Origin of the sequence: Catellatospora chokoriensis (assembly GCF_011297315.1) — a bacterium.
GTDB lineage: Bacteria > Actinomycetota > Actinomycetes > Mycobacteriales > Micromonosporaceae > Catellatospora > Catellatospora citrea.
This window is the reverse complement of record NZ_JAAOTI010000007.1, coordinates 1-57,671: the sequence shown is the minus strand read 5'-3', so window position 1 is coordinate 57,671 and position 57,671 is coordinate 1. Positions and strand designations below refer to the sequence as shown.

The following is a 57,671-nucleotide window of genomic DNA, read 5'->3' as shown; positions in this document are numbered from 1 at the left end:
ATCACCGCCGCCGGCATGCCCGGCGTGTTCGCCGAGGCCGTCGACGGCCGGCACCGCCAGTCGGCGGCCGCCGGGGTCGCCGACGTCAGCACCGGCGCGCCCACCCGGCCCGGCATGCGCCACCGCGTCGGCAGCATCACCAAGACCTTCACCGCGACCGTCCTGCTCCAGCTCGTCGGGGAGGGCAAGCTGCGGCTCGACGCCCCGATCGGCCGCTACCTGCCGGCGTACGCCGTCGACGGGGTCACCGTGAGGATGCTGCTCAACCACACCAGCGGCATCGCCGACTACGACCACGTCATCTTCGCCACCGACGTCCTGCTGGAGGAGAACCGCCACCGCACGTTCACCCCGGCCGAGCTCGCCGCGATCGGGCTGGGCCAGCCCCCGACGGACGTGCCGGGCGCGGCCTGGTCCTACTCCAACACCAACTACGTGCTCGCCGGGATGATCCTGGAGAAGATCACGGGGCGGTCCGTGGCACACGAGATCACCAAGCGGATCATCAAGCCGCTCGGCCTGCGCCACACCTACCTGCCCGGCACCGGCACCCGCATCCACGGCCCGCACGCCGCCGCCTACATCCCCTGGTACGACGGAGTGCTGCTCGACTTCGCCGACTACAACATGTCCTGGGCGTGGGCCGCCGGCGAGCTCGTCTCCACCACCGGCGACCTCAACATGTTCTACCGGGCGCTGCTGACCGGCAGGCTGCTGCGGCCCGCGCAGCTCGCCGAGATGCAGACGACGGTGCCGTGGGTGCCCGGCGCGCCCGAGTACGGCGGCTACGGCCTCGGGCTGTACTCGAACGCGCTGCCGTGCGGGCTGGCCTGGGGGCATGACGGCCTCGTGCTCGGCCACGCCACCATCTCCTGGCACAGCCCCGACGGCCGCCGCCAGGTCACCGTCGCGCAGAACATGACCCACTACGTCGCGCCGGGACAGCCCGACCCGATCGCCGACGCCACCATCGCGATGCTGGTCGCGCAGCTGTGCGGCGAGCAGCCGGCCACGGCCCGCACCGCCGTACGCCCGCACCTCGCCGATCAGGCCTTCCGCCGCTGAGTCACGCCGGCGCGGCACGGGTCCCGCGCCGCGCCGGCGTCTGCGCCACCCGGGTAGTCGCGAACCCGGTGCCGGTTCCGGCAAGCGGCCGGCTCAGACCGTTCGGTCGTGCTCCGCCCAGGCCCGCGACGGCTGCGGGCGCGGGTGGGCGTCGTGGTCAGCGGGCAGGCCCCACGCCTGTTCAAGATCGTCGACCCGCCGGGGCCGCGGGCGGCGGGTCGCCGTCGCGTCGCCCGTCCCCCGGCTGACCAGGGCGGCCAGCGCGGTGGTGATCGGCACCGCGGCGATCAGGCCGATCGTGCCGACCGCTGAACGCACGATCTCCTGCGCCAGGAACTCGTTGGTCAGCATCTCCCCCAGCGGCGCGCCGCCCGCGGTCAGCAGCAGCAGGGTGGGCAGCGACGCACCGGCGTACGCCAGCACGATGGTGTTGATGACCGAGGTGATGTGCGCCCGGCCGACCCGCGACGCCGCCCGGTAGAGGCCGGTGAAGCCCAGCTTCGGGTTGGCGGCCGCGAGTTCGGTGACGGTGTAGGCCTGGGTGACGGTGACGTCGTCGAGCACGCCGAGCGCGCCGATGAGGATGCCGGCCAGCAGCAGGCCCGCCATGTCGATGTCGGCGTTCACGAACGTGACGTACATCGACTCCTCGCTGGCCATGCCCGTCAGGTGCAGCAGCGACACCGACAGCGCCGACAGGCCGCCGGTCAGCGCGAGGGCGGTCAGCGTGCCCAGCACCGCCATCGAGGTGGGCGCGTTGATGCCGTGGGTGAGGTACAGCACCACCAGCATGATCACTGCCGAGCCGACGATGGCGACCAGCAGCGGCGAACTGCCCTGCAGGATCGCCGGCACGACGAACATCAGCAGCACCGCGAACGTGAACGCGAGCCCGACCAGCGCGAACACGCCGCGCCAGCGGCCGAACGCGATCACGGCGCCGACGAACGCCAGGGCCAGCGCCCACAGCCCGTCGGTGCGGTCGTGGTCGACGATCTCGTACCTGATCGCGCCTTCCTGGTCGATCGACTCGGTCTCCATCACGATGACCTTGTCGCCGGCCTCGACCTCGGCCGCACCCGGACCCGACGGGATCGAGGTGGTGACCACCTTGCCGTCGGCGAGCCGCACGACCACCTCTCCACACGCCGGTGGCGCGGTCTGCTCCGGGGTCTGCACCGGTGGCTCCGCGGCGTCGGCACAGTCGACGACGCGGACCCCCGCCACGACGCCGTCGTGGTTGACGGCCCCGGTCCAGGGCTCGGTCTTGAGGTCGCCCGGCCACAGCAGGAGCAGGCCGACGAGGGTGGCCACGGCTGCGGGGATCAGGGCGATCATCGTCAGCCGGGTGGCCCGCCGGCTCACCGGAACGGCATGGGAATGATCGTGAGAGTGGGAGTGACCTGGGTCACCGGCGGGGGTGTGCGGGTCGTGCGAGGGGGTCACCGGCGCTCCTCGGCGGTTCGGCAGCCGCCGTGCCCGGGGGCGGGGCCACGCGGCGTCGATGTCAACGTCCGGCCAAGTAAATCACGCAGCTCAGGATGGCCCTCATGGCGAGAACCAGTCGCGCCGGGCACGCACCCGGTTCACCGCGACCAGCGCGAGTCCGGCGACGACGGCCAGGCCCAGCGTCTGGACGGCAGCGAGCCGGTCCGCGGAACCGACCCGGACCGCGAGGCCGCACGCCACCACCAGGACACCGATGAGGATCAGCAACCTGCCCAGGCGGCTCAACCGCACCTCCCCGGCGCACGGAGTCAGGACCACATGCTTGCCGAGGCGTCTCGCCGCCGCAACAGGCACGCGAGTCCGATGTGGCCGGATGAGAAAGTTGTCGGGCGGCGCGCGGCCCCATAGCGTTGCCGGGCAGCCTCACCACAGGGAGTCACGTGAACCACCCACCGGTCGCCGCAGACCCCGTCGCCGACGCCCCGGCCACCCCGGCCGCCCACCACGAGGAGCAGCGCGTCGCCTGGGCCGAGTTGTTCTTCGACCTGATCTGGGTGTTCGCGATCACGCAGATCACCACCACGCTGGCCGGCGCGCACAGCGCGGGCGAGGCCGCTCGCACCGTGCTGCTGTTCCTGCCCCTGTGGTGGGGCTGGGTGGGCACCACACTGGTGGCGAACCTGGCCGGCAGCCGTGTCGACCGGGCCGCGGGACGGCTCGTGCTGTTCGGCGCCGCCGGCTGCGGCCTGCTGGTCTCGGTGGCGATCGGGCAGGCGTACGGCGACCACGCGATCCTGTTCGCCGTCGCCTACGCCGTGCTGCGGCTGGTCCTGTGGGCGGTCCGCAGTGGACTTTCCGGCGCGTCCCGGCGCCCCACGCTGGAGCCGTTCGCGGTCGCGCTGTTCGTCAGCGCCCCACTGTACCTGGCCGGCGCCGTGCTCGGCGGCCCGTGGCAGACCGCGCTGTGGGTGACCGCCGCGCTCATCGAGCTGAGCAGCCCGCGGCTGCTCCGCCGAAGCCTCAGCGAGCTGCGGTTCGAGACGGCGCACCTGCCCGAGCGGTTCGGGCTGGTGCTGATCATCGCGCTGGGCGAGACCGTGGTGGCCACCGGAAACCAGGCCGCCGCGGGCCGCCTCGGCACCGCGGAGCTGGTCGCGCTGCTGCTCGCGTTCACGCTGATCGTGCTGCTGTGGTGGACGTACTTCCACTATGGCGCACCGGCGGTGCGGCACAGCCTCGAGCACACCCCCGCCCAGTCGCGCATCGTCACCGACGTCTTCAGCTACGCCCACCTCGGCTACGTCGTCGCGATCGTGGCGGTCGCGGTCGGCCTGAAGAAGCTGCTCGCCCATCCCCTGGACGTGCCGCACAGCCTGCCCGAGCTGCTGCTGGCACCCGGTGTCGCGCTGTACCTGTGGGGGTTCTGCTACGCGCGCTGGCGTATGTTCGGCGCGGCGACGGTGCAGCGCTTCACCGCCGCGGTCAGCTGCTGCGCCATCGCCGCCGCGGCCGTCGTGCTGCCGCTCGTGGCGACGGCCGCGCTGCTGGTCGCCGTCCTGTTCGCGCTCAACGGTTTCGAGGCCTGGCTCATCCGTACGCACCGGCCCCTGCCGCTGCTGCGGCTGCCCGGCCGCAGCTCCTCCGACGCGGGTTGACGCGCCTGCTCGTGGCGTGACGGCGTGGTCGGCTGGGCATGAGGATGTCGGAGTGAAAGGAGGTCACGATGGTCGCCGCTGCGCGCAGCCGTGAAGCGCGTGCCCTGGTCACCGACGCCGCGGACACGCAGCGGAGCGCCCGGACCCTGCTCGACGCCGAGCAGCGCCTCGTCACCGAGATCCGCGAACTCGCCACCGGCCACCGCCGCCGGCTGCTCGACGAGCGCCTGCACCAGGCCGACCTCACGCGGCTGCGGGAGGCGGCCGACGGCCGGCTGCGCCTCGGGCCGCTGCAGGCGGCGGGGATCACCACTGTCGGCCAGCTCATCGCCCGGCGCCACCAGCTGCACCAGTACCCCGGCATCGGGCGCACGACCGTAACCCAGCTCGAGGCCGCCATCGAGGCGCTGGCCGAGGCCGTCGAGGCCGACACCGTGCTGCGCCCCGACCCCGACCGCCGCTCGCCGGCCGACACCCACCTGCTGCGCTCGCTGCACCGGCTGGCCGTCGTACGCCGGCGCGTGCGGCCCGTGCTCGCCCGCGCCGGCGAGCTGCACGACGCCATCGCCGGCCGCATCGACGGCGCTCGGCGCGCCAACAGCCGCTGGCGGGGCCTGTTCCGCGGCCGCCAGGGCCGCCAGGCTGATCGCGAGGCACTGGCCGAGCTCGACGAGGCCCTGCGCTCGCGGCGGCTCGAGACCGCCCGCACCAGGGTGGTCGCGGCCACGACGGCGCTGTCCCGCGAGCCGACCGACAAGCAGCTGTGGCAGAGGTACCAGGCCGACGCCGCGACCTACCTGACCCTGCTGGCCGAGGTGACCGGCCGGGAGACCGGCGGGCGCGACCCGGCCGGGCACCTGCCGCCCGACGACGCCGCCCGCATCGACGAGCTGCGCCTGGACACCAGCCTGCTGAACTCCACGCTGCGCGGCTACCAGTCCTTCGGCGCCCGGTTCATGCTCGTGCAGCGGCGGGTGATCCTCGGCGACGAGATGGGCCTGGGCAAGACCGTCGAGACGCTCGCGGCCATGTGCCACCTGGCCGCGCGGGGCGAGCGGCATTTCCTGGTGGTCTGCCCGCCGAGCCTGGCCGGCAACTGGATGCACGAGATCAAACGGCACTGCAAGCTGACCCCGCGGCTGCTCTACGGCGGCGACGTCGCCAAGGCCAACGCGGCCTGGCGCGCACAGGGTGGCGTCGGCGTGACCACGTACACAGCCGTGGACCGGCTGGACCTCACCGGTGTCAAGGTCGCCATGGCCGCGTTCGACGAGGCCCACTACATCAAGAACCCGGAGGCCAAGCGCACCCGGCAGAGCCGCCGGCTCATCGAGCAGGCCGAGCGGGTCGCGCTGCTGACCGGCACGCCGCTGGAGAACCGGGTGACCGAGTTCGCCGTGCTCACCGAGCATGTCAACCCCGCCGTCGCCCGGCAGGCCGCCGCGGCGCCCTCGGCGGAGGCGTTCCGCCACGCCATCGCACCGGCATATCTGCGCCGCAACCAGTCCGACGTGCTCGCCGAGCTGCCCGCCCGGATCGAGAACGTGCTCCCGGTGACGCTGGCCGCCGACGAGGCCCGCGCCTACCGCAAGGCCGTCTGGGAGGGTCACTTCATGACCATGCGCCGGGCCACCTTCGGCGACCCGGCGAAGACCTCGTCCAAACTCGACCACATCCGCGAGATCACCGCCGAGGCGCTGGCCGAGGGGCACAAGGTCGTCGTGTTCTCGTACTTCCGCGACGTGCTCACCGCGGTCGCGGAGGCGCTGGGCGCGCGGGCGCACGGGCCCCTCACCGGCTCGACTCCCCCGCTGCAGCGCCAGCAGGTCATCGACGCGTTCACCGCCAGCCGGAAACCGGCCGTGCTGGTCAGCCAGATCGAGGTCGGCGGGGTCGGCCTGAACCTGCAGTCGGCTTCGGTGGTGATCCTCGTCGAGCCGCAGTGGAAGCCGAGCACCGAGGAGCAGGCCATCGCCCGCTGCCACCGGATGGGCCAGGTCCGGCCGGTGCAGGTGTTCCGGCTGATCGCCGAGGACACCGTGGACACCAGCGTGCGCGAGCTGGTGGCGGCCAAAGCCGCGATCTTCGACGAGTACGCCCGGCGCAGCGCGTTCAAGGACGCCAACGCGCAGGCGGTCGACGTGAGCGACAACGACAGCAAGCGCGCCGCCGCCGAGCGCCAGATCATCGAGAAGGAGCGGGCCCGCCTGCGGGACCAGGGCGACGAGTGACCCGGGGCGGAAGGCACCGCTGACCCGCACGATGATCAGCGGCTGCCGGGCCGGCCGCGCCACGGGGGGCACAGCCGGCGCCCGCTCCGGGGCGCCGCGTCGCGGTCGAGCGGGTTCGTGCGTCAGTCGCCCGCGATGCGGCGGTCCCGGCGGAAGCGAAGCAGTGCCGCCAGGTACGCGACTGTCGACGCGGCGACGAGAACGAGCGACACGGCGTGGATGACCATCTCGACGTGCACCAGTCGACCCATGACGAAGATCGTTGCGGCCAGCACCACGCAGGCGCCGATGCCCTTGAAGGTGTTCACAGACTCTCCTGCCTTACTGCCACGCCGACACGCGGGTGAAATAGGACTTCAGCACGGACGACACGAGCCAGTAGGTACGGACCACCGTGTACACCAGTTCGGGGATCAGCAGGGCCTCGACCAGCATCGCCTTCCAGCCCATGTTCCGTACCCGCAGCGCCGGGTAGACGATCCAGAAGGCGAACAGCAGCCAGAAGACCGGATGTTGGGTGAACCCGTGCCGGGCTGCCGTGATCAGCTGCGTCGATCCCCAGCCGACGATGTAGGCGGCACCGATCAGCCCCAGGATCAAGGTGGCGATCGAGTGCCAGGTGAACCTGGTCCAACCACGGCTGCGCAGCGTGTCGACCGTGCCGCGAACCCAGCGTTGCCGCTGCTGCAGCAGCTCACGCAGGGTGGGCATGAGATCGGTATAGGCGATGCACAGCTGGTTGGAGGTCACCTTCCAGCCGCATTCCTTGAGCGTCAGGGTCGTCTCGTAGTCCTCGACGAGGTTGCGGTGATCCTCCCAGAACACCGAGCCGCGCCAGTCGAGCACCGATTGCAGGGCCTCGCCGCGGTAGAACGAACCGGCCCCGGACATGGTGTGCACGTCACTGCGGTAGCGGGCGTTGGCCGCCCGGCCGTACTCGATGATCTGCATGCCGAGCAGGTATCGCTGCCACGGGGTGCGCCACAGGCCGGTGCGGCCGAGGCAGGCCGCGCTGACGCCGCCGATGCCGGGATCGGCGGCGACCACGTTCCGGGCCCGTTCGATGAACTTGGGGTGCAGTTCCGTGTCGGCGTCCATCACCAGGACGTGCTTGACCACATCGGTCAGCCGCCCCCCGGCGCGGCGCCGCAGCCAGGCGATGCCGTAGTTGAGGGCGCCCGCCTTCTTGTGCGCGTTGTGGGGCATGAGGAGCACATCGGTCGGTGGCGTGTGCGGGTCGGCGGCGAACCGGCGCGCGAACTCCTCGGTGTGGTCGGTCGAGTTGTTGACCACCACGATGATCCGGTCGGGGCGTCGGGTCTGCCCGGCCAGCGAGTTCAGCGACGTCAGGATGCCCGCTTGCTCGTTGCGTGCCGGCACGATCACGACGGTGTCGTAGAGCATCGCGCGCCGCGGTTCGGGGGCGCGGTGATCTCTCCGGTGCCGGCCGCGCAGCAGGCGGGACACGTCGTGTCCTGTTTCGCGCATGATGGTCTGTTGCACTGTCGCTCCGTGTTTCCCGTGAACTGTCGTCCAGCGGGATCGATTCACCGTCTGGAGCACGCGAAGGTTAGCCGATTCCGGAAGCTTTGCGAGACGGACAGAACGGCTCTGAGCTGCGCATTTGCCATCGAACCGTGGGTTTTTGTCCGGATAATTCCGGCATTGCTATGACGTAGTCACAACTAAGGTGACTAAGAACACTGCCCTGCCTTGCCGCAGGCTCGGCGGCACACCTGCCGCATGCCCGGTCGCCTCGACGTTTTCCCAGCTCAGAGTGGCTGGAACACGCTGTAAGATGGCGCGTCATTTGATCAGAAGCCCTCAGGCCGTGTCGCAAGGAGTCCGCGTGAGCCGGTCCCGTACCCGTTCCCCTCGCCGCGGGCGAATCATGGCCGTGCTGCTGGCCGCGGCGGTGCTCGGCGCAGGAGGCACGTTGGTGTGGCGGGTGACGTCCGCCCCGGCCGAGTCCGCGTTCGCCGACGCCGCACAGGACGCGCCACTCACCGTCCGCTACCGCACCGACACCCCGTCCACCGGTCCGGTGGGCAAGCCCTGGCTGGAAGTGATCAACACTTCCGGCGAGCCGGTGGCGCTGACCGACGTGACGCTGCGGTACTACTTCAGCGCCGACGACGGCGCGGTGTACGCGGCGAACTGCGTGCAGACGGCGCTGCGGTGTTCGAGCGTCACCCAGACCGTCACAGCTGCTCCGGCTCCCACCGCCTCCGCGAGCCACTACCTGCAGATCGGCTTCACCTCCGCCGCCGGCACGCTCGCGCCCGGCGGGACCAGCCAGGGCATCGGGCTGCAGCTGTACCGCCTCGACCACCGGGATCTGGACCAGGCCGACGACCACTCGTTCGACGGCACGATGACCAGTTACACGCCGTCGACGCTGGTGACCGCCTACCGGCGTGGCGTGCTGAGCTGGGGACAGGAACCCGGCGACCCGGCCCGGACCCCGGCCTCGCCACGGCCCGCCGCCGCCGTCCCGGCGGGAGTGCTGTTCGACAACTTCCACTACACCGGTGTCGACGATCCCGCGCTGACCGCCAACGGCTGGCAGGTCCGCACGGAAGGCGGCGGTCCCGGCATCAGCGACACCTGGTCGGCCGACGGGATCAGCTTTCCCGCCGACCCGAAGGCGCAGGGCGGGCAGGCACTGCAACTGCGGGTCACCACGGACGGCACCAGAGCGGGCACGCGGCAGGCCGAGCTGGTCACCGCCGGCGACACGTTCCACACCGGCACCGTGGCCGCGCGGATCTTCTTCACCGACAAGCCGCGCGACGGCCGCGACGGCGACCACGTCAACGAGTCCTTCGCCACCATCTCGGCCACCGCGTCATCCCCGAAGTACAGCGAACTCGACTTCGAATACCAGCCCAACGGCGGCTGGGGTGTGCCCGGCCCCAAACTCGACACCACCAGCTGGCGCAGCTCCACTCCCGGCGACCGGGCCACCAAGGCCCACCGCAGCTCCCTGGCCGGCTGGCACGTCGTCATGCTCACCGTGGCCGGCGGCAAGGTCACCTACTCCGTCGACGGACGCCCCGTGTTCCGCAGCGACGGCCAGACCTTCCCCCGCGAGCCCATGCGCATCCACCTGAGCAACTGGCTCGTCGACCTGCCCTTCAGCGGGCCGCGGACCTGGGACATGCGGGTCGACTGGGTCTACGCCCAGGCGGGCGAGGCGGTGCCCCAGGCACAGGTGCAGCGCGCGGTGAACGCCCTGCACAGCAGCGGCATCAACCACCTCGACACCACTACCTCCGGCTGAACGACACGGCCCGCCGCACGGACCATCACCACACCGGCGGCACGGTCCGTGCCGTACCAGCTCAGGCCGGCGGGCTCTCGGGATCCGCGGTGGCCCCGATCCGGTCGCGGATCAGCGCGATCACGGTGTCGGCGGTCCGGTCGAGGTGGCTGCGGCCGTCGGGCAGCTTGGCCTGCGGGCTGATGTAGCTGCGCGGACCGACGTGGGTGGCCGGGTCGAGCCAGTGGACGGTGATCTTCCCGGCGCGCACGGCCCGGTTCCACCCGCTCCAGCGGAACAGCGGCCATCGCTGCGGAAAGATCCACATGCCGGTGCGCTCGATCCAGTCGCTGGCCGCCGTGAGCCGGTCGAGATGCTGGGCGTGGCTGATGTCGTTGGCGCCGTTGTAGAACCCGCCGAGAGTGATCAACCAGAGCGGGCAGCGCAGCTCGGACCACAGCTCCTCCACCGCACCGGTGGCGACCTGGGCACCGCCGCTGTAGCTGAGCAGCACCACCGGGATGCCGCTGCCGCTTTGGTAGCCGGCGAGCCGGAGCTGGGTCGCGATCTGCGAACCGACGGCGCGGTTGTACAGCGGACGGTACCGGCGGTCGGCGGCGACGAAGATCTGCATCACGTTGTGCAGGAACAGCACCAGCCCCATGCGCCGGCGCAGCCAGATCCACACCGGCCGGTTGGCGAGCGGATGGGCCAGCGGGGAGTATGGCTGCACCTGGCCCAGCACCCGGAGTTCCGGTGCCCTGCTAAGCAGGGATTTGACCAGCTGGCCGCCGTCGCGGGTGTCCTGGAAGCGACGTTTGCCGATGCCGTCGAGATAGACCAGGTAGGCGGCCGGCGGACGGTCCGCGTCCGCGCCCCGGGCGTACGGCACGCGCGGGGGTAGCGCGGTGTCGGGCGTCCGCCAGCCCGCGGTGTAGGCCAGCAGCTCGTACCGGGAGAGCAGGGCTTCGGCGAGCAGCACCGGTCCGATCCCGAAGAGCAGCAGCAGGAGCGCGAACTCGATCACGGGAACGACTCCGGCACCCTGGTCCTGTTGAGCCTCGCGACCAGGCGGCGTACGCCCTCGACGGCGATGCCGAGCCCGGCTCCCGCCACGGCCACGCACCCGGCGGCCTCCCACCAGCCGATCCCCGCCACCGGCACGAGCGCGGTGGCTAGGCCCGCCCCCACGCCCACCATGAGCAGCAGGTGCAGGAACGGCCCGAGCAGCGGAAACGCCAGGATCGCGGCGAGCAGCAGCGGGGCGACCAGACCCGGTGTCCAGGCCAGCACGCCCTGTCCGGTCGTCGAGGTCGGTAGCACGAGTTCGGCGAGGGTCCAGGCGGACAGCGGCCAGAGCGCGAACACGGCGGCATCGACGAAGGCACCGGCGACCACGAGCCAGATCGCCCGGGTGTGCGACACGCCGGACAGGCGAGCCACCAGGGGCAGCAGCCGTCCGATGGCCTCGGACAGGCCGGCGAGCAGCAGCAGGACGGCGACGAAGAGGGTCACCGTTCGGCCTTGCGCCGCAGTTCCGCGGGACCTGGCTCGGTGACGCCGGTCTGCCGCAGGTAGCGCTCGAGTTCGTCGGCGGCGAGGGGGAAGCCGCTCGCCTGACGTTGGGCGGCCCGCAGGTTGCCCAGGGCGGCCCGGAACCGGGGCTCGTCGAGCAGACGCTGGGCGAGGGCGCGTACGACGTCGACGTCGACGTCCTCGGCGCCGATGGACAGGCCGGCGTCGAGGTCGACGATGCGGCGGGCCACCAGCGTCTGGTCCGCGCCCTGCGGGACGACCAGCATCGGGACGCCGGCGTGCAGGGCCTCGTTGACACTGTTGACGCCGCCGTGGGTGACGAACAGCGCGGCGCGGGCCAGCACCTCCAGCTGTGGCACGGAGTTGACGGCGAGCACGTTCGCCGGCAGCGGACCGAGCTCGGCGGGGTCGGTGTGTCCGGTCGCGACGACCACGGTGCCGCCGAGCGGGGCGAGCGCCGCGGCGAAGGTGCGCAGCAGCCGCGGGCCGGCCTCGAACACGGTGCCCATGGAGACGTACAGCACCGGGTCCCGCAGCCGGTCGAGCGGGAACGACGGGTCGCCCGGGCGGGCGCCGATGCTCGGCCCGACGAAGCGGAAGGATCGGTCGAAGCTGTCGGCGTCGGGGTGGAACGCCTGCGAGGTGTAGACCAGGTTGAGCGGCTGGCGGATGTCCGCCAGGTCGATCAGGGGCACCCCCCGCATCTCGTACCGGCGGCGCAGTTCCCAGCGCGCCCGCAGGTAGCCTGCCGCACTGCGGGGCATGGCCGCCGCCGCGGCGAGCAGCGCCCAGGAGGCGCGGGTGGGGCTGGGCACGTGCCGGTTGAACGCGAACGTGGTGAACGACGACGCGGCCGGCACGTGGAGTTCCCGGGCGGCCACCGGCCCCCACAGGCAGGCGGAGTCGTGCACGACCAGGTCGGGCCGGGCACCGCGCAGATCGGTGAGGACACCCGGCAGCACCTGCACCGCGGTGCGCGCGAGTTGTTCCAGCAGGGTGATCGGCGACGGTGGTCCCGACATCGGTATCTCGTCGCCGGAGTACAGGAACACGCGTGCGCCGGTAGCGGCGATCTCCTCCGCGTGGGCGGGCGTCGTGTGGTACGTGACGGTGTGGCCACGACGGACGAGTTCCGCCGCGAGCGGCAGTGTCGGGTTGATGTGACCGTGCATGCCTATGTTGAGGAAGGCGACCGTGCTCATCGTCCGGCCCTGGCCGGGGAAGGGGTCGGTGTCGGGCACCCCGCAGCGATCATGATCCGCTTTACCTCCGCGACAGAGCATCGCGCTCGTTCGCGCCCAGTATGGCAGCCCCGGATGATCCACTCGTCCGGGACCCCTGGCAGCGACGGGTGTCGACCCGGCGGGCGAATCCTGCGCGCCGGTGCACACCCGCGCGCCGCCGCACGAGTCGCGGAGTCGCCTCCGCCGGTCATGCCGGCTCCGACGGTTCGGCGACCGGCATCGCGGCGTGGAGATACCGGCGTGAGCTCACGCCGAGCTTGGTGAACACGTTGCCCAGGTGCCATTCGACCGTACGCGGGCTGATGAACAGCTGGGCGGCGATCTCCGGATTGGTGTGACCGTCCCTGGCGAGCCGGGCGATCTGCGCTTCCTGGCCGGTCAGCTCGCCGAGCGGGCTGACGTTGCGCTTGCGCACCGTCTCTCCCGTCGCGGTCAGCTCCCGCCGGGCGCGCTCGGCGAACCCGTCGGCTCCGGCCCGGGTGAACACGTCGTGGGCGGCGCGCAGCTGCATCCGGCTGTCCTGGCGGCGGTTCTGGCGGCGCAGCCACTCGCCGTAGACGAGGTGTGCGCGGGCCAGATGAACGGTGATCCGGCAGCGCTCCAGCTGCTCGACGGCTTCGCGGTAGTGCGTTTCCGCGGCCGGGCCGTCGGCCAGCAGCCCACGTGAGCGGGCCTCCATGCCCCGCGCCCAGGCGGTCGCGCTGGCCCTGGTGCTCGGCACGAGCCGGTCGAGTGCGGCCTCGGCGGTGCCGCGGTCGTCGTTGCGGGTGGCCGCCTCGATCAGTTCGACCAGCGCCCAGCCGAAGAACCCCAGGTCCTCATGGGCGCAAGCCTGGGCGGCGGCGGCCTGCGCCGCCTCGTAGCGGCCGAGACCGTTGTGCAGCAGCGCGGCCGCGTACTCGGCCAGCGCCAGCGCGCGTCCTTCGCCCTGGGCGCTCGCCTGCCTGATGCCGGCTTCGATGAGGTCCAGCGCCTGGGGCTGTTGTGCCCGCCAGGCGGACAGCAGCAGCGAGCCGTACGTCAGAGGCATGCTGCCGACCGCCTCGGAGATCGCGATCGACTCGTCGATCAGCGCCGACGCGGTGTCGAAGTCGCCGGTATGCAGGCAATAGTTGGCCTGGTAGCTCAGCGCGAGCGGGAGGACGGACAGCGTCCCGGCCTTGCGGGCGATGTCGGCGCCGCTGGTGGTCAGCTCGTGCCACGCGTCGTCGTCCCACACTTCCGGTGCCAGCGGCTCAGGCGTCACCGGGCAGGCCAGCCACAGCCAGCCGACGGTCGCCGTCGCCTCGGACTCCTGCTCCCGGCACAGGGTGCGCACCGCGTCCTGCAAGCCGCCGACTTCGCCGCCATAACCGTCGACGATCCGGCCGGTGACGCTGTCCAGCAGCACGTCGACCGTCCGGGGCGGCTCCGACGCGGGCGGTCCGGCGCGGACCGCCCGCGCGACCTCGAGCTCGCCGGGGCCGAGCCGGCCCGCGAGGATCGCCGCCCCGACGGCCTCCAGCAGCGTGTCCCGGGCGAGCGCGGCATCCAGCGGCGCCATCCGGGCCGCGGCGTCGAGCAGCAGCCGCGGCGCGTCACCGCCGCGCACCTGGGTGCACACCAGTCTGGCGCGCAGGCGTTCGAGCCTGGCCCGCAGCAGATCGTCCATCGGGCCGGCCTCCGCGACCGCCAGCAGGTTATGGGTGTGGTCCACGGCGCCGACCTCGAACGCGGCCTCAGCCGCGGCCAGGGCGCGGGGGACGCGGCGAGCGGGGTCGGGGGTCAGGTCGGTGGCCCAGCGCAGGAAGGTGGCGGTCGCGGCGGCTCCTCCCCTGCGGTGTGCCCGAACGGCGGAGTGCTCCAGGTCGGCGGCGATCCGCTCGTCCGGTTGGGTCGCGGCGCGGGCACGGTGCCAAGCTCGGCGGTCGGGGTCGAGCTCGGGGTCGGTGGCCTCGGCCAGGGCCAGGTGCGCGGCGCGCCGCTGCGCCATGGTCGCGCCCCGGTAGACGGCCGTACGGACGATCTGTTGACGGAACCGCACCCGGGCACCGATCTCGATCAGCCCGGCCGCCTCCGCGGGCGCCGCGGCGGCCGCGGCAATGTCCTGGGCTTCGGCTGCGCGCCAGAGCAGACCCGCGTCGCCGGTCGGATCAGTCGCGGCGATCAGCAGCAGCTGTCGGGTGTCCTGCGGCAGTGACTGCACCTGCTGGAGATAGGCGCTCTCGAGGCGGCTCGTCGCGGAACGCCCCTCGGGGTGCCAGAATCCGCCTGCCGGCTCCGCCGGCGCGAGCGAGCGCGGCACCTGAAGCAGGGCGAGCGGGTTGCCGTGCGCCTCCGCGACGAGCCGGTCGCGCACCTGCGGGTCGAGTGGCACCCGCAAGACGGAGGCCAGCAGCGCACGCGCGTCGGTGTCGCTGATACCCGACACCGTCATTTCGGCAAGGCCGGGTAGCACCGGCGGTTCGGCCGGCTCGCGTACGGCGAAGATCAGCGCGACCGGTTCGGCCTGCAGCCGCCGGGCCACGAACGCGAGCGCCTGCAGGGAGGCGTGGTCGATCCACTGGGCGTCGTCGACCAGGCAGAGCAGCGGCTCGTCCAGCGCGCCCAGCAGGCTCAGCGCCGCCAGCCCGACGGTGAAGCGATCCGGCGGCGGGCCGCTCTGTGCGCCGAACGCGACGGACAGCGCCTCACGCTGTGGTGCGGGCAGTTGTGGCAGCCGGTCGAGCATGGAGGCGAACAGCTGCTGGAGGCTGGCGTAGGGCAGTTCCATCTCGGATTCGACGCCGGCGACCGCGGCGACGGCGAACCCGGCCGCGTGGGCGGCGATGTGGTCCAGCAGCGCCGTCCTGCCGATCCCTGCCTCGCCGCGCAGGACGAGGACCGCGCTGGTGCCCGCCCGCGCGTCGGCCAGCACACGTTCCAGTGCCGCCGATTCACGGCGCCGCCCGATCAGCCCGACGGGTGTTTCCGTTGCGGATGCGCTCATCGATGGTTCATTTCTAACCGTTGGTGCGCAAAACGGGAATTAAGGTCATCTTACTCAGTGCGCGGGGTGTCGATGAGCGCGGCAGCGAACACGCCCGTCAACGGGACCATCCCTAAATCGTGCAAGTGCCCTGATTTTTGGCCTGATGGGCATGAACGTCACGATTTCGGAGCCGCTCGGCTGGCCCCGTGCCCCCGGGGGTGGCCAGCTCCCAGGGGACGCGACCCCGGGGGTTCCCTGGGGCGACCAGGGACCGCATCGACGACCGTGGACCAGTCGGCGCCATCGGCCGACTTTCCCTGAACGCGCCGGCCACCGGCGCAAACCCGGAGGACCGGACAAGTTGAGTGTTCCAGAGATCGACATCGACCACGGCCCACGTGACACCGCCGTCCGCAGCGACGCCGGCACAGGCGCCCACGTCGCCGGGCACCCCGGCGACAACCTCCGCACACCGCCGACGCAGCCGATACCCCACCCGCATCCGTCCCGCCAGCACACCATGTACGACCCGTTGACCGGGCTGCCCAACCGCGCCATGCTCCGAAACGCCCTGCTCGCCGCCCTGTCCCCCGCCGCCACGCAGCGCCCGGTCGGGCTGTGCCACGTGGACGTCGACGGGTTCGCCGCGATCAACCACATCCTCGGACACGACGTCGGCGACCAGCTGCTCCAGACGATCGCCCGGCGCCTGTCCGCCGTGCTCGGCGAAGGCTGCCTGCTCGCCCGCACCGGCAGCGACGAATTCACCGTCCTGGTGACCTCCTGTTCTCACGTCACCGACGTCACGAACATCGCGGACACCATCCTGCAGGCGATCCGCCTGCCCATGGACATCGGCGGCCAGCGGCTGCAGGTGACCGCCGGCGTCGGCGTCGTCGCCCACACCCCGCAGCTCGGGTCCGCCCACGAGCTGATGAGCGCCGCCGAATCCGCACTGTCGCAGGCGAAGTCCGCCGGCCGCGACCGCTACCGCCGCTTCGACCCGGACCTGCACGCCCGGCAGCTCGCCCGGCACGAGATCGCCCGGGCGCTGCCGCAGGCACTGGAACGCGGCGAGCTGTTCGTGGAGTACCAGCCGATGGTGCGGGCCGACGACGGCGAGCTGCACGGCGTCGAGGCACTGGCCCGATGGCGACATCCGCAGCACGGCCTGCTCGGCCCGGCACAGTTCATACCGGTGGCCGAGGAACACGGGATGATCGACAAGGTCGGGATGTTCGTGCTGCGCACCGCCTGCGCGCAGGCGGGCACGTGGAAGGCGCGACATCCGAACCACCCGCTCGTCATGAGCGTCAACCTCGCCCCGGCGCAGGCCGACGACCCGGCGCTGCCCGTCCTGGTGGCCGGCCTGCTCGCGCAGCACGGCATCGACCCGGCCATGCTCCAGCTGGAGGTCACCGAGAGCAGCATGATGCCGGCCGCCGGACAGGCTGTCGAGACCCTGCGCGCCTTGGCCCGCCTCGGCGTGCGGATCGCCATCGACGACTTCGGCACCGGCTACGCCAACCTCACCAACCTGCGCTCCCTGCCGGTGCACCACCTCAAACTCGCCCGGCAGTTCGTCACCCCGCCGGACGACGAGCTCGCCGAGCGGGTCGACTGCGTCCTGATCGCGACGGTGGTCCGGCTCGCCCGCAGCCTCGGCCTCGGTGTCATCGCCGAAGGAGTCGAATCGCAGGCACAGGCGCGGATCCTGCGACGGCTCGGCTGCGACGTCTTCCAGGGATACGTGTACGGCAAGCCGCAGTCACCCGAAGCCATCGACGCCCGCCTCAGCACCACGTCCGGCCGGGGAACCGGGAAGGAGAGCCGTCAACCATGAAGATCACCATCATCGGGTCCAGTGGCCTCATCGGCTCGCACCTCACCCGGCAACTGCGGATCCGGGGCCACGACGTCGTGGCGGCCGCCCCCGGCACGGGAGTCGACACCGTGGCCGGAACCGGCCTCGGCGACGCGGTCGCCGGGGCCGACACCGTCGTCGACGTCACCGACGCGCCGTCGTTCGGCGACGCCGCGGCCATGGACTTCTTCCAGACCTCCGGGCGCAACCTGCTGTCCGCCGAACTGGCCGCCCGGGTGCGCCATCACGTGGCGCTGTCGGTGGTCGGCGCGGACCGTATGCCCGCCAGCGGCTACATGCGCGCCAAGGCCGCCCAGGAACAGCTGATCGGATACGGGCTGGTGCCGTACACCATCGTGCGCTGCACCCAGTTCTTCGAGTTCCTGACCAGCATCGCCTGCGTGAGCAGCCGGGACAGCGGCATGATCCGCCTGTCACCGGTGCTCATGCAGCCGATCGCCGCCCAGGACACCGCCGCGATCCTGGCGGACATCGCCGAAGGCGAACCCTGTGGTGGCCGCCTCGACATCGCCGGACCCGAGCGGCTGCGCCAGGACGAGCTCGTCCGGCGGCTGCTGGTCGCCCGGCACGACCCCCGTGCCGTCGTGGCCGACCCGGCGACCTACTACTTCGGAGCGGCGGTCGACGACACGACGCTGGTGCCCGCGCGGCCGTGGCAGCTGGGCAGCACACACTTCACGGACTGGTTGACCGGACGGGGCCCGGCCGTCAGAGCACGCCGCCGTTGACCTGGATGACCTGGCCGTTGACCCAGTGACCGGCCGGGCGGGCCAGGAACGCGACGACTTCGGCGATCTCCGTCGGCGTGCCGAGCCGGTTGGTCGGAGCCCGGGCGGCCAACCCGGCGAGAGTCGCGTCGTCCTTGCCCTCCAGGAACAGCTCCGTCGCGGTGGGCCCGGGCGCCACCGCGTTGACGGTGACGTCCCGGCTGCCCAGTTCACGCGCCAGGATCAGGGTCAACGCCTCGATCGCGGCCTTGCTCGCGCTGTATGCCGCGTAACCCGGCATGGCCAGCCGCACCACGGCGGTGGAGAACGTGATGATCGCGCCGCCGGTGCGCACCCGGCGCGCGGCCTGCTGCGCCACCATGAACGTGCCTCGGATGTTGGTGCGGTAGAGCACGTCGAGCACTCCCAGGTCGAGTTCGGCGACCGCCGAGGTGCGTCCGAGACCGGCATGCGCCGCGGCGTGCACGACCACGTCGACCCCGCCGTAGGTCGACTCTGCCGCGTCGAACAGCGCCGCGACCGAAGCCTCGTCCGAGACGTCGGCGCGCATGGCGAGCGCCGACCCGCCGGCTGCGGTGATCTCCTTGGCGACCGCGTCGGCCTCGTCCTGGTTGCGGGAGCAGACGACGACGGCGCATCCGTCGGCGGCGAGCAGGCGCGCCGATTCGCGGCCGATCCCGCGTGAACCGCCGGTGATGACAGCCACGCGGGGCTGGGTGCCGGCGGTCGTCGTGCTCGTCATGGCGTTCCCCCGTTCCTGACGCCCGCCAGGGCGGCAGCATCGGCGACGGGCCAGAAGGGTCCGTTATGTTCTTTTTGACCTTAACAGCCGCGTGGCGGACCGGCGGCGAGTGCCGGCAATCCCCGAGCCCGCCCGCGGAGGCGGGCACCCGCACGCGACCCGCCTGGGGCGCACTCTGCCGCGACAACGCCGTCGCGGCGGCAGTGTCCGCGCCTATGCTGCGGTGACAGGAGGTGTGCGATGCCCGGGACTGGCACGCAGGGCAACGGCATGTCGGTCGGCGCCCGGCTGGCGATCTTCACCGTGCTCGCGGGCGCGACGGCGGCCGGAGTGGCCGGCGCGCTGCGTCGCCGCCATCGCCGCGAGACCGTGCTCGCCGAGAAGGATCTCGGACCCAAGGGCACCTGACGCCGCGGTGTCCCGCATCAGCCCGCCGAGGACCGGTTTCCCGTCCACGGCGGGCTGATGCGGGCGCCGTGCCGGCGCCGGGATGACGGACAGGGCGCGTCAGATGCCCAGGAAGGCAGCGATGCCCCTGGCGTGGCCGCGGGCGGTGGCCGTGATGAAGTCGGCGCGCTTGAGCAGATTGGCGTTGGCCACGGTGTCGATGAACAGGTTCTCGGTGAGCACCGCGGGCATGTTGCTCTCGCGGAGCACGTGCAGGTCGGCACTCTTCTGCCCGCGGTCGGTGACCGAGGCGACCGACCGCATCCCGGACAGCACGTTGGTGTGGACGAGGTTCTGCAGGCGGACCGTGGTGGACCCCACGCCCGGATACCGGTAGCTCTCGAATCCGCTGCCGCCGCCGGCGTTGATGTGGATGCTCACGAAGATCGTCGCGCCCCACGCATTGGCGTCGTCGGTGCGGTAGGCGAGGCTGCGCGTGACATCGGTGGTGCGCGACAGGCGCACGTCGACGTTCCAGCTCGCCTTCAGGATGTCGCGCGTCTGCAGCGCGATGTTGAGGGTGAGCGTCTTCTCCTGCAGTCCGTTGGCGACTGCGCCGGGGTCGGTGCCGCCGTGGCCGGGATCGATGTAGACCTTGGGGACCGCGGCGAATGCGGGGCCGGCCGCGAAGGGCGCCACCGCCAGACCCGCGGCCGCGGCGAGCAGGGTGCGGCGGCGCGCGCCGGAGTTGCCGATCATGTGTGCGCCTCTCGTGGGGGAGCGAGGAGACCGTGCCGGCAAGAACATAGCGCATGTCGATGTATCTATGAAGATGTCTTGCAAAGATTTTCTGATGTCCGGTCTTTTCCTTCACCCGCCTCCACCGGCACGGCCGCGCCGCAAAGCGTCAGGCCGCTGGATCACGTGGGATCCAGCGGCCTGACGAAGTGAGTGACGGTCCGGGGTGTCAGCCGGCCAGGTTGAGGTCCACCAGGAGCGCGTCGGCGAGGCTCGACTCGACGTCGTCGGAGAACTGCGGGCGCGACGACGGGAGCACGAACTTGTAGCCGACCTGGCGCACGGTGCCGATCATGGCTTCGTACTCCGAGCCGAGCTTGGCGCGCAGGCGCCGCACGTGCACGTCGACCGTGCGGGTGCCGCCGAAGTAGTCGTAGCCCCACACCTCGCGCAGCAGCTGGTCGCGGGTGAACACCCGGCCCGGGTGCTGGGCCAGGAACTTCAGCAGCTCGAACTCCTTGTACGTGAGATCGAGGTGCCGTCCCTTGAGCTTCGCCGCGTACGTGTCCGGGTCGATGGTCAGCTCGCCGCCACGGATCACGCCGCCGGCGGCGGCGGTCGCCGAGTGCAGACGCCCGGTCGACACCCGCAGCCGCGCCTCGACCTCAGCGGGACCGGCGGTGGCCAGGATGACGTCGTCGACGCCCCAGTCCGCGTTGATGGCGACCAGGCCGGCCTCGGTGACCACCGCGATCAGCGGCACACCGATGCCGGTCGCGTGCAGCATCCGGCAGGTCGCCCGGGCCTCGGACAGTTCGGAGCGCGCGTCCACCAGCACCGCGTCCGGGGTGGGCGCCGACACCAGGGTGCGCACGTCGCGGGGGGCGGTGCGCACCGTGTGCGGCAGCAGGTCGATCGCGGGAAGGACGGCCGATGGTTCACCGGCACGTGCGGTCACCAGGAGCAGGATTTCCACGGTTCGCCTCCGTCGTTCGCGGTTCGCACCGAACGGGCGTCCGCACCGGCGCGAGCCGATGGCGCGGGGGATGCGGTGCCACCTCGGTCCCGGCGTCTCTGACGGGTGATTAAGGCATGAGCATAGCCGAGGACACGGTAAAGGCCAGTGATTGATTTCTTTGTCACTACTGTCTTTGCGCGGGTATTCCCGGCAGTTTTCCGGCATGTTTCCTGACCCGGCGCAACGCACGAACCAGCAGCCCGATGCGGCTCCGCACCGTCGGCCCGATGGGGACCGCAGACCGAACGCCGCGAAGCATTCACCTGCCGGCCCGACCACTTTCGCCATGGGACACACCACGGTTCGCGGGTCGGGCGTGCGGTGCCCGCTGAGCACGGCTCGGACTGTCGGACCCAGCGCTTAACCTCGATATGCCGGCTCTGGACCGACTCCACCAGGATCCGGCAGGCGGGCAGGTGAGACATGACCACTCGGACGCACCCCGGCAACCGCGCCTTGCTCCACGCCACCATGCTCACCCTGCGACTGGCGGTCGCCGACCTCACCGGCGCGCAGGGCTGGAGCCGCGTGCTCGACGTCGCGGCCCGCCACCCCGGCCGCAGCGTCAACGACGTCCTGCTGATCGCACGCCAGTGCCCCGACGCCACCGAACTGGCCACCTACGACCAGTGGCGGGCACGAGGCGTCCACGTCCGCCGCGGCGAGCGCGGCCTGGCGCTGCTGCGACCGCCGGACGGCGCGGGCGGCGCCGTCGACGTCGTCAAAGTCTTCGACATCACGCAGACCAATGCCGCGCCTTCACCGCGGCGACCCCAGCCTGATCTCGTGCCGGTGGTGGCCGCCCTGGCGGCGCTGGCCGACCGCGCCGGGCTGACCGTGCGGCTGCGCCAGGGGCTCCCGGCCGCGGCCCGCGCCGACGGCGACCGGCTCGACCTGGCCGCGAACCTGCCGATCTCCGCCACCGCCGGTCACCTGGTCCATCACCTGGCGCAGCGCATGCTGCCCGCAGGCCCGGCCCGCCTCGTGCAGGCCGCCGGCATAGCGCAGATCATCGCGCGGCGGTTCGGTCTCCAGCCGCCCGACACCGCCCTGCCCGAGCCCCGCCGCTGGGCCGGGGCACTGGACCCGGCAGCCCCCGACCGAGCCGTCGTCGACTGCGCCGCGGCCGTCATCAGCGCTGCCGACAGCCTCACGGCCCGCCTGCGACACGCGCTCCACCGGGCCGCGGCGACCGCACCCACGCCGAGCCGCCCTGCTCGGATCCCGACGCAGCGCCGACCGGACCGAACGGCAGTCGTCACACCGGACGCGCAGGCCACGGACCGGGCCGCGCTGCACGCCGCCAACGCCGCCGCCGCCGCGTTCTTCGCCGCCCACCTGCCCGCGAGCCGCGCCGCCGCCGCCTACCTCCGGTCGCGAGGCATCACCACGGCCGCCGACGCCGAAAGCGGCTGGCAGCTCGGCGTCGCCCCGCCCAGCGGCGACGCCCTCCTGCGGCACCTGCGCGCCCTCGGTTTCTCCGCCCGGGTCCTGCTCGACGCCGGCCTGGTCGCCGCGAGCCGGCTGCACGACGGCGGACTGTACGACCTGTTCCGCGACCGGCTGATGTTCCCCATCCACGCCCCCGGCGGGCAGATCGCCGGGTTCACCGGCCGCGACCTTTCCGGACGCAGCAAGGCCAAGTTCTACAACACCCCGGCGACGGCGGTCTTCCGCAAGAGCGAGTTGCTCTACGGCCTCGCACCGCAGCTGCGGCAGCACGGTGCACCATCGCAGTTCGTCGTCGTCGAAGGGCCCACCGACGCCATCGCCGCGCACCTGGCCTACGCCGGGCTGGCCCGCGACGGCGTCACCACGGTCACCGTCGCCCCGTGTGGCACCGCGTTCACCGCAGCCCAGCTGGCGCTGCTCGCCGCCGACGCCGGACCCGACACCTCATTGATCATGTCGTTCGATGCCGACGACGCCGGTGCCAGAGCCCTGGACCGGGCCTACCCGCTCGCCGTCACCTGGCCGCACGGCCGGGTCCTGGGCACCGGACCCGCCGCGTACAAGGACATCGCCGCGCTGCTGGCTGCCCGTGGCGCCGACGAGGCGCTGCTCGACCTGCTCGCCGCCGAACGGCCGCTGCCGCTGCTCGGCGCGGAGCGGGCGCTGGCCACGGCGTTCCCCGAGGGTTTCCACGCCGACTGGCCGGAGGCCCGGGTCCGCGCCAACCGGACCGTCGCGCCATACCTGCTCGACGCGGTCCGCCACGGCGACGTCGACCTGCTGCTGCAGTCGGCGGCGGCGCAGCTGGGCATCGCACCGCACGAGCTCAGCCAAGGCGTGGTCCAGCATTTCGGCGCGGCCGGCACGTTCCCGGACCCGGCTCCGCACCGGCGGTAGGCCCGCGCTCAGGCAGGGACGTCCCGCGGACCGCGACGACCGTGGCGGGTCACGCCGGGCTGTAGCGCGCACCGCCGAGCGGCGACGCCCGCACCCGTCGCGGCGAACAGGGCGACCAGCCCGCCACCCAGCCATCCCACCAGCAGCAGGGCGATCGCCAGCACGGCTGCGGCCCCGGCGAGCGCGAAGCCGAGCCGAGCCGCGGTGCGCCTGCGGTACTCGACCGGCGGGCAGACGACACCGGTGCTCAAGCCCATGACGAAAGCCGGGTCACCGGCTCGGGTCTGCTCGGCCAGCCCTGCGAGAAGTGCCTGTTCCTCCGGACGCAGTGACACCGCACCCACCTCCTCCTGTGCCCACCCCCTACCCAGCACACGCGCTCGCGTACCACAGCTGAACCGCCGACGTCCGCGGCGGCCGAGCGGCTCCCGAGGCGATGATCCCCGGTTTGGTCCCGGCCCCCGGCGGGGTACGGCACAGGCATCGTCAGCAGGAGGCAGAAATGTCGACCATCACCGACCCTCGCGATCCCGTGCAGCCCATGCCGGCACCGGAACCGCCCCAGCCCGCTCCCCCGCCCACACCTCCGCCGCCGGCGCCGTCACCCATCCCGCCGGTCCCACCGCCGCCCATGTGACGGCGGTCAGGGAAGGTTGACGCAGGCCAGCCGCGCGCCGGCCATACCGGCGTGGCCGGCGGCGGTCTGCGTCGGCTCGGCATGGATGATCAGCGACCGGGGCGGGTTCTGCTGGTTGAACGGCCACTGATGGGTCGCCGAGCTCTGCGCGCTGCCGTCCGGGCCGGTGGTGAAGTCGAGCCACACCTCGTTGGTCGCGTTGGCGTACGCGGGGTCGGCGGACGGTTTCTCCGGTGTGGCCGCCGGGTCGGCCGTGTGCTGGTAGTGCGGTCCGGCGGCGGCACCGTCCGGCCCGCAGGGCCGCTGGTGCAGGTGCGCGCCGTAGGCGCGGTCCGGAACGAGCCCGGTGAGCCGGAGGGTGACCTTCGGCGAGGTGGCGGCATCGGCGATCGCCAGCCGCACGGTCGCGCCCGTCGGCACCGCCGTCGTGTCGTAGGTGACGGCCGCCGCACCGGGCGCATAGGTACTGAATGCCGCCTCCACCTGCGGCGCAGGTGTGGGCTGCGCGGCGAACGCGGCGAGCGCCAGTGCCGCGGGCAACGCCGCGGCGCGCATGACGGGCCTCATACCGTCCCCCAATCCGGTCGGGCTGTGCCTTGGTCCGCCCTCGGCAGTACCCCGCGACCCGGATTCGGGAAACGTGCGAGCACCGGTCAGAGTCACACCGAGGCAGAATGTAAGGGGTGCCACGGGAGGTGGACGATGGCGAACGAGACACGCTGGATCATCGAGCTGGACATCGAGGAGGTCCAGGAGGAGCGGTGCACCCGCGCGGTGGCGAGGCTGCGCCGCGACGGGACGAGCCTGGAGGGCACGGGCACCGCTCACCGCCATCCCCGCGACCTTGACCTGGCACGCGTCGGTGACGATCTTGCCGCCGCGCGGGCTCTGGTCGAACTCGCCAGCCTGCTGCAGACCGACGCCGGGCAGGTCCTGGAGAAGTTCGGCGCGGCACCGCCCCCGCCGCCGACGGGCCCCGAGCTCCCCGCATAGGCGTCATCGCCCACCTGGCGACAGGTGTGGCCGGGCCGCGGCCCGGGTACGCAGCACCTCGAACGTTCGTGCTCCGCACAGGACGGCAGGTGCCATGGCTGGTGGCGGTGTGGACGGCGTCGACGCGGTCGTGGTGGGCGCCGGACCGAACGGGCTCGCCGCGGCGGTGACCCTCGCCAGGGCCGGCCTGCGGGTGAGCGTGTTCGAGGCCGCCGGCACCGTGGGCGGCGGCGCGCGCACCGAGCAGCTGACCCTGCCGGGTTTCCGGCACGACCCGTGCTCGGCGGTGCACCCGCTCGGCGCGGGCTCGCCGGTGCTGCGATCCTGGCCGCTGGACCGCCACGGCCTGCACTGGCTGCAGCCGGACGTGGCGCTGGCACATCCGCTCCCGGACGGCACCGCCGCGACGCTGACCCGTTCCGTGGCGCAGACCGCCGCCTCGCTGAACATCGACGCGGCGCAGTACCGGCGGCTGGTCAGGCCGTTTCTGGGCCGCTGGGACCAGCTGGCGCCGGACGTGCTGCGCCCCCCGCTGGGCGCGCCGGCACACCACCCGCTGCTGCTCGCCCGCTTCGGCATTCCCGCGGCGCTGCCGGCCGCGGTCCTGCTGCGGCTGTTCCACGGCCCGCGCGCGCGAGCCCTGCTGGCCGGCCTGGCGGCGCACACCACCTCGCCGCTGTGCTCGCCCGGCACCGGCGGTGTCGCGCTGATGTTCGCCCTGGCCGCGCACGCCGTCGGCTGGCCGCTGGCGCGTGGCGGGTCCCAGTCCATCTCCGATGCCCTGGCGGGCTACCTGCGGGAACTGGGTGGGCGGGTGTACACCGGACACCCGGTCACGAGCCTGGACGAGCTGCCGCGGGCGCGGGCGTACCTGCTCGACGTCGTGCCGAAGCACCTCGCCGAGCTGGCGGGCAACCGGCTGCCGGAGCGATACCGCGAGCGGCTGCGCCGCACCAAGCCCGGCCCGGCCGTCTTCAAGATCGATTATGCGCTGTCGGGACCGGTGCCGTGGACGTCGCCGGCCTGCCGGCGGGCGGGCACCGTGCACGTCGGCCCGCACGACACCGACATCGGCGCCGCGCTGCAAGCCGTGCACCACGGCGCCGCGCCCGACCCGCCGTTCCTGATCACCGCACAGCCCAGCCTCCACGACCCCACGCGCGCCCCGGCCGGGTCCCACGTGTGCTGGGTGTACGCCCACGTGCCCAACGGCTGGACCGGCGACCTCACCCCGGCGATCGAGGCGCAGCTGGAACGGTTCGCGCCGGGCTTTCGTGACCTCGTGCTCGCCCGAGCCGTCGCCGGACCCGCGGAGATCCAGCGGCGCAACCTCAACTACCTCGGCGGCGACATCGCCGGCGGCAGCTGCGAAGGCCTGCGCCTGCTGTTCCGGCCGAACTTCGCACCGGTCCCCTACGCCACCCCGGACCCGGCCGTGTTCCTGTGCTCGTCGTCCACCCCACCCGGACCGGGCGTGCACGGCATGTGCGGCTTCCACGCGGCCCGGGTGGCGCTGCGGCGGGTCTTCGGCGTGCGGGTGCCGGGCGACGCGGAGTGCTGACATGGACTGGTTCACCGCGCCCGAGTACTGGTGGAGCCGGCTGCTGTTCCAGCGCGGGCTCGCCGCCGTCTACCTGCTCGCCTTCCTGGTGGCCGCCAACCAGTTCCGGGTGCTGCTCGGCGAGCACGGCCTCACCCCCGTGCCGCGGTTCCTCGCCCGCACCCCGTGGCGGCGCGCGCCCAGCATCTTCCACCTGCGCTACTCCGACGGCCTGCTGACCACGGTCGCGTGGACGGGGGTGGCGGTGTCCGCCGCGCTGGTCGTCGGCGTCGGCGACGCGGTGCCGCTGTGGGCCGCGATGGCGATGTGGTCGCTGCTGTGGCTGCTGTACCTGTCGATCGTCAACGTGGGCCAGCTGTGGTACGGATTCGGCTGGGAGAGCCTGCTGCTGGAAGCCGGCTTCCTGGCGATCTTCCTCGGCAACGCCCGGGCCGGCCCACCGGTCGTCATGCTCTGGCTGCTGCGCTGGCTGCTGTTCCGGCTCGAATTCGGCGCCGGGCTCATCAAACTGCGCGGCGACCGCTGCTGGCGCGACCTGACCTGCCTGTACTACCACCACGAGACGCAGCCCATGCCCGGCCCGCTGAGCTGGTGGTTCCACCACCTGCCCCGCCCGCTGCACCGCGCGGAGGTGGCCGCCAACCACGTCACCCAGCTCGTCGTGCCGTTCGGCCTGTTCCTGCCGCAGCCGGTCGCGAGCGCGGCCGCCGCGGTCATCATCGTCACCCAGCTGTGGCTGGTCGCGTCGGGCAACTTCTCCTGGCTGAACTGGATCGCGATCATCCTGGCCGCCTCGGCGCTGGATCTGTCGCCGCTGCTGGGCACCGGCGTGGCCGCGACCGGACCGCCCTGGTACCAGGCGCTCGTGCTCGCCGCCGCGGCGCTGGTGATCGTGCTCAGCTACCGGCCCGCCCGCAACCTGGTCTCGCGACACCAGTTGATGAACTTCAGCTTCGAACCGCTGCACCTGGTCAACACCTACGGCGCGTTCGGCAGCGTCACCAAGGTCCGCCACGAGATCGTCATCGAGGGCACCGACGAGTCGGCCCTCGGCCCGCACACGGTCTGGCGGGAGTACGGCTTCAAGGGCAAACCCGGCGACCCCCGCCGGCTGCCGGGGCAGTTCGCGCCGTACCACCTGCGCCTGGACTGGCTGATGTGGTTCGCGGCCATGTCCCCGCTGTACGCCCACCCCTGGCTGCTCGACGTGGTCGGCCGCCTGCTCGCCGGCGACCGCGCGCTGCTGCGGCTGCTGCGCGGCAACCCGTTCCCGGCCCAGCCGCCGACCTACGTCCGGGCACTGCTCTACCGCTACCGGTTCACCACCCGCGCGGAGCGGCGTGCCACCGGCGCCTGGTGGCACCGCACCCTCGTCGACGAGTACGTGCCGCCCATGGCGCTGAAGCACCGCGTGCGCTCCCCGCACGGACCCTGACCCGCACGTCCCGTGCGTACCGTGGCGTTGCAGACTCCTCGAAGAATCTCGGCGGGGCGTGTCGGACCGGGCCGGCGGCGTTCGTAGCAGAGGTGACAGGCCGCTGTCGGCAGCGGCCGCACCACGACAGGAGATGATCCCGATGGCGCAGTACCTGATGTCCGTGCTGTTCGACTCGAACGACCTCGCCACCGACGAGGAGATGGCCGCGATCGACGTCTTCAACACCCAGCTTCAGGCCGACGGCCACTGGGTGTTCGCCGGAGGCCTCGCCTCGCCCGACACGGCCACCGTCATCGACGGCCGCGGCGGGGAGCCGGTGTTCACCGACGGGCCGTATCTGGAGTCGAAGGAGCACGTCGCCGGCTTCTGGATCATCGAGGCGGCCGACCTCGACGTGGCGCTCCGGCTCGCCGCCCAGGGGTCGCAGAGCTGCAACCGCCGAGTCGAGCTCCGGCCGTTCCTGACCGCATGACCGACGTCGGCGAGGTGATCGCCCGGACCCACCGCGCCGAGTGGGCCCGGGTGGTCGCCACCCTGGCCAGGCGCTTCGGGGACCTCGACATCGCCGAGGAGATGGCCGCCGAGGCGTTCGCGACCGCCGTCGAGCGCTGGCCGGTCGACGGTGTCCCGCCCAACCCCGGCGGGTGGCTGACCACCACCGCCCACCGCAAGGCCGTCGACCGGGTCCGCCGCGAGGCCAGGCGCGAGGAGAAGCACCGGGAGGCGCTGATGCTGTCCGACACCCCCGAACCGCTCGGCGCCATCGACGACGACCGGCTCCGCCTGGTCTTCACCTGCTGCCACCCGGCGCTGGCCATGGAGACGCGGGTCGCGCTGACCCTGCGTATGGTCGGCGGGCTCACCGTGCCCGAGATCGCCCACGCGTTCCTGGTCCAGGAGACCGCGATGGGTCAGCGGATCACCCGCGCGAAGACGAAGATCAAGGCGGCGCGGATCCCGTATCGCGTGCCGTCGCGCGAGGACCTCCCGGCCCGGGTCACCGGGGTGCTCGCCGTCCTCTACCTGATCTTCAACGAGGGTTACCTGGCCTCGGACCCCGGGCAGGAGGCGGTCCGGGCCGACCTGACCGCCGAGGCCATCCGGCTGACCCGGCTGGTCCGTGCCCTGCTGCCGGCCGACGGCGAGGTCGCCGGGCTCCTGGCGCTGATGCTGCTCACCGAGGCCCGCCGGACTGCGCGGGTGTCGGCGAGCGGTGAACTGGTCACCCTCGGCGAGCAGGACCGCGGCGCCTGGGACCGGGAGCTGATCGCCGAGGGCCACGCCCTGGTCCGCGCACGCCTGGCCACCGGCCAGGCACCGGGGCGCTACCAGATCCTCGCCGCGATCAACGCCGTGCACACCGATGCCCGCGACATCCGCGACACCGACTGGTCGCAGGTCGTCGCGCTGTACGACCAGCTGGTCCGGCTCGATCCCTCGCCGATCGTGCGGCTCAACCGGGCGATAGCGGTCGCCGAACTGGACGGGCCGGGGGTAGCCCTGGCGGAGGTGGACCGGCTGCCACTGGAGGGCTACCACGCCTTCCACGCCACCCGCGCCGACCTGCTGCGCCGGCTGGGCCGCAGCACGCAGTCGCGGGCGGCGTACGACCGGGCCATCGCGCTGGCCGGCAACACCGCCGAGACGGCGTACCTCGTCCGCCGCCGCGACCAGCTGACCGGGCCCCTGACCGGGCGCACTCCCGCCGACGAGCAGCTCAGCAGCTGACGTTCGGGTCGGCGCCCACGTAGTTCAGCGGGCCGGCAAGGGCCGTGGCCGCGATCGTCGTGACGCGGTCGCAGTCGGCCGGAGCCCCGGTGAAATAGTCGCGCTTCGCCGCTGCCGCCACACCGGCCACCAGCCACAACACGAGCCCCACCAGGACGATCCGGCGCATTCCACACCCCCACGACCAGGTTAAGCGATCAGTCGTGCCCGGCAGCCTCAGCCGGCGAACTACGGCAACCGCAGGAGACGGGCACCGGACCACGCCGGTGCCCGTCGGCTGCGCCTACGCCTTGAGGCTCCGGTAGCGGCGGATCAAGGTGTTCGTCGAGGAGTCGTGGCCGAGCTCCGGCTCGGTGCTGCTGGTCAGCTCGGGCGCGATCTGGGCCGCGAGCTGCTTGCCGAGTTCCACACCCCACTGGTCGAAGGAGTCGATGCCCCAGATCGTGCCCTGGGTGAAGACAATGTGCTCGTAGAGGGCGACGAGGCAGCCGAGCAGGCGGGGCGTCAGCTGCTCGGCGAGCAGCACGTTGCTCGGGCGGTTGCCCTGCATCACCCGGTGCGGCACCACGTCGGCGGCCGTGCCCTCGGCCCGCACCTCGTCCTCGGTCTTGCCGAACGCCAGCGCCTGGGCCTGCGCGAACACGTTGGACACCAGGAGGTCGTGGTGCTCGCCCAGGGGGTTCAGGCTCTTGCCGAACCCGATGAAGTCGACCGGGATCAGCCGGGTGCCCTGGTGGATCAGCTGGTAGAAGCTGTGCTGGCCGTTCGTGCCCGGCTCGCCCCAGTAGACGGCGCCGGTGTCGTAGTCGACCGGGTCGCCGACCAGGGTCACGTGCTTGCCGTTGGACTCCATCGTCAGCTGCTGCAGGTAGGCCGGGAACCGCTTCAGGTACTGCTCGTAGGGCAGGACGGCGACCGTCTGCGCGCCGAAGAAGTTCGCGTACCACACGCCCAGCAGGCCCATCAGCACCGGCAGGTTCTCCGCCGGCGGCGCGCTGCGGAAGTGCTCGTCCATCTCGTGGAAGCCGGCGAGCAGGTCATGGAACTGCTCCGGGCCGATCGCGACCATCGTCGACAGGCCGATCGCGGAGTCCATCGAGTAGCGGCCGCCGACCCAGTCCCAGAAGCCGAACATGTTCGCGGTGTCGATGCCGAACTCCGCGACCCGCTCGGCGTTGGTCGAGACCGCCACGAAGTGTTTCGCGACCGCGTCGGGCGTGCCCAGCCGGGACACGAGCCAGTCGCGGGCCGAGTGGGCGTTGGTGAGCGTCTCCAGCGTGCCGAAGGTCTTGGACGAGATGACGAACAGGGTCTCGTCGGCGGACAGGTCACGGGTCGCCTCGACGAAGTCGGTCGCGTCGACGTTGGACACGAACCGGAACGTCAAATCGCGGTCGGTGTAGTGGCGCAGCGCCTCGTACGCCATGACCGGCCCCAGATCGGAGCCGCCGATGCCGATGTTGACGATGTTCCTGATCCGCTTGCCGGTGTGGCCCTTCCAGTCGCCGGAGCGGACCCGCCGCGCGAAGGCGGCCATCCGGTCCAGCACCTCGTGGACCTGCGCGACGACATCGACGCCGTCGACGACCAGGGAAGCGCCCTTCGGCAAACGCAGTGCGACGTGCAGGACCGAGCGGTGCTCCGAGACGTTGATCGGCTCACCCCGGAACATCGCGTCGCGGTGCTCGGCCAGCCCGGACTCCTCGGCCAGGCGCACCAGCAGCCGCAGCGTCTCGTCGGTGATCAGGTTCTTCGAGTAGTCGAGGTAGAGCCCGGCTGCCTCGGCGGTCAACCGCTCACCGCGGTCCGGGTCTGCGGCGAAGAGCTCGCGCAGGTCGCGCCCGGCCAGTTCGGCGTGGTGCGACTCCAGCGCCTTCCAGGCGGCACGGTCTCGAAGGGGGACGGTCGGCATCGCTGTTCCTCTGGTCGACTGGATGGCGGGCGCGCCTCGCGCCCATGGGGACACGTTAAGCCCTCTATCAGCAGCATCGCGAAGTTCCCCCGAGTTTCGCATCAGCGTCGATGCGCACCGCCGCGCCGGCGGCAGGCGCCAGGCTCGCGGGACGCGGCGGCGGGGCAATGCCGGATTCCGGCCCGGCACGCCGGGGGCGGTGCGACATTCGAGGGGCAACCCTGTCGCCTGCCGGAAGGGCTCCGCGTGTCGTGCTCACTGGTGTTCCTGGGCCACTCGACGGTGCTGCTCGATCTCGACGGCGTGCGGGTGCTCACCGACCCCGTGCTGCGCCGGCGGCTCACCTTCCTGCGCCGGGTCGTCGCGCCGGTCTCGCCCGGCGATCACTCCGACGTCGACGCCGTCGTGCTGTCCCATCTGCACCACGACCACTGCGACCTGCGCTCGCTCGCACTGCTCGGCCGCGAGGTCCGCGTCATCGCGCCCGACGGAGCCCGAGACTTCCTCCGGCGGCGTGGATTCCCGCGGGTCGTCACGCTGAAGGCCGGTGAGTCCCACTCGATCGGCGCGGTGACCGTCACGGCGACCCCAGCGGTCCACGACGGCCGGCGGGAGCCCTTCGGACCCCGGGCCGCCGCCGTCGGATACCTCATCGGGTCCGGCCGGACCGCCGTCTACTTCGCCGGCGACACCGATCTGTTCCCCGGGATGCGCGACCTGTGCCCCGACCTCGACCTGGCCCTGATCCCGGTGTGGGGCTGGGGACCCAACCTCGGGCCCGGGCACCTGAACCCGCAGCGTGCCGCCGAAGCCGTGGCCAGGCTGCGCCCGCGCCGGGCCGTGCCCGTGCACTGGGGCACGCTGTTCCCGTACGGGCTGAAGCTGCTCTACGCCGACCGGCTCCGGGAACCGGCCCGCGCCTTCGCCGCCGCCGTCGCGGCCCGCGAGCTGCCCACCGAGGTGCGGGTGCTGGCTCCGGGCAGTGGGCTGACATGGCAGCCCTGAGTTCCTGGCGGCCGTGGGCGCGGCTGCGCACCGCGGTCCCGGTGCTGCTGCTCGACTGGGCGGCGCTGAGCATCGCGATCGCCGTCGTGCCGGGGCTGTCCGCGAGCACCGGGTGGGACGTGCTGCTGGCCGCGGTGCTGCTGGCGATCGCGGCGGCGGTGCTGCGGCCGCTGCTGGCCGCGTTCGCCGCCCGGCTCGGCTGGGCCGGTGTCGTGGCGGGCTGGCTGTCGATCCAGGCGGTGCTCGTCTACCTGGCCCTGTCGCTGGCCCCGCACATCCAGGTGAGCGGCTTCTGGCCGGCGTTCTGGGCCTCGTGGATCTACTCGATCCTGGTCAGCGCCGGGATGTGGGTGGTCACCGCGGGCGACGACTCGGCCGTGCTGGCACACCTGCTGCGGACCACCAGGAAGACCCGCAGCCAGGCCCTCACCACGGCGGTCCCGGGTGTCGTGATGATCCAGATCGACGGGTTGTCGGCGCCGCTGGCGCGCTGGGCGATCCAGGCCGGCAACCTGCCGACGCTGACCCGGTGGGTCCGCTCCGGCAGCCACAGTCTCGTCGAATGGCACGCGCAGCTGCCCGCGACGACACCGGCCAGCCAGGCTGGCCTGCTGCACGGGGCCAGCGGGCAGGTGCCCGCGTTCCGCTGGCTGGAGAAGGAGACCGGCCGCCTGGTCGTCACCAACCACCCCAAGGACGCCGAGTACGTCGAGCGGAGCTTCTCCGACGGTCGGGGCCTGCTCGCCGACGGCGGGGTGAGCCTGAGCAACGTGTTCTCCGGCGACGCGCCGGTCAGCCTGCTGACCATGAGCACGGTGGCCCGCAGGGGCGCCCGGCGCGGCCCGACCCGGGAGGTCAGCGCCTATCTGGTCGATCCGTTCGGGCTGACCCGATCGCTGGTGCTGACGGCCGGGGAGATGGTCAAGGAGGTGTTCCAGGCCCGGCGGCAGCGGGCCCGCGACATCGAGCCGCGGGTGCACCGCGCCGCGTCCTACGTGGCGCTGCGCGGCGTGACCAACGTGCTGCTGCGCGACCTCAACCTGAACCTGGCGGCCGAGCACATGATGCGGGGCGCGCCGGCGATCTACTGCGATCTCGTCGACTACGACGAGATCGCCCACCACGCGGGACCGACCCGGGCCGAGTCGCTGGCCTCGCTGGACGGCACCGACTGGGTGCTGGGCACGCTGGAGAAGCTCGCGGCGAGCGCGCCGCGCCCGTACCACCTCGTCGTCCTGTCCGATCACGGGCAGAGTCAGGGCGCGACGTTCCTCCAGCGATACGGGATGACGTTGGAGGCCCTGGTCCGGCGGCTGATGTCGCCGGACGGCACGGAGGTGGCCACCGCGTCCGACAACGAGCAGTGGGGCCGGGTCCGTGCCCTGCTCACCGAGGTCAGCGGCGAGCAGCGGGTCGTCGGCAAGCTGACCGACAGCGTGCTGCGAGCGCAGGAGGAACCGCCCGTGCCCGGCTCGCCCCAAGGCGCGGACCTGGTCGTCGTCGCGTCCGGCAACCTGGGCATGGTGTATCTCGCCCGGGAACGCCGCCGGCTGACGCTGGAGGAGATCGAGGCGCGGCACCCGAATCTACTGACCGGCCTGGTCACCCACCCGGGCGTCGGGTTCGCGATGGTCCGGTCGAGTGCCCGCGGACCGGTCGTGCTCGGCCGCGACGGCGTCCGCTGCCTCGCCGACGGCCGGATCGACGGCACGGATCCCCTGGCCGGGTTCGGTCCGCACGCCGCCGACGACCTCAGCCGGCACGACACCCTGCCCCACGTCGGCGACATCGTGCTGAACAGCCTGCTGGACCCCACGACCGGAGAGGTGGCCGCGTTCGAGGAGCTGGTCGGCTGCCACGGCGGGCTGGGCGGATGGCAGACCCGACCGGTCCTGATCCATCCTGCCGCGTGGACGGCATCGACGTCGTTCATCGGCGCGGACGCGGTGCACCGGCAGCTGGTGCGCTGGCTGGAGGACCTCGGCCTGCGGTCGCCGCGCCCGGGCGTTGCGGATCCGGCCGGTCGGGAGGAGGGTTGATCGGGACTGCTTGAGCGTTATGCTGGCATTTGACCGGCCGCACCGGAGGGAGCCGGAGGAGCGATGAGCCAGGACAGCGAGCAGGGCGACAGGATCGACGACCTCGGCCAGTGGGATGAGATCGAGGACGAAGGGGTGCTCGACGCCTCCGACACCCTCGACGGCGATCCGGTCACCGATCCCCTCGACACGGGCGTGGTGGCGGCCGACCGCTGGTCCGGCGCCAACCGTTTCGGCACGACACCGGCCGAGGCCCTGGCCGGCGAGACCCTGGACCAGCTCTTGGCCGAGGAGGAGCCGGACATCGACCCGTACGCCGAGACGGTCGACGAGGACGAGGACGAGCTGATCCGGCGCGGTTACGAGCGCGAGCCGCGCGCCGGCCGACTCGTGGCCGACGACCAGGGCTTCGGCGAGGACGAGCAGGCCGACTCGGTGGCCTGGGACGTCGGCATCGACGGCGGCGGCGCCAGCGCCGAGGAGGCCGCGATGCACGTGGTGGACGATCCCGACGGTCCGGGCGACGGCCCGCTGGACTGAGACCGGCCCACCGCGACCGGCCCCGTCACAGCAGTTCTGCCAGCAGGTGGGCGGCGCGTGCCGCGCCGTCGCGCTCCACCGGCCGGTAGGCGACGTCGCGCCCGATCTCGGCCGCGATGGCCTTGGCGAGGACCTCCGGCGTCAGCTCCTCGTAGTCGAGGCGGCGTCCGGCGCCATACCGTTCGAGCCGGTGCGCCACGTGGAAGTTCTGCTCGAAGTGGTGGCGCAGCGGGATGTAGATGAAGGGACGGCCGACCGCGGTCAGTTCCATGCACGTGGTCAGGCCGCCCTGCACCACCGCGAGGTCGCTCGCGGCCAGGTGCCGGTGCAGGTCCGGCACGAACGCCCGCACGTCGAGGCCCGGTCGGGAGTCGACCGATGCCGGATCGATGCGCGGGCCGGTGACGACGAGCATCCGCAGCCCCGGCACGAGCCTGGCCGCCTCCCGGTAGGAGTCCACGACCCGGCGCAGCAGGTGCCGGCCGACCCCGGAGCCGCCCACGGTCACCACGCAGACCCGCTCGTCGGGCCGGTAGCCCAGTTCGGCGCGCAGGGCCTGCCGGTCGGCGACCGTGGCGGGATCGAATCCGGTGACGTACCCGGCGAAGTCGTAGTGCTCCCGGGTCCACTCGCGAATCATCGGCAGATCCGGGCCGAACCGCTCGTCCACGACGTCGTCGGGGTTGCCGACGAAGATCGCCCGATCCCTGATCCGCGGATACCGCGCGATGTGCTCGATCATCTCGGCGTTGTAGTCGGCCGTGACCAGCGCCTCGCGCGGACCGGCGTCGGGCATCGGCAGGAACCCCACGAAATCGGTGAACCACGCGTACGCGAACCGCTTGAGTTCCGGGTTCTCGTGCAGGAAATGGTCGACGTCCCAGGCCTCGTCGCCGACCACGAGGTCGTAGTCGGTCTCCCGCACGACGTCGTGGAACACCATGAAGTTGGCCAGCAGCACCTCGTCCATGCGCCGCAGCGCCTCGAAGCAGTGCAGGTCGTGCTCGCCCGCCTCGGCCTCGATGTGCGCGGACTCGTTGGCCAGCCACCGGCTCGCCGGGTGCAGGCGCTCCCCGGCCTGCGCGAGCACCGTCGTCACCGGGTGCTGCGCCAGCCAGTCGATCTGGACCTCGGGATGGCGCTGCCGGAGTTCGGCGGCGATGGCCACGTCGCGGCGGGCGTGGCCGAGCCCGATCGGCGAGCACAGGTAGAGCACCCGCTTGCGCCGGTGCCCGAACCGCGACCAGGTCCGCCGTTGCGACGCGGGCGTCCGGAAGCGCTGGGCGAACTCGTGGAGCAGCAGGTTCACCTTGACCGGGTCCCGGGCGAGCGGAATGTGCCCGGCTCCTTCCAGGGTCACCAGGTCGCCGCCGGTCAGCTCGGCGAGGACCCGGCTGCGGTGGATGGAGCTGATCCGGTCGTCGTCGCCGTGGATGAGCAGCACCGGGCTGGTGATGCGGGCGCACCACGCGGTGAGGGTCCGGTTGTCCGGCCACGGGGCGTGGCTCTTGGCGACCAGCACCTCCGGTGTGGTCTGCCGGCCCCAGCCGACGGCGTCCTCGATCTGCTTGGTGGAGTGCGGCTCGCTGAAGCACTGGCCCATGAAGAACCACAGGAAGTCGTCGAAGTCCTCCCGCCAGTACTCGCGGTTGTACTTCAGCCAGTGCTCGGGCGGATCACTGCCGAGACCCGGCACCTGCGACGGCGCGAGCACGGGCGCCGGGCCGTCGACGCGGTTGAAGGCAGACCGGGCCGAATCCGGGGTGGCGATGGGCACCGTCGGGCCGATCAGGACCGTGCCGTGGACCCGATCCGGATGCTCGGCCGCGAGGCCCAGCGCCCAGTTCGCGGCCATGGACAGCGCCACCGGGACGGCGCGGGCGGTCCCGGTGGCGTCGAGGACCTTCAGCGCGTACGCCACCTGGGCGTCCTGCGCGTAGGCGGCCGGATCCTGCGGGCGGTCGGAGCGGCCGTTGCCGGGGCCGTCGTAGACCACCACGCGGTGGTGCCGGGCCAGGTAGGGGACCTGCGCCTTCCAGAACCGCTTGTCGATGACGGTCCAGGTCGGCATGAGCAGGACGGTCACCTCCCCCCGCACCGTGCACCTCGTAGTGGACGCGCACCCCGCCGTGCTCGACGTACCCCTCGACGTCGGCCTCCCGAGCCCGCATCGTCAGGCCTCCACCCGCTCCGAGACGGGGCGCACCCGGGGCACGAACCGGGGCACCTGCCGGGCGTACTGCTCGTATGGCTCCCCCAGGGCCTGGCGCAGGTCGTGTTCCTCGAACCGCACCGCGATCAGGATGTATCCGGTGGCGGCGGCGGCGAAGAGCAGGTGACCGGCGCTCATGTCGGGCGTGGCCCAGAAGGCGATGATGAAACCGACCATGATCGGGCGGCGGACGACCCGGTAGAGCATCGGCTGCCGGAACCCCGGCTCGGCGTAGCCGCTCTCCCTGGCCCGCGCCAGCACCTGACGCAGCCCGAACAGGTCGAAGTGCCCGATGAGGAACGTGCTGAGCACGAGCACGCCCCAGCCCAGCCCGCAGACCGTCCACAGCAGGACGCGCAGCCACGGCGTCTCGACCGACCAGACCTGCGCGGTCAGCGGCCGCCACTGCCACAGCAGCAGCCCGACGGCGAGGCTGGACAGGAGCACGAACGTGCTGCGTTCGACGGCCGCCGGGATGAAGCGGGTCCACCACCGCTTGAACCAGGGCCGGGCCATGACGCTGTGCTGGACGGCGAACACGCCGAGCAGGCCCGCGTCGACGGCCACCGCGAGCCAGACCGGGCCGGTCGCGCCGTCGTCGACGCCCTTGGGCACCACCGCGTCGGCCAGGAAGCCGATCGTGTACGTGATCGCCGCGAGGAACGCGGCGTAGGCGAGCCCGCCGTAGCCGAGCGCCAGAATCCGCCGGGTCATGGCATCCTCCCTTCTCGTTCGGTCGACCGACCGAATCTGCGGTACGTTAACATTCGGTCGATCGACCGAACAAGGGGTATGCATTGAGCACGACATCGACGAAGATCATGGAATCGGCCCGGTCGTGCCTGCTGTCGGAGGGATACGCCAACCTGTCCACCCGCAAGGTGGCCGACCAGGCAGGCGTCTCGCTCAGCCAGATCCACTACCACTTCGGCGGCAAGCAGGGCATGGTCCTCGCGCTGCTCGACCACGAGAACGCGCGGCTGGTCGACCGGCAGCGACAGATGTACGCCGCGTCCGAGCCGCTGTGGAAACGCTACGAGCAAGCCTGCGACTTCCTCGACGACGACCTCGCCTCCGGCTACGTACGCGTGCTGCAGGAGATGATCGCCGCGGGCTGGTCCGACGCCATGGTCGCGCAGCGGGTGCTCACCATGCTGCAGAGCTGGATGAACCTGCTCGAAGAGGTCGCCCGCGAAGCCGAGACCCGGATCGGCTCGCTCGGCCCGTTCACCGCCGCCGAGCTCGCCGTCCTGGTGGGCACGTCGTTCCTCGGCGGCGAAGCGATGATCCTGCTGGGCGACGACGGCTGGACCGCACGGGTCCGGACGGCGCTGCGCCGCGTCGGCGACCTCATCCGCACCTGGGAGACCGCGCCGGCCACGTGACGCCGGACGGCCCGGGGCCGTCACGGGGGCGGGACGTCCATCGGCGACAGCGGAGCCGCGTCGGCGTGGCCCGTCCAGAACATGTGCCAGAGCGTTCGAGGAAGCTTGCGCCAGCCCGCTGCCTTGATGGCCGCCTTCGCGGCGACCCCCGCCAGGGCCAGCCCGACGAAGCCCACCAGCCACTGCACGGACCAGATCCACAGGCGAGTGTCATCCGCGGCGTGCCCGCTCAGGCCCGACGTCCAGATGACGACCTGGGCGATCGGCAGCCAGGAGACGACGATCAGCCCGACCCCGGCGCGCAGGCGCAGAACGGCCCGGTTCACTCCTTTCAGCACCATCTGATGGTAATCGCCACGATGCGGCCGCCACGCCCGCGCGACCATCGCCGGGATCCGATGACCGGGCCGGTGCGGTGCCGCACCGACCCGGCCCCGTCCCTGCATCCCTACCCGCGCACTCAGGCGACGGCCGCGCCGAACCAGCGAGGCAGCCGGTCAAGCAGCTCCTGCTGGTCGTCACCGACCCACGCCACGTGCCCGTCCGGCCGCAGCAGCACGGCGGGCACGTCCAGTTCCTCGCTGACGTCGACGACGTGGTCGACCCGATCGGCCCACCCCGCGGCCGAAAGCCCGCCGGTCTGGTCGAGCAGCAGCCCGCGACCACTGTGCATCAGCGTGTACAGACGCCCGCCCTTCAGCTCGACGTCGCGCATCCGCCGGCCGAGCAGCTCGTGCCCGTCGCCGAAGTCGTACCGCACCCCGATCGCGGTGATCTTCTCGATCAGCAGCCGGTTCACCTGCTCGAAGTCCATCAACTCCGACACCAGTCGGCGCACCGCCCGCGCGCCCGGCTCGGTCGACATGAGCTCCATCTGCGCCCGGGTGTTGTTCAGCACGTCATCGGCCACCGGGTGCCGCTCGGTGTGGTAGCTCTCCAGCAGCCCCTCGGGCGCCCAGCCGTCCAGCTCGGCGGCCAGTTTCCAGCCGAGGTTGAACGCGTCCTGGATGCCGAGGTTGAGGCCCTGCCCACCGGTCGGCGGGTGGACGTGCGCCGCGTCCCCGGCCAGCAGCACCCGCCCGACGTGGTAGCGCTCGGCCTGCCGGGTGGCGTCACCGAACCGCGACAGCCAGCGCGGCGAGTGCACCCCGAAGTCGGTGCCGGCGTACCGCCGCAGCTGCTGCTTGAACTCGTCGAGGGTCGGCGGCACCGAGCGGTCCTCGGCCACCCCCTCTGCCGGCACCACCACCCGGTACACCCCCTCCCCGAAGGGCCCGAGGCCGAAGCGTTTCTGGGTCTTGCGGACCTCGGCCACCACGGCCGCGATCTCGTCGGCCGGCATCCCCACCGCCATCTCGCCCAGCAGCGTCTCGTTCCTGGACGGCTCGCCGGGGAAGGCGACGCCGAGCAGCTTGCGCACCGTGCTGCGGCCGCCATCACACCCGACCAGATAACGCGCACGCAGCTGCGTCCCGTCAGCCAGCTCGACGCTCACCCCCTGCTCGTCCTGGCTCAACCCCACCACCTCGCAGCCGCGCCGCACCTCGGTGCCGAGTTCGGCGGCCCGCTCGGCCAGCAGGCGGTCGCTGACGGGCTGCGGGATGCCGAGGACGTAGCCGTGCGCGGTGTCCAGGCTGGGCGTGGGCTTGTCGATACCGGCGAAGAAGCCGCCGAGCGGATACTGCTTGCCGTTGGCGAGGAAGCGCTCCAGCAGACCCCGCTGGTCCATCACCTCGATGCTGCGCACGTGCAGACCGAGCGCGCGCACGAACGCGGCCGGCTCCGTCTCCTTCTCCAGCACGAGCACCTGCACGCCGTGCAGCCGCAGCTCACACGCCAGCATCAGCCCGGTCGGCCCGCCACCGGCGATGATCACGTCGATCATGAACCCCCACTTTCCACCCATGTCGCAACCCGGCCAGCGGCACCATGCAGTCCGCGGCGCACGACGTGCGCACACGTACTCCATGAATCCCTGATTTGCGCAGGTTCTGGCTTCAGCCGGACATTCTGCGGCACAACCCGGGTCTTGCGGCAAGACCCCTAATGCGGTATAAGTTAGAGGTGGCAGGGAGCTAGTGCTCTTCTGCCTTTTGCTTTGCGGACCCATGTACGCCACGTTCCGACGTACACGCCTCGGCAACTGGCGCTTCTCCGCTCAATGGCCCCCGTCTGGTCTCGTATCGCGACGCAGCGCAACGGTGAGTGCCTGTTCGCCACCTGCCGTGAGCGCCACGGTGAGTCCGCGGTGGTGCGGCACCTGCTGCAAGAGACGTTGGACGAGGAGAAGGTGGACAGTGTCCCTGACCGCATTCTCATTGACGCTCGCGTGCGCCGACAGCGCGTCGGCGAGGGTCCGCACGGTCCAGTGGCGCTTTGGCTGGGCAATGAGTACGGCGTAGATGCGCCTACGGGTGGCGGTGAGTCTTGCCGTGGGAGTTGCTGTCACAGCTCCCCCGCCAGATGTGCGGACGTCCCGCGCGCAGATGGCACCGACGACCGGCTCTCGCCACTGCATCGGCGCACGAGGTGCGACGCATGCACTGACTCCACCAGCCACATACGGCTGCCCGGAACACGGTAGGTAACGAGCCCCGAGTTCCCGTCAACGTCGACGACGCGGGCAGGAAGCCAGGACCCGGCAACGTATGCCCACACGTCCGTGCCGCGCAGGTAGGCGGACGCCACCTCCACTTTTCCGGCATCTCGGTTGAACGGCGAGCAGGTCGGTGCAAGCACACCCCCAGCCCGATCTGACCGCAGCCAGCGACCGAACACACCGCCCACGATTGTTCGCAGCGAGGCAATCCGCTGAAAGACGCTGTCGGCACCAGGCCGGACCGCCGAATGCTGGGTCTTGATGGCGATGTTGGTCGTCATCTCTGCTCCAAGAACATGTTGTGGGCGAGGCTGGCACCGACGCCGCTCGGAACAAGTGACTATGAACGGGCTAGGCGCCGGCCATGGTCGATGAATCGGCTTCCTTCTTGCCAGCGTTTGCAATACCTGGAATCCCACCCGCCGCTACGCTTCGCCAGCAGCAACGGCAGGCGGGACGCCGGGTGTGACGCCGCGGGTGGAGACGTGGGAGTCGCCTCCGCTCAGGTGCGCGAGCCCGCGAGTTCCCTGACGGCCCCATCCCTTCCCGAGGCCGGGAGCCCGCCGCGTATCAACACCTGGCGTCACCGCGATTGACGATGTCAAACACCGCGTGGCCCCACACCTGTTCGCCGGTGCGGTGCCAGACGGCCTTATGGCGACTTCTACCTGCGGTTTGAGCCGCGCATCGACAAACTGCCCACTGCCATGGGTAATCTGTCCGTGCGCATGGGAACCTCACCTTGGAGCGGGCTCATGAATCATCGGATCGCCGGCCAGTCCAGTCCGCAGACCCGAGGGCGCGAGCTGGCACGGCAAGGACAAGAACTCTGGCGCGAGCTGAGCACGGTCAGACTGGCCGCCGCCGAACTCATGAACCGTCATCGCGACCTGCCCTGCGTACAGGCCTACCGATATGCCGCCGGGCTCTCGCAGGACCAGGCAGCCGCGAGGTACAACGAGGTCGCTGAGCATCAGACAACCCTCGGCGGCACAACGATCAACTCCTGGGAACGTGGTCCCGAGGAAAGGGCGCGGGCGGATCCCCACCCGCATTCTCCAGCCTGCTGATTCTGGCAACCGCGTACGGGCGGGGCCCGCTCGGTGTCAGCGAGGAGGATATCTCGCCAGCTGATCTCGTCGCAGACTGCTACGAGCGCCTGCCACCAGGCATCCGCGCAGTTTGGGCGGTGCTCGATCGGGTACCTCAAATGCAACAAGATCCGCGACGAGGTCACTCTCGCTCCCGACTCATACATGCCAGATGCCCCCGAGACGGCCACGATCGTCATCTGCGACTTCGAGGTCAAGCACGCCGACGTCGTGGGCTACATCGCCAGACAGGTACGCGAGCGCTATCCGCGAGCAATGCTCCACTTCGCCGTGTTCGGTGCCATGACCAAAGGCAGCGATCTCGAGGTGTCTGGCTTCGATGACCTGACCGGGGCGCAGATCATGCAGGCCGCCGAGTTCGACGCGATCTTCATCGCGGCAACGATGAGTCCGCCGGGGATCGAACCGCCGCTGGAACTGCGCTAGCCAGAAGGATCGCGATGACCGGATACGAAAACATCCCCGAGCTCGGTCGCCAGCTTGCCGATGCGGTTTCCCAGGCCATGACCGACGTCCGGCCGAAGCTGCTACGGGCGGCGCTTACTGGCGATGCCGGAGAGAGCGACAACGCGCGCCACTCCGACAATTTCCTGTCCGAGCACGATCTGTGGATGCACGACCGCTATCAGGTGCTGCTGCAGCAACATCTCCCCAGCTTCGTATACGCCTCGGAGGAAGCCGAGCCGCAGATCGTGGGCGCGGATCCCGACCCCGACCTCTGTGTCCTGGTCGATCCCCTGGACACGAGCGAACTCGCCGTACGGGGCCTCAACGGCTACACGCACGTCCTGGCGTACTCACGATCCCTGGGCCGCCCGGTCGCGGCCGTGATCGGCGACATCTTCCACCACGTCCAGCTCTACGTCGCCGCGTACGACGGGGCCGAGGATCACGCATTCCTGCTCACGGCCACTGGCGACGTGCATCGGCTCGGCAACCGCCGCACGCGCCCATTGACCGACTCCATAGTGACCAACTTCCTGATGAAGCCGTCCGAGCGCCTTACCCCGCTGGCCAAGCAGCATCGCCTCCTGGAGGCCCTCGCACAGCCCGACGCAGCGGGCAAGGCCAAGGGGAGGGTCGGCGTCGACTTCGGGTCCGTAGGCCTCTGTCACGTCGCGGCCGGATTCACCGATGCCATGATCGAATTTGCGAAGGGGTTCGCGATCTGGGATCTGGCCCCGGGCCACTACGTTCTCCACGCGGCCGGGGGCATCGTGATCGACCTCGACGGCGACCCGCTTCCGCTGGACTACCGGCTAACTCACCTCGACGACATCGCCAAAGCGATGCGTTCTCGTAGAACATTCATAGCCGCGGGCACCGCCGAACTCGCGGCCGAGCTCGCTCGCCTGCTCATCCGCTGACCCGACGCACGACACGCCTGGATCGGTGCCCGCCCGGCGAACCGGGCGGACACCACTTCACGCGGAACGCCTGCTGATGGTCAGCTCCACGCGATGGCGAAGCTGTTGTCCGTGAACGCGGACGAACCGCTGGTGCCGCTGATCTCGAAGCCGAACTGGGCCTCGCCGACGGTCACATCAGCCCACCAGCCCTGGGTACGCAGCCAGTTCAGGATGGCGCGGATGTCGATCGTGCCGGAGTTCGTGTTGCTGGTGCGCAGGAACGAGAACACCGCGTTGGCACCGTTGGATCCCCGGTAGATGTTCCAGGTGTGCCCGCCCAGGCTGACGTTGCGGAACGCCGGCACGGCACCGTTGGCGTCGTACTGCTCGGCGATCGGGCCGACCGCGCCGCTCCAGTTCAGCCACAGCATCACTTCGTAGGCCCAGTTGTTGGCCCAGATGTCGTACGTCGTGGAGTAGTCGCCGCTGCCGGGCACGCTCACGTTGAAGGAACTGGTCATCGAGGACAGCGAGCTGACGGTGCGGTTGACCGAGCCCTTGACGGTGTGCGGGTAGGACTTCACGCCCGACGTGCGCGGGTGGTTGGCGATCACACCCCAGTTGGTGCCGGAGCGCGCCCAGACGGTCTGCGACCCCGCCCCGGAGCCCCAGATGTTGTTGTAGACGGTGTAGCCGTTGTTGGTCCAGGTGTCCCACTGGCCCGAGGCGCTCCACACCGCGTCCGACGGCACACCCGGCGTGCCGCTGCTCGGTGACGGCGTCACCGAACGTGACGGCGAAGGGGTCACCGAGCGCGACGGCGACGGTGTGACCGACCGGGTGGGGCTGGGCGTGCCGGAGACGCCGCCGGTGCACGCGACCCCGTTGAGGGTGAAGCCCGTGGGCACGGGGTTGCTGCCCGTCCACGAGCCGTTGAAGCCGAACGACGTGCTCGCGCCGGTGCCCAGCGAGCCGTTGTAGTCGACGTTGCGGGCGGTGACCTGCGACCCGCTCTGGGTCAGCGCGGTGCTCCAGTACTGGGTGACCTGCTGGCCGCCCGCGAAGGACCAGACGAGGGTCCAGCCGTTGATCGGGTCGCCGAGGTTGGTGACGTTGACGGAGGCGCCGAAGCCGCCCGGCCACTGGTTGCTGACGGTGTAGGCGACGCGGCAGCCGGTGGCCGCGTACGAGGGAAGTGCTGTGATCACGCCGGTGCCGACGGCGGCCAGGACGGCCGCCGTGACGGCCACGGCGGCGGAGGTGCGTCTGCGCATGACTGGTGACCCTTCTTGAGTCGGTCGCCGGGGTGTCCGACCGGTCGACGCGCTGGCACTGCGTGCGGCCTTGGCCCGGACCGGTGCGACCAGGCGGGATTCACCGGGGCGACGCATGTAAGTTTATCGTATTAACAAACTTAAGGGCTGACTCCTGTGGGGTCAACCCGCACGATGCAGGCAAGGTTGGCATTGACATCCATAACTACCCGTCGTAGCCTCGCCGGAGGAAAGCGCTTTCCCCTGTGGCGCCGGCGAAGCCGCATCTTCGCCTCCGGGCGGCGTCCTCGACGTGTCTCGACGGAGGAGGAAACACATGCGGCCCGAATACGGACGCACCCCACCCGGACGCCGGCGGCGTCCACTGCTGACCGTGCTCGCCACCGCGCTGCTGGCCATCACCGGCACGCTGACCACCAGCCAGCCGGCGCACGCGGCGACCGTGGACACCAGTGCGGTATACGTGCTCGTCAACCGCAACAGCGGCAAGGCGATGGACCTGTGGAACTGGTCCACCGCCGACGGCGCGCCGGTCAACCAGTTCACCCGCAACGACCTCGCGGTCCAGCAGTGGCGCTTCGTCGACGTCGGCAGCGGCTACTACCAGATCCGCTCCGTGCACAGCGGCAAGGTCCTGGAGCTGCCCAACGCCAACGACGGCGTCCAGCTCGTGCAGAACGCCGCCGTCAGCGGCAACACCCGCCAGCACTTCGGCATCAGCGACTCCACCGGCGGCCACGTACGCTTCATCAGCCGGCACAGCGGCAAAGCCCTCGAAGTGTGGAGCTGGTCCACCGCCGACGGCGCGATGGTCTCGCAGTACCAGGACCTCGACGGCTACAACCAGCAGTGGCAGCTCGTCAAACTCGGCACCGGCGGCGGCACCGGATGCGGCGGCGGCTCGTTCAACGCCGAAGCCGTGCTCAGCGGGTCCACCTGGACCGCCCGCAACGGCGGCAGCACCGTCTACACCGGCACCGACCTGCGCGCGGCCGTGCAGGCCGCCGTGAACAGCCTGTCCGCCGGACGGACGGCCAAGCAGCGCGTGGTCGTCCGCGGCTCCGGGTCGATGAGCGCCAACGCCCGCATCTCACTGCCCAGCTACACCACGATCGACATATGCGGCACCATCAACGTGACCGGCACGGGCAGCGGCGACCAGGCCCCCATCTACTCCCGCGGCACCACCCAGGTCGAAGTCCAGCACCTCAACCTCACCGGCACGCCGCTGTACGGCATCTTCATGCGCAACGTCACCGACGTGATCCTCGGCCAGATCGACATGCGGCTGTCCGCCGGCCTCGGCGTGCGCATCGACAACCGCGGCGACACCAGCCAGTGGACCCGCAACGTGCGCATCGACAACGTGTACGTCTCGGGCGCGAGCTCGCACGCCGTGGAGACCTACGGCGTCGACGGCCTCACCGTCGGCACCGTGACTGCCCGCAACGTCGGCGAATCGGGGCTGCTGCTCAACCAGACCGTCAACGCCACCGTCGGCACCGTCGACGCCGAGAACGCCGGCGCCGGCACCGGCTACGCGGCATTCCGGATGGCCAACCGCAACGGCCGGATCGGTGCCGGCTACGCCACCAACGTCCGCGTCGGCACCGTCCGGGCGCGCGGCGGCGGCCGCGGCATCTTCTGCGTGTCCGAGAGCGGCGGCGCGGCGATCGACCGGGTCGACATCGCCGGCACCGGCAACAACGCGATCCTGATCGAGAACTGCTACAACGTGAACGTCGCCGCCAACGGTGGCACGATCAGCGGCGGCGGTGAGGTCCGGCTGGCCGAACGCACCGAGTTCGCGGGCAACCGCGACATCACCCTGCGCAACTTCACCCTGGTCGACAACCGCATCGTCGAGAACCCCTGCGCCGACAACCTGACCATCTCCGGAATCACCCTGAACAACTCGACCATCACCAGGTGCTGAGCTCCCGACCCGCGACACGGAAGCGGGGCTGTCGCATCACGACCGCCCCGCTCCCCCCACCAGGCAATACGTCAACGGTCGATATCTGACACGTCGCCCACGGCGTGTCAGCCCCGCCATCCCGCGCCAGCGGCGGCACCATCGAGTCCATGAGCCGCGCTGCACATCATGCCGCCGTCGATGTCGCCGAGCAGCTCGACTACTACCTGGTCTTCCCCAACATCCGGGCCCGCGAACGCGCGCTGCCGCCCGAGGGCATCGTCGTCGAGGAATTCGTGCTGCGCCCCGACGGCACCACGTCCGCCCTGGACAGTGCGGGTTGGACCGCCGGTGGCACCTGGTGGAGCGCCGCCACGTTCAGCCGTGGCCTGCGCGACGACGCCCGGCTGCAGGCCAGGGTGACTCCCGTCGCCCGGGCGGGCGCGCAGGCGGCATACCGGCAGCTGGGCGGCGGTGAACTGCTGCCGGAGCCCGCGCTGCGCCGCCACTTCCTGGACCGGCTCGACCTGCCCGCCGCCGCACCGCTGAACCTGGTGCCCGCACAGGCCACGGCCGAACGCCGCATCTACCGGGTGCTGCTCGCCGGTGAGCTGCCCGAGGCGGGGCTTGCGGCGCTGCGCAGCGGGTGGCGGATGCAGCCGTTCGACCGCGCCGACGACGCCGCGAACCGCATCGCCGGGCGCACCCGGCGCACCCTGGACGGGCAGACGGCGACCTGGACGCTGCGCCGCATCGGCAGCGGTCTGGCCTGGGCCGTCGACCTGGCCACCGACCGCCCCGACGACACGTCGGCGCACCTCCTGGCACCGCTGCTGTGCCGCCTGCGCACCGACGCCCGCGGCCAGGGCCTGATCCCGGTCACCGTCGAACGCCTGCGCTGACCCGTGTGGGGTGCTCCGGTCGCCGACGGTCAGCCGAGGCTCGCCGGTGCCCGCCAGATGCCTTCCCACTGCCACCACTCACCCGGCTCGGGAGGTTTGCGCGCCATCCGTGCGATACGCAGTGCAAGCACTTCGCCCCATCCTGCGAAGCGGGCGAGGACCTCGTCCCGGCTGTAGAAGTGAATCAACTCGCCGGACTTCGGGCCGGCGAGGTATCGCACCGTGCAGCCTCCGTCGGCGTGACGGCGCACGACGTCGTGCGCGGGCCACACGTCGGTGCCGACGGCGTTGACCCGCAACGCGAACAGGCCTCCGGGCGCGACCTTGTCCCGAGCTGCGCGAAGGTTGTCGTGCGCGGTTTCCCGATCTCCGTGCTGAAAGACCTGTATACCGATCACGAGCGGCCACTGCCCAGCGGGCAGGTCGGCGACCGTGGCGACGTGAAACTGCGCCGCCTTGCCGGGCAGCTTCCGCCGGAGTCGGTCGATCGCCGCGCCCGAGATGTCGATGCAGGTGAGATCCAGTCCCGCTGCAATCATGGGCAACACGTTGCGCCCGCTGCCGCAGCCGACATAGAGCCCGGAGCCGGCTCCGTCGACGCGGGCCGCGGCGACGATGTCGTCGACGAGGCCGACCGGGGGTTCGCCCTCGTACCGGCCCGCCGCGTATTCGGCGTCCCATACCGCCGCGGTTGCAGAAAGTCCCTCAAGTCCGCTCGCCATGGCCGTCAGGCCTCAAGCGCGGCGTGAGCGTCCAGCCGTTCCGTCATCGACAGAACATAACGGACCACGCCATCGTCCGCGGGGTGCCTGCCGAGAACGCCGAACCAGCCACCTCGATCTAGGACGGCGGTGCAAGGGCCGCCATCAGGTCGGCTGCGGTCACGCGGGTCCACGACGCGCCGGGGTCGCCGTCCACGAGCAGCACCGCCGAGCCTTGCGCGACGTCACCGCCCACGATCGCCGACAACCGCCCCTCGTCCTCCGTCGCCGCGAACACCCGTCCCACGGCGTCGGCTGCGGCATCGCCGCTCGCCGCGGCGGCCACGGTACGGATCGCGGCGACGGCCGAAACCGGGTCGCCGGCCTTGACGGGCGTGGCCGTGCCGTCGGCGTGGACCACGTAGACCCGGTCGGCGCGTGCCGCCGCGTGCCAGGCCGCGACGTCGAGCAGGGACGGGCGGCTGCCGTCGCGGAAGTGCTCCCACAGGTCGGCGGCGAGCCGGCCGAGCCGGGCGCTGTGCGCGCCGATGTTGTGGCCGTAGCCCTTGGTGGACAGGCTCGCGTCGATCCACATCACCTCGCCGGTGGCGACGTTCAGGACCAGCGGGGCGAGCGATCTGGCGTCACCGCGCAGCCCGAACTTCTGCATGACCCGGCCCGCGTCGAACCGGCGGCTGCCCTTCACCGGCGCCGAGAACCCGGCGAAGGCGGCGTCGAGCAGCTCGAACGGCACGTCGTTGAAGCTCAGCACGACCGGCACCGCCCAGCGCACACCCGCGTTCACCAGTGCGGCCCGGTTCAGGTCGAGGTATTCGGTGGCGCCCAGCGGAGCCGGTGCCGACGTGAGGTCGCCGGAGTGGATCGCTGCGGTGTGCTTGAACCGCAGGCGCGTGTAGTCGCAGTGGCCGACCGGCGTCCAGTTCTCGTCGTAGAAGCCGCAGGACAGGTCCAGGTCGACGCGGTGCCCGGCGCTGTCGACCCAGTGCAGGAACAGCCGCAGCAGGTCGGCTTCGGCAAGCGTGCGCACGCTGCCGCGGGGCCAGCCGGCCAGCTGCGCCGACCCGGCACGCTCCCGCGTCGGCGCGGGGATCGCCGCCAGCGCGGCGTCGAGCACGGCGACGTCGTACCGCGCCAGCTCGGCAGCGCGGGACACGAGCTCGGTGTCGGTGATCGCGCGAACCTGGGCGATCGCGCCGGCGGGCAGCGGGACCCGGTGCTCCGGCGCGGTCCAGGTGCGTACCACGTCGCCCTTGGGGAAGAACGTGCGGCGCGGGGTGCCGGGCTCGGGACCGCGGGCGGCTGCGGGCCGTGCCGCCCGAGCCGGTGTGCGTACGGCGATGCGGAGCGCGCGGCGCAGCGCGGCGCCGATCACGCCGGTTTCCGCCGTCTCGGTGACTGCGACCGCCTCCGCGACCGACGCGCTCTCCGGCAGGACGGCGGCCGCGACGGCGGCAGCGCGGCCGTGCGGGGCGGCAGCATCTCGGCCGTTCAGCGAGGCCGCGGCCGCGGCCAGCACGTTCGGCGAGACCCGGGCCGCGGTGCGGGACAGCGCGTCGACGATCGTGCGCTGCGCGTCGGGGTCGTCATCGGCCAGGCGCAGCAGGTGGTCCGCCCGCCGCCACAGGTCTCCGGGACGCTGCGCCAGCAGTGTCGCGGCGGCCACCACGTCGGCGGCGACGGCATCCTCGACCAGCGCGGCGAAGGTGCGCACCCGCACGGATACCGTGCCGCCACGGTGGTACGCCAGGACGAACCGCTCGGGCCGGGGCGCCGCCACGTCGGCGATCGCCAGCCCGAGCGGGCCGGTCGCGAGCGCACGGGTGCCGCGCAGGGCCGCGAACACCACTGCCGCCTGCGGGTACGCGCCGATGTGCTCGTACGGGTGCAGGCGCTCGGCGAGCCGCTTCCACACGACGGGGTGCCGGGACATGTCCTCGGCGGCCGTGGCCGGGTCGAGCCCGTCGACGAAGGCCAGCACGGCACGGCGCAGGGGCCGCGGCAGCGCCCGCACCTTCGGCACGTCCACGGTCAGCCGCGGCTCCCGCGCCGGCCGGTACGCCTCCAGCGGCCCGTCGACGCCGGGCTTGCGGGGCAGCACGAGGCCGACGTCGCCGCCCGAGTACGCCCACAGCGCGCGGGCGACGTCGGTGACGGTCGTCCAGCGCGCCACCGCCTCGCGCAGCACCTGCGCGTACCCGTCGGTCAGCGCGGTCGCGTGCAGCGCCCACGCGATGACCACGGCCAAGGTCTCGCGGGCCGGCACCTTCTCCGGCAGCCAGTCCAGGCGGCCCGGCGCGGTAGCCGCCACCAGGATCGTCAGATCGGCCAGGTCCGCCGCGCCGAGGGCGGTCGTACGGGCGACGAGCTCGTCGCGCAGCCGCGTCGCGGTGGCCTCCGGGTTCTCGTCCAGGGTTATCCGCCGCAGCCGCAGCGGCCTGCCGACCGGTCCGGCTTCCGGATCCGGCTCCGTCACCAGCACATACGGGCTGATCGAGGTGAGCCGTCGCCCGCAGACGGCGCAGGCGGAGTAGTGGGCGGGATCGAAGCACTCCGCGCAGACGAGGTGCCCGCAGGGGTCCAGCGGGCGCACCGAGCCGGAGGTCCCGCACAGCACGCACGGTGCGGCGTCCGCCTGGAACAGGTGCACCAGGAGCCGATCGACGAACAGGGCCTCCGGAGCCTCCGGTGTGTCGGGGAAGCTGCGGAACAGCGGCACGTGCTCGCGGTCGGCGCCAAAGGTCTCGTCGGCCACCGCGCAGACCCAGTCGGCCCAGCGCGCCCGGGCCGGCGCGTCCAGCCGCGCGAACCGGTCCCGCAGCGGTGCCGCGAGCAACCAGCCCCGCGCGGCGAGATCAGCCTCGAACGCGCGCACCCACGCGGCACCGTCCGCCGCGGGTTCGACGGCAGGCGCCGGCAGCACGACCACGCCGGCACGGCGCAGCATGACGGTGGCGAGCGCGTCCATGCACGATCCTCCGGCAGCAGGTGACCGACGCCGGGACACCGGCGTGGAAAAGCCGGGTCGGAGAGTCGGAACGCTGGATTCTTTGCAGGAAGGAGAGAAGGAAGCGCACCTGGGAGCCGACCCGGCCCGCCGATGCTACGACGGACGTCGTGGCCTCGCCACCCGATAACGGCGTGCTAACCCGCGCTGCGGGCGGCGTGGCGATTGCGCGGCCGGTGCCCGCGCCGCGTTTCGGCGTCGGGGAACGAACCGTCGCCGAACAGCACGCGCGCCGCCATGGCGCGACCGGCCCCGACGCGCAGCGCGGCGACGGCCGCCTCCGCCGCCGTGGGCGACCGGATTCCGGCGAGCACGCGGCGCAGCAGCAGGCGGCCGCGGAACCGGCTTCGCAGCGCTCCCCCGTCATACCGGCGCAGCTGCTGCTCGTCGCCCGTGCGCAGGTAGTCGGCGGCGACCGAGGCGGCCAGCTCCGACATCCGCAGGCACGGGTCCAGGCCGCCCGCGGTCAGCGGCGACACCGCTCCGGCCGCGTCGCCGACGAGCAGCCCGGCGGGGCACGCGAGCCGCCGCAGCACCCCGCCGACCGGGATCGGGCCGCCGCGCCGCTCGACCGGGCCGGTCGGGGCGGTGCGGCCGGGCGCGTCGGCGGCGAACTCGTCCAGCAGGTGCCGTACCCCGGCGCGCATCGCGTCGGCGTAGCCCGCGACGCCGACGTGCGCGTGGTGGCCGTCGTCGATGACCCAGCCCAGGTAGCCCGGGGCGACCCGGGGGTCCAGCACGCAGTGGAACGCCGGGGTCGTGGTGCCCGACGCGATCGGGTGGACGAGTTCGGCGCCGACGATGAGCCGCCGGTTGACGTCCAGGCCCAGGTCACGGGCAACCCGGGAGCGCGCGCCGTCCGCGCCGACGATGAACCTGGCGCGCACCGGCTCCGCGCCTTCGAGCCGCACCACGCCCGCCGACGAGCCGTCGTACCGCACGCCCAGCATGACCCGCGCCCCCGCCGATTCGGCCGCGCGGCGCGCGTGCTCGTAGACGCCGGGCATGTCGGCCACGCGGTACTCGTCCCGGTCGCTGGTCAGCCGGATCGGCGCGCACCGCGACGGCGGGTACAGCAGCACGTCCCGTACGCCGGGGCCGAGCAGGTGGTCCGGCAGGTCGAAGTCCTCGAGGGTACGGCGTACGAAGATCCCCGTCGTGCGGATGCCCGCCGACAGCGACCTGCGGCGGTCGACGACCAGCACGGACAGTTCACGTCGGGCGAGCAGGCGGGCCGTGTGCAACCCTGCCAGACCCGCGCCGACGACCAGTACATCCACAGTCTGCATACCTAGAGAAGCTAGGTATCGAAACCCACCCGGATCGGTCTCCTCACGCTATCCCCCTGCTACCTCCACACCGCCGTCACATTCCCCGGAGGCGCGTTCACGGAAGCTTTCACGCTGTCCAAGATGTGATTACTCGATATAGATCATCCAGTTATCCGGACTCGCACCTCGGTCAGGCCGGCGGCGGCAGTGTGATCCGCAGGAACTGTGTGCCGGCGTCCACGGTGGGGTCGCCGCCGACGAGCCACAGCGTGCCGCCCGCTCCGGGCTCGACCGTGAACAGCTGCCCGTAGGCTCCGACCAGCATCGCCTGCACGTTGGCGAGGCCGTCGCCGTCGAGATCGGCCCGGTACAGCCGCGAGCTGCCCGCACAGGCGAGGAAGAAGACGTCGCGTACGAACGCCATGCCGCCGCAGGCGCCCTCCCCGGCCCAGAACGTCTGCCGGGGCGCGACGAAGCCCGGCGTCTCGCAGCCGCCGGCGGACTTCGACTCGGTGCCCTCGCATGCGGGCCAGCCGTAGTTGCCGCCCTTGACGATCAGGTTCGTCTCGTCGGCGAGCCCGTCACCGGACTCCTGCACCCATGCCCGGCCCCGCGAGTCGAAGGCCAGGCCCTGCGGGTTGCGGTGGCCGAGGCTCCAGATGTAGCCGCCGAACGGGTTCCCGGCCGGGACCGTGCCGTCCGGATTGAACCGCAGCACCTTGCCGGCAAGGCTGCGCTGGTCCTGGGCGAGCCGCGGGTTGCCCGCGTCCCCGGTGGCGGCGTACAGCTTGCCGTCCCGGCCGAACCGCAGCCGCCCGCCGTTGTGGACCTTCCCTCGCGGGATGCCGACGACCAGCGACTGCATCGATCCGCCGTTCAGCGCGCCACCCTGCAGGCGCAGCCGCACGATCCGGTTGTCGGTCGCCGTCGAGTAGAGCACGTAGATCCAGCCGTCCCTGGCGAACGTGGACGCGACCGCGAGACTCACCAAGCCGCCGTCGCCGCCGACGCCCGCTCCGCCGGGCACCACACCCAGCGGGGTGACCTGGCCGGTGCCCGGGTCCAGCCGCACGATCTCGTACGTGTCGCGCCGGCCGTAGAGCACCGACCCGTCGGGCAGTTGCGCCAGGCCTGAGACGACACCGGTGTCCTTGGCGACCGGGGTGATCGCGCACAGCAGCGTGCAGGACGAGCCCGCGGTGACGTCGATCCCGCCGCTGCGCGCCGACGCGTTGCCCTGGCCGTCACGAGCGCCGACCTGGTAGCGGTGCTGGGACGACGCGGGCACGCCGAGGTCGACGAAGCTGAACTGCGGGCCGCCCGAGCCGTCGACGGAGCCGACCTTCGCCCCGTCCCGGAACACGTCGTACGCCGCGACACCGACGTCATCGGTGGCGGCGTCCCAGGTCATGGTGACCGTGGTGCCGTCGGCGGTGGCCTTTACCCCGCCCGGCGCACCGGGCGCCTTGGCATCCGCGCCGCACTGCGGCGGCGTCACCGTCACCGTGTCGCCGGCCGGCGACACGTTGCCGGCCTCGTCGCGGGCCTTGACCTGGACACTCCAGGTGCCCGAGGGCACGTCGGAGAGCACCACGGACCGCGCGCCACCGCCGACGCCGGTGACGACCCGGCCGTCGCGATGGATCTCGTAACCGGTCACCTCGCGGTCGTCCGTCGACCCGGCCCAGCTCAACGCGATCGACTTGCAGGTCGTCTCGCCGAGGCTGAGTGCGCCCGGCACCGACGGCGGCTGCACGTCCGGCGGCGGCTCCGGCCACCGCACGATCAGCACGGCCAGACCCACGACCGCGACCAGCAGCAGGCCGCTGATCAGCCGCGAACCACCGGAAGCCGACTCGACCGGCGACGATGCGACGGGTGCCATTTCCGGAATGTACAAGCCCGACACCCCCGGCACCAGACCTCACCGGCGCGTACCGCCGATCATCCGGTCGGCGTGGCCCGCCGCCTCACTCCACCCAGAACGAGCGGAAGCCGTGAATGCCGTCGGCGGTGGCGCGCGCACCTGGTCGCCGGGTGCCGAAAAGGCCGCCCGACCAGCACCGGCGCGGCCGTCACACCGGCCCACTATCCTTCCCGGTACCGCCTGGCCACGCAGGCCGGGACGAAGGAGCACGCACCATGCAGGACGACCTCGCCGCCGACGGCACGGCAGCCGCCCCGATCGTCGACCCCGCCCACGCCCGGCCGCACGCCACCGCGGACGAATACCGGGAGGCCGTCGCGCGGGCGCGCCGCGCCGCCGCCGCGTACTACGCCGGCGAGCAGACCGTCGACGACGCGGAATACGACGCGCTGTACGCCCGGATCGTGGCCAGCGAGCGCGAGCACCCGCAGTGGCGGGCCGACGACTCCCCGACCGCGGTCGTCGGGACGCCCGGCGGCGACATCGAGCACAGCACGCCCATGCTCAGCATCGGCAACGTCTTCGACGCCGAAGGCCTGCACGACTGGGCGGCCAAGCTCGACAAGGCGATGGGCCGCCCGGTGACCCGGTACACCGTCGAACCGAAGATCGACGGGCTGGCCATCGCCGCGCGGTACGCGGAAGGCCGGCTCACGCTGATCGCCACCCGCGGCGACGGCTACACCGGCGAGGACGTCACCAGCCAGGCCCGCCTGATCGCCGGCCTGCCGGCCCGGCTGTCCGCGCCGGTGACCACCGAGATCCGCGGCGAGGTCTACATGACCGACGCCGACTTCGCCAAGGGCTGCGACCTGCGGCTCGCCCACGGTGAGCCGGTGTTCGCCAACCCGCGCTCGGCCGCCGCCGGATCACTGCGGGCACAGCGCGTCTACGACGTCCCCCTGTCCTTCATGGCGTACGCCTCGACCGGCCTACCCGACGAGCACGCGCACAGCCACTCCACGGCGATCGCCCACCTGGCCGCCCTCGGCGTGGCCACCACCGCGCAGTCGTCCGCCGGGCTGACCGTGTGCGCCGACATCGACGAGGTCACCGCGGCCGTCGCCGCGCTCGGGGCCCGCCGGGGCGACCTCGGCTTCGGCATCGACGGCGTCGTCGTCAAGGCCGACCTCGCCGCCGACCAGGCGCAGGCCGGTTACTCCACCCGGGCGCCGCGCTGGGGCATCGCCTACAAGTTCCCCGCCGACACCCGCACCACGACACTGCTGCGCATCGACGTGCAGGTCGGGCGCACCGGCGTCATCACCCCCGTCGCCGTGCTCGAACCGGTCCAGGTAGGTGGCGTGGTGGTCACCTCCGCGACCCTGCACAACTTCGCCGACCTGCAGCGGCGCGACGTCCGCGCCGGCGACACCGTGTACGTCCGCCGCGCCGGCGACGTCATCCCCGAGATCACCGGCGCCGTGCACGACGCCCGGCCCGCCGACGCGGAGCCGTACACCCCACCGGTGTCGTGCCCGCGCTGCGGCGGCGAGATCGACCGCAGCAACCAGCGGTGGCACTGCGCCCGCGGCCGGGCCTGCGGAGAGAAGGCCACGCTGCTGTACTTCACCAGCCGCGACGCGATGGACATCGAAGGCCTCGGCGAGAAGATCCTCGACGCCCTGCTCGCCGCCGGCCACATCACCGACGCCGCCGACCTGTACGCCCTCGACGTGCCGACCCTCGCCGCGATGGACCGGCTGGGCGCCGTGTCGGCGACGAACCTGGTCAACAGCATCGCCGCGACCAGGACCCGGCCCCTGTCGCGCGTGCTCACCGGCCTGGGCATCCGCATGACGGGCCGCACCCTGTCCCGGCGCATCGCCCGCCATTTCGGCACCATGGACGCCATCCTCGCCGCGACACCCGCCGAGTGGGAGCAGGTCGACGGCATCGGCAGCGAACGCGCCGCGGTCATCAGCGCCGAACTCGCCGAGGTCGCGCCGCTGATCGCCAAACTCGCCGCACACGGCGTGAACATGACCGAGCCCACCGGCCCGGCTGCCGCCACCGACGACACCGCGGCGGCAGCCGCCGCGCTGCCACTGCGCCGGCCGGACGGGACCGCCATGACGGTCGTGGTCACCGGGTCCGTGCCCGGCCTGACCCGCAACCAGGGCAACGAGGCCGTCGAAGAACTCGGCGGCAAGTCCTCGGGTTCCGTGTCCGCCAGAACCGACTTCGTCGTCGTCGGCGACGGAGCAGGATCCAAGGCCACCAAGGCCGCCGACCTCGGGCTGCCGATCCTCGACGCCGACAAGTTCGCCCAGCTGCTCGCCGCGCACCGTGCCGGAGACCACGACACCGCCACCGCGATCCTCGACACCGTGGTTCCCCCACTCAGCGCGTGATCTGGCAGGCGGCGCCCACTGTCGGTAAAGGATGATCGCTGTTTCGCGTCGAGATCCGTGGTTCAGCCACAGGTTCTGACACGAAACAGCGATCACCTCCAGCCGGCGCTACACGGATAGCGGGCACGAAAAAAGGGCCCCCTTGGGGGCCCGAAAAAGAGTCCGGATACGCGTCAAGGCCCACCCCGTGAGGGGTGGGCCTTGAACAGCGATGTTTGTCCGGCGGCGTCCTACTCTCCCACAACGTCCCCGTTGCAGTACCATCGGCGCTGGAGGGCTTAGCTTCCGGGTTCGGAATGTTACCGGGCGTTTCCCCTCCGCCATGGCCGCCGTAACTCTATCAACATGTCAACCCACACCGACCAGAGTGTCGGGGGTTGCGTGTCGTGATGTGCATGGTGGACGCGAGCAATCTTTGCGCAGAACGCTGTGTTGTTTAGGTAAGTCCTCGGCCTATTAGTACCAGTCGACTGAACACATTACTGTGCTTACATCTCTGGCCTATCAACCCGGTGGTCTAGCCGGGGGCCTTACCCACTCTCGTGGTGGGATA

General features: G+C 71.8%; 48 protein-coding genes and 2 rRNA genes (1 of these 50 running past the window's edge). 23 read left to right on the top strand and 27 right to left on the bottom strand.

Annotated elements, in window-relative coordinates; translation table 11 throughout:
* Positions 1-1,065, top strand: the 3' portion of a protein-coding gene (locus tag HAV39_RS12600; RefSeq protein WP_191839387.1) for a serine hydrolase domain-containing protein. It extends 114 nt beyond the left edge of the window; only the last 1,065 of its 1,179 coding nucleotides appear in the window; the start codon falls outside the window, past its left edge; it ends in the stop codon at positions 1,063-1,065.
* Positions 1,066-1,158: 93 nt separating this feature from the next.
* Here HAV39_RS12600 and HAV39_RS12595 read toward each other — a convergent pair whose 3' ends face one another.
* Both HAV39_RS12595 and HAV39_RS12590 read right to left on the bottom strand, forming a co-directional pair.
* Positions 1,159-2,430, bottom strand: coding sequence for a YibE/F family protein (locus HAV39_RS12595; RefSeq protein WP_239120342.1), 1,272 nt, complete (start codon positions 2,428-2,430; stop codon positions 1,159-1,161).
* 183 nt (positions 2,431-2,613) lie between these two features.
* Positions 2,614-2,799 (bottom strand): hypothetical protein, encoded by a 186-nt coding sequence (locus HAV39_RS12590; protein WP_191839386.1) that lies wholly within the window; start codon positions 2,797-2,799, stop codon positions 2,614-2,616.
* 155 nt (positions 2,800-2,954) lie between these two features.
* Between HAV39_RS12590 and HAV39_RS12585 the strand changes: the two genes are divergently transcribed.
* The gene (locus tag HAV39_RS12585) at positions 2,955-4,169 is read left to right on the top strand and encodes a low temperature requirement protein A (RefSeq protein WP_191839385.1); all 1,215 of its coding nucleotides are present in this window, start codon (positions 2,955-2,957) and stop codon (positions 4,167-4,169) included.
* Between the two features lie 68 nt (positions 4,170-4,237).
* Positions 4,238-6,400, top strand: a complete 2,163-nt coding sequence (locus HAV39_RS12580; RefSeq protein ID WP_191839384.1) for a DEAD/DEAH box helicase — start codon at positions 4,238-4,240, stop codon at positions 6,398-6,400.
* 122 nt (positions 6,401-6,522) lie between these two features.
* Here HAV39_RS12580 and HAV39_RS12575 read toward each other — a convergent pair whose 3' ends face one another.
* Together HAV39_RS12575 and HAV39_RS12570 are read right to left on the bottom strand one after the other, a co-directional pair.
* Positions 6,523-6,708 carry a hypothetical protein gene (locus tag HAV39_RS12575; protein ID WP_191839383.1) on the bottom strand — a complete coding sequence of 62 codons (186 nt, stop codon included), beginning with the start codon at positions 6,706-6,708 and terminating at the stop codon, positions 6,523-6,525.
* A 13-nt stretch (positions 6,709-6,721) separates the two neighbouring features.
* A complete protein-coding gene (locus HAV39_RS12570; RefSeq protein WP_191839382.1) occupies positions 6,722-7,903 on the bottom strand; it encodes a glycosyltransferase family 2 protein in 1,182 nt (393 codons plus the stop codon).
* A gap of 346 nt (positions 7,904-8,249) precedes the next feature.
* On the opposite strand from HAV39_RS12570, the gene HAV39_RS12565 reads away from it, so the two are divergent.
* On the top strand, positions 8,250-9,683 hold the full coding sequence (locus HAV39_RS12565) for a cellulose binding domain-containing protein (RefSeq protein WP_191839381.1): 1,434 nt from the start codon (positions 8,250-8,252) through the stop codon (positions 9,681-9,683).
* Between the two features lie 61 nt (positions 9,684-9,744).
* Here the strand turns inward: HAV39_RS12565 and HAV39_RS12560 are convergent, their stop codons facing one another.
* The 4 genes from HAV39_RS12560 to HAV39_RS12545 form a co-directional block, all read right to left on the bottom strand.
* The gene (locus tag HAV39_RS12560; protein WP_191839380.1) at positions 9,745-10,689 is read right to left on the bottom strand and encodes a hypothetical protein; all 945 of its coding nucleotides are present in this window, start codon (positions 10,687-10,689) and stop codon (positions 9,745-9,747) included.
* Positions 10,686-11,177, bottom strand: coding sequence for a hypothetical protein (locus HAV39_RS12555; RefSeq protein ID WP_191839379.1), 492 nt, complete (start codon positions 11,175-11,177; stop codon positions 10,686-10,688). Before HAV39_RS12555 ends, HAV39_RS12560 begins: the two co-directional genes overlap by 4 nt.
* Complete coding sequence (locus HAV39_RS12550) at positions 11,174-12,439, bottom strand: macrolide family glycosyltransferase (RefSeq protein ID WP_203736124.1); 1,266 nt, start codon at positions 12,437-12,439, stop codon at positions 11,174-11,176. The genes HAV39_RS12555 and HAV39_RS12550 overlap by 4 nt, the downstream gene beginning before the upstream one ends.
* A 190-nt stretch (positions 12,440-12,629) precedes the next feature.
* Positions 12,630-15,410, bottom strand: coding sequence for a helix-turn-helix transcriptional regulator (locus HAV39_RS12545; RefSeq protein WP_191839378.1), 2,781 nt, complete (start codon positions 15,408-15,410; stop codon positions 12,630-12,632).
* A 343-nt stretch (positions 15,411-15,753) separates the two neighbouring features.
* Here HAV39_RS12545 and HAV39_RS12540 point away from each other — a divergent pair, with 343 nt between their 5' ends.
* Together HAV39_RS12540 and HAV39_RS12535 are read left to right on the top strand one after the other, a co-directional pair.
* The gene (locus tag HAV39_RS12540; protein ID WP_191839377.1) at positions 15,754-17,235 is read left to right on the top strand and encodes a putative bifunctional diguanylate cyclase/phosphodiesterase; all 1,482 of its coding nucleotides are present in this window, start codon (positions 15,754-15,756) and stop codon (positions 17,233-17,235) included.
* A complete protein-coding gene (locus tag HAV39_RS12535; RefSeq protein ID WP_191839376.1) occupies positions 17,232-18,005 on the top strand; it encodes an SDR family oxidoreductase in 774 nt (257 codons plus the stop codon). Before HAV39_RS12540 ends, HAV39_RS12535 begins: the two co-directional genes overlap by 4 nt.
* Here HAV39_RS12535 and HAV39_RS12530 read toward each other — a convergent pair.
* Positions 17,986-18,747, bottom strand: a complete 762-nt coding sequence (locus HAV39_RS12530; RefSeq protein WP_191839375.1) for an SDR family oxidoreductase — start codon at positions 18,745-18,747, stop codon at positions 17,986-17,988. The two genes, HAV39_RS12535 and HAV39_RS12530, sit on opposite strands and share 20 nt — an antisense overlap.
* A gap of 240 nt (positions 18,748-18,987) precedes the next feature.
* Here HAV39_RS12530 and HAV39_RS12525 point away from each other — a divergent pair, with 240 nt between their 5' ends.
* Positions 18,988-19,155 (top strand): hypothetical protein, encoded by a 168-nt coding sequence (locus HAV39_RS12525; protein WP_191839374.1) that lies wholly within the window; start codon positions 18,988-18,990, stop codon positions 19,153-19,155.
* Positions 19,156-19,254: 99 nt separating this feature from the next.
* Here HAV39_RS12525 and HAV39_RS12520 read toward each other — a convergent pair whose 3' ends face one another.
* Positions 19,255-19,893: an N-acetylmuramoyl-L-alanine amidase gene (locus tag HAV39_RS12520; protein WP_191839373.1), complete on the bottom strand. Its 639-nt coding sequence runs from the start codon at positions 19,891-19,893 to the stop codon at positions 19,255-19,257.
* A gap of 208 nt (positions 19,894-20,101) precedes the next feature.
* Positions 20,102-20,848: a winged helix-turn-helix transcriptional regulator gene (locus tag HAV39_RS12515; protein ID WP_244958798.1), complete on the bottom strand. Its 747-nt coding sequence runs from the start codon at positions 20,846-20,848 to the stop codon at positions 20,102-20,104.
* Between the two features lie 465 nt (positions 20,849-21,313).
* Between HAV39_RS12515 and HAV39_RS12510 the strand changes: the two genes are divergently transcribed.
* On the top strand, positions 21,314-23,239 hold the full coding sequence (locus tag HAV39_RS12510; protein WP_191839372.1) for a toprim domain-containing protein: 1,926 nt from the start codon (positions 21,314-21,316) through the stop codon (positions 23,237-23,239).
* Between the two features lie 8 nt (positions 23,240-23,247).
* On the opposite strand, the gene HAV39_RS12505 is transcribed toward HAV39_RS12510, so the two are convergent.
* Positions 23,248-23,574, bottom strand: a complete 327-nt coding sequence (locus HAV39_RS12505; protein WP_191839371.1) for a DUF3040 domain-containing protein — start codon at positions 23,572-23,574, stop codon at positions 23,248-23,250.
* A gap of 308 nt (positions 23,575-23,882) precedes the next feature.
* Positions 23,883-24,443 (bottom strand): superoxide dismutase family protein, encoded by a 561-nt coding sequence (locus tag HAV39_RS12500; RefSeq protein WP_191839370.1) that lies wholly within the window; start codon positions 24,441-24,443, stop codon positions 23,883-23,885.
* A gap of 135 nt (positions 24,444-24,578) precedes the next feature.
* On the opposite strand from HAV39_RS12500, the gene HAV39_RS12495 reads away from it, so the two are divergent.
* The 5 genes from HAV39_RS12495 (at position 24,579) to HAV39_RS12475 (ending at position 29,596) form a co-directional block, all read left to right on the top strand.
* On the top strand, positions 24,579-24,869 hold the full coding sequence (locus tag HAV39_RS12495; protein WP_191839369.1) for a dsRBD fold-containing protein: 291 nt from the start codon (positions 24,579-24,581) through the stop codon (positions 24,867-24,869).
* A 94-nt stretch (positions 24,870-24,963) separates the two neighbouring features.
* Positions 24,964-26,430, top strand: coding sequence for a phytoene desaturase family protein (locus HAV39_RS12490; protein WP_191839368.1), 1,467 nt, complete (start codon positions 24,964-24,966; stop codon positions 26,428-26,430).
* Between the two features lies 1 nt (position 26,431).
* Complete coding sequence (locus tag HAV39_RS12485; protein WP_191839367.1) at positions 26,432-27,865, top strand: lipase maturation factor family protein; 1,434 nt, start codon at positions 26,432-26,434, stop codon at positions 27,863-27,865.
* Between the two features lie 142 nt (positions 27,866-28,007).
* A complete protein-coding gene (locus HAV39_RS12480; RefSeq protein WP_191839366.1) occupies positions 28,008-28,340 on the top strand; it encodes a YciI family protein in 333 nt (110 codons plus the stop codon).
* Complete coding sequence (locus tag HAV39_RS12475) at positions 28,337-29,596, top strand: RNA polymerase sigma factor (protein WP_191839365.1); 1,260 nt, start codon at positions 28,337-28,339, stop codon at positions 29,594-29,596. The genes HAV39_RS12480 and HAV39_RS12475 overlap by 4 nt, the downstream gene beginning before the upstream one ends.
* Here HAV39_RS12475 and HAV39_RS12470 read toward each other — a convergent pair.
* Together HAV39_RS12470 and pgi are read right to left on the bottom strand one after the other, a co-directional pair.
* Positions 29,586-29,765, bottom strand: coding sequence for a hypothetical protein (locus HAV39_RS12470; protein WP_120315031.1), 180 nt, complete (start codon positions 29,763-29,765; stop codon positions 29,586-29,588). The genes HAV39_RS12475 and HAV39_RS12470 overlap by 11 nt on opposite strands.
* A 114-nt stretch (positions 29,766-29,879) precedes the next feature.
* Positions 29,880-31,508: a glucose-6-phosphate isomerase gene (pgi, locus tag HAV39_RS12465; RefSeq protein ID WP_191839364.1), complete on the bottom strand. Its 1,629-nt coding sequence runs from the start codon at positions 31,506-31,508 to the stop codon at positions 29,880-29,882.
* Positions 31,509-31,754: 246 nt separating this feature from the next.
* Between pgi and HAV39_RS12460 the strand changes: the two genes are divergently transcribed.
* From HAV39_RS12460 to HAV39_RS12450, 3 genes are all read left to right on the top strand, one after another.
* Positions 31,755-32,513, top strand: coding sequence for an MBL fold metallo-hydrolase (locus tag HAV39_RS12460; RefSeq protein WP_239120987.1), 759 nt, complete (start codon positions 31,755-31,757; stop codon positions 32,511-32,513).
* The gene (locus HAV39_RS12455) at positions 32,501-34,552 is read left to right on the top strand and encodes a phage holin family protein (RefSeq protein WP_191839363.1); all 2,052 of its coding nucleotides are present in this window, start codon (positions 32,501-32,503) and stop codon (positions 34,550-34,552) included. The genes HAV39_RS12460 and HAV39_RS12455 overlap by 13 nt, the downstream gene beginning before the upstream one ends.
* 63 nt (positions 34,553-34,615) lie before the next feature.
* Positions 34,616-35,092, top strand: coding sequence for a DUF5709 domain-containing protein (locus HAV39_RS12450; protein ID WP_191839362.1), 477 nt, complete (start codon positions 34,616-34,618; stop codon positions 35,090-35,092).
* Positions 35,093-35,117: 25 nt separating this feature from the next.
* Here HAV39_RS12450 and HAV39_RS12445 read toward each other — a convergent pair whose 3' ends face one another.
* Both HAV39_RS12445 and mddA read right to left on the bottom strand, forming a co-directional pair.
* A complete protein-coding gene (locus HAV39_RS12445; protein WP_244958796.1) occupies positions 35,118-37,190 on the bottom strand; it encodes an alpha/beta hydrolase in 2,073 nt (690 codons plus the stop codon).
* Between the two features lie 75 nt (positions 37,191-37,265).
* Positions 37,266-38,018: a methanethiol S-methyltransferase gene (gene mddA / locus HAV39_RS12440; protein WP_191839361.1), complete on the bottom strand. Its 753-nt coding sequence runs from the start codon at positions 38,016-38,018 to the stop codon at positions 37,266-37,268.
* Positions 38,019-38,101: 83 nt separating this feature from the next.
* Here mddA and HAV39_RS12435 point away from each other — a divergent pair, with 83 nt between their 5' ends.
* Entirely contained in the window at positions 38,102-38,689 is a 588-nt protein-coding gene (locus HAV39_RS12435; RefSeq protein WP_239120989.1) for a TetR/AcrR family transcriptional regulator, read from the top strand.
* Between the two features lie 20 nt (positions 38,690-38,709).
* On the opposite strand, the gene HAV39_RS12430 is transcribed toward HAV39_RS12435, so the two are convergent.
* The 3 genes from HAV39_RS12430 to HAV39_RS12420 form a co-directional block, all read right to left on the bottom strand.
* Entirely contained in the window at positions 38,710-39,027 is a 318-nt protein-coding gene (locus HAV39_RS12430; protein ID WP_191839360.1) for a hypothetical protein, read from the bottom strand.
* 122 nt (positions 39,028-39,149) lie between these two features.
* The gene (gene rox, locus HAV39_RS12425; protein WP_191839359.1) at positions 39,150-40,574 is read right to left on the bottom strand and encodes a rifampin monooxygenase; all 1,425 of its coding nucleotides are present in this window, start codon (positions 40,572-40,574) and stop codon (positions 39,150-39,152) included.
* Between the two features lie 560 nt (positions 40,575-41,134).
* Positions 41,135-41,569, bottom strand: coding sequence for a hypothetical protein (locus tag HAV39_RS12420; RefSeq protein WP_191839358.1), 435 nt, complete (start codon positions 41,567-41,569; stop codon positions 41,135-41,137).
* A 474-nt stretch (positions 41,570-42,043) separates the two neighbouring features.
* Here HAV39_RS12420 and HAV39_RS12415 point away from each other — a divergent pair, with 474 nt between their 5' ends.
* The 3 genes from HAV39_RS12415 to HAV39_RS12405 all read left to right on the top strand — a co-directional run bounded on the left by HAV39_RS12415 (position 42,044) and on the right by HAV39_RS12405 (position 43,767).
* Positions 42,044-42,358, top strand: coding sequence for a hypothetical protein (locus HAV39_RS12415; RefSeq protein ID WP_191839357.1), 315 nt, complete (start codon positions 42,044-42,046; stop codon positions 42,356-42,358).
* Positions 42,359-42,544: 186 nt separating this feature from the next.
* A complete protein-coding gene (locus HAV39_RS12410; RefSeq protein ID WP_191839577.1) occupies positions 42,545-42,826 on the top strand; it encodes a hypothetical protein in 282 nt (93 codons plus the stop codon).
* A gap of 14 nt (positions 42,827-42,840) precedes the next feature.
* A complete protein-coding gene (locus HAV39_RS12405; RefSeq protein ID WP_191839356.1) occupies positions 42,841-43,767 on the top strand; it encodes an inositol monophosphatase family protein in 927 nt (308 codons plus the stop codon).
* 80 nt (positions 43,768-43,847) lie between these two features.
* On the opposite strand, the gene HAV39_RS12400 is transcribed toward HAV39_RS12405, so the two are convergent.
* Positions 43,848-45,023, bottom strand: coding sequence for a glycoside hydrolase family 12 protein (locus HAV39_RS12400; RefSeq protein ID WP_191839355.1), 1,176 nt, complete (start codon positions 45,021-45,023; stop codon positions 43,848-43,850).
* Positions 45,024-45,339: 316 nt separating this feature from the next.
* Between HAV39_RS12400 and HAV39_RS12395 the strand changes: the two genes are divergently transcribed.
* Together HAV39_RS12395 and HAV39_RS12390 are read left to right on the top strand one after the other, a co-directional pair.
* Positions 45,340-46,959, top strand: a complete 1,620-nt coding sequence (locus tag HAV39_RS12395) for an RICIN domain-containing protein (RefSeq protein ID WP_191839354.1) — start codon at positions 45,340-45,342, stop codon at positions 46,957-46,959.
* A gap of 149 nt (positions 46,960-47,108) precedes the next feature.
* Positions 47,109-47,840, top strand: a complete 732-nt coding sequence (locus tag HAV39_RS12390; RefSeq protein ID WP_191839353.1) for a hypothetical protein — start codon at positions 47,109-47,111, stop codon at positions 47,838-47,840.
* Positions 47,841-47,869: 29 nt separating this feature from the next.
* On the opposite strand, the gene HAV39_RS12385 is transcribed toward HAV39_RS12390, so the two are convergent.
* The 4 genes from HAV39_RS12385 to HAV39_RS12370 form a co-directional block, all read right to left on the bottom strand.
* Positions 47,870-48,562 (bottom strand): class I SAM-dependent methyltransferase, encoded by a 693-nt coding sequence (locus HAV39_RS12385; protein ID WP_191839352.1) that lies wholly within the window; start codon positions 48,560-48,562, stop codon positions 47,870-47,872.
* Positions 48,563-48,680: 118 nt separating this feature from the next.
* A complete protein-coding gene (locus HAV39_RS12380; protein WP_191839351.1) occupies positions 48,681-51,527 on the bottom strand; it encodes an MXAN_6230/SCO0854 family RING domain-containing protein in 2,847 nt (948 codons plus the stop codon).
* Between the two features lie 176 nt (positions 51,528-51,703).
* Entirely contained in the window at positions 51,704-52,855 is a 1,152-nt protein-coding gene (locus HAV39_RS12375) for an NAD(P)/FAD-dependent oxidoreductase (protein WP_191839350.1), read from the bottom strand.
* A 172-nt stretch (positions 52,856-53,027) separates the two neighbouring features.
* A complete protein-coding gene (locus HAV39_RS12370) occupies positions 53,028-54,722 on the bottom strand; it encodes a PQQ-dependent sugar dehydrogenase (protein WP_191839349.1) in 1,695 nt (564 codons plus the stop codon).
* 257 nt (positions 54,723-54,979) lie between these two features.
* On the opposite strand from HAV39_RS12370, the gene ligA reads away from it, so the two are divergent.
* Positions 54,980-57,118, top strand: coding sequence for an NAD-dependent DNA ligase LigA (ligA, locus tag HAV39_RS12365; RefSeq protein ID WP_191839348.1), 2,139 nt, complete (start codon positions 54,980-54,982; stop codon positions 57,116-57,118).
* A gap of 217 nt (positions 57,119-57,335) precedes the next feature.
* On the opposite strand, the gene rrf is transcribed toward ligA, so the two are convergent.
* Positions 57,336-57,452, bottom strand: a 5S ribosomal RNA gene (rrf, locus tag HAV39_RS12360).
* Positions 57,453-57,554: 102 nt separating this feature from the next.
* Positions 57,555-57,671 (bottom strand): 23S ribosomal RNA (locus HAV39_RS12355); the annotation flags it as partial.

What these genes read in the sequence shown, in the direction of transcription:
- HAV39_RS12580 (WP_191839384.1), top strand. Translation starts at nt 4,238, where the DNA reads ATGGTCGCCGCTGCGCGCAGCCGTGAAGCGCGTGCCCTGGTCACCGAC.
- HAV39_RS12545 (WP_191839378.1), bottom strand. Translation starts at nt 15,410, where the DNA reads ATGAGCGCATCCGCAACGGAAACACCCGTCGGGCTGATCGGGCGGCGC.
- HAV39_RS12535 (WP_191839376.1), top strand. Translation starts at nt 17,232, where the DNA reads ATGAAGATCACCATCATCGGGTCCAGTGGCCTCATCGGCTCGCACCTC.
- HAV39_RS12530 (WP_191839375.1), bottom strand. Translation starts at nt 18,747, where the DNA reads ATGACGAGCACGACGACCGCCGGCACCCAGCCCCGCGTGGCTGTCATC.
- HAV39_RS12525 (WP_191839374.1), top strand. Translation starts at nt 18,988, where the DNA reads ATGCCCGGGACTGGCACGCAGGGCAACGGCATGTCGGTCGGCGCCCGG.
- HAV39_RS12520 (WP_191839373.1), bottom strand. Translation starts at nt 19,893, where the DNA reads ATGATCGGCAACTCCGGCGCGCGCCGCCGCACCCTGCTCGCCGCGGCC.
- HAV39_RS12510 (WP_191839372.1), top strand. Translation starts at nt 21,314, where the DNA reads ATGACCACTCGGACGCACCCCGGCAACCGCGCCTTGCTCCACGCCACC.
- HAV39_RS12500 (WP_191839370.1), bottom strand. Translation starts at nt 24,443, where the DNA reads ATGAGGCCCGTCATGCGCGCCGCGGCGTTGCCCGCGGCACTGGCGCTC.
- HAV39_RS12495 (WP_191839369.1), top strand. Translation starts at nt 24,579, where the DNA reads ATGGCGAACGAGACACGCTGGATCATCGAGCTGGACATCGAGGAGGTC.
- HAV39_RS12490 (WP_191839368.1), top strand. Translation starts at nt 24,964, where the DNA reads ATGGCTGGTGGCGGTGTGGACGGCGTCGACGCGGTCGTGGTGGGCGCC.
- HAV39_RS12485 (WP_191839367.1), top strand. Translation starts at nt 26,432, where the DNA reads ATGGACTGGTTCACCGCGCCCGAGTACTGGTGGAGCCGGCTGCTGTTC.
- HAV39_RS12480 (WP_191839366.1), top strand. Translation starts at nt 28,008, where the DNA reads ATGGCGCAGTACCTGATGTCCGTGCTGTTCGACTCGAACGACCTCGCC.
- HAV39_RS12475 (WP_191839365.1), top strand. Translation starts at nt 28,337, where the DNA reads ATGACCGACGTCGGCGAGGTGATCGCCCGGACCCACCGCGCCGAGTGG.
- HAV39_RS12470 (WP_120315031.1), bottom strand. Translation starts at nt 29,765, where the DNA reads ATGCGCCGGATCGTCCTGGTGGGGCTCGTGTTGTGGCTGGTGGCCGGT.
- pgi (WP_191839364.1), bottom strand. Translation starts at nt 31,508, where the DNA reads ATGCCGACCGTCCCCCTTCGAGACCGTGCCGCCTGGAAGGCGCTGGAG.
- HAV39_RS12455 (WP_191839363.1), top strand. Translation starts at nt 32,501, where the DNA reads ATGGCAGCCCTGAGTTCCTGGCGGCCGTGGGCGCGGCTGCGCACCGCG.
- HAV39_RS12450 (WP_191839362.1), top strand. Translation starts at nt 34,616, where the DNA reads ATGAGCCAGGACAGCGAGCAGGGCGACAGGATCGACGACCTCGGCCAG.
- mddA (WP_191839361.1), bottom strand. Translation starts at nt 38,018, where the DNA reads ATGACCCGGCGGATTCTGGCGCTCGGCTACGGCGGGCTCGCCTACGCC.
- rox (WP_191839359.1), bottom strand. Translation starts at nt 40,574, where the DNA reads ATGATCGACGTGATCATCGCCGGTGGCGGGCCGACCGGGCTGATGCTG.
- HAV39_RS12420 (WP_191839358.1), bottom strand. Translation starts at nt 41,569, where the DNA reads ATGACGACCAACATCGCCATCAAGACCCAGCATTCGGCGGTCCGGCCT.
- HAV39_RS12415 (WP_191839357.1), top strand. Translation starts at nt 42,044, where the DNA reads ATGAATCATCGGATCGCCGGCCAGTCCAGTCCGCAGACCCGAGGGCGC.
- HAV39_RS12410 (WP_191839577.1), top strand. Translation starts at nt 42,545, where the DNA reads ATGCCAGATGCCCCCGAGACGGCCACGATCGTCATCTGCGACTTCGAG.
- HAV39_RS12405 (WP_191839356.1), top strand. Translation starts at nt 42,841, where the DNA reads ATGACCGGATACGAAAACATCCCCGAGCTCGGTCGCCAGCTTGCCGAT.
- HAV39_RS12400 (WP_191839355.1), bottom strand. Translation starts at nt 45,023, where the DNA reads ATGCGCAGACGCACCTCCGCCGCCGTGGCCGTCACGGCGGCCGTCCTG.
- HAV39_RS12395 (WP_191839354.1), top strand. Translation starts at nt 45,340, where the DNA reads ATGCGGCCCGAATACGGACGCACCCCACCCGGACGCCGGCGGCGTCCA.
- HAV39_RS12390 (WP_191839353.1), top strand. Translation starts at nt 47,109, where the DNA reads ATGAGCCGCGCTGCACATCATGCCGCCGTCGATGTCGCCGAGCAGCTC.
- HAV39_RS12385 (WP_191839352.1), bottom strand. Translation starts at nt 48,562, where the DNA reads ATGGCGAGCGGACTTGAGGGACTTTCTGCAACCGCGGCGGTATGGGAC.
- HAV39_RS12380 (WP_191839351.1), bottom strand. Translation starts at nt 51,527, where the DNA reads ATGGACGCGCTCGCCACCGTCATGCTGCGCCGTGCCGGCGTGGTCGTG.
- HAV39_RS12375 (WP_191839350.1), bottom strand. Translation starts at nt 52,855, where the DNA reads ATGCAGACTGTGGATGTACTGGTCGTCGGCGCGGGTCTGGCAGGGTTG.
- HAV39_RS12370 (WP_191839349.1), bottom strand. Translation starts at nt 54,722, where the DNA reads ATGGCACCCGTCGCATCGTCGCCGGTCGAGTCGGCTTCCGGTGGTTCG.
- ligA (WP_191839348.1), top strand. Translation starts at nt 54,980, where the DNA reads ATGCAGGACGACCTCGCCGCCGACGGCACGGCAGCCGCCCCGATCGTC.